Consider the following 57,671-nt stretch of genomic DNA (forward strand, 5'->3'; position numbering starts at 1 on the left):
GGCTGTAATTTTCACCGTAAAGGGTTCTCCTGTTCACACTTATTGCGGATGAAACAGCATGGCAGTACACAAACAATTCCTGTAATTTTTTCCTGCCAGGATAGGATAGTTTACGCAACTCTTACACCCCTCCCAAAAGAGCGGGTCCTGAGTAATCTGATCATACGTCACCGGCTCAAAACCCAGTCGGGTGTTTAATTTCATGACTGCTAAGCCAGTGGTGATACTAAATATTTTTGCAGCCGGATACAGCACTCTGCTTAACTCGAATATTTTATTTTTAATGGCGGCTGCCACTTTCATGCCCCGGAATGCCGGTGCCACAATCAATCCACTGTTGGATACGAAGTGGCCTTCTTCCCATGACTGTATGTAGGAAAATCCTGCCCAGATACCGTCTGCCGTAAAGGCGATCACCGCTTTTCCTTCCAGGATCTTTTTCCTGATAGCGGCGGGATCTCTTTTTGCAATACCTGTACCGCGTGCTTTGGCAGATGCTTCCATCTCCGCAACAATGGGTAGTGCAAAATCAACGTCCATGGCCGTAGCCATGCGGACGACAATCTCCTCATCTGTTTCCATTACCTGTAAGTTGATGTTGTATGTAAAGTGGATAAAGTGCGTCGGGAATGAGAGAATACATCCGGATTCTGCTCACGGCGTCTGCCAGCGGAATGCTGCAGAGTACCGGTAAAAAAACACGGGTGATAGCTTCTCTTACCACGGCATTGCCCCGCTCATATAATTTACCTGCCAGCTGCAAACATTTGCCTGCTACCTGGAAGTTTTGTTCCCTCAGCTGTCTGTCAGTGTATTCACTCAGACAACTAACGGTATCGTATATATGAAATATAGCGGGAAACTGGTGTAATGCTTTTCTTAATGCCGGTATTGTGTCTTCAATACAGGCCGGTACTTCATATTGATTAATCATGGGTCATCGTTTTACACTTTGTGTAATATTTCAGCAAGGATAGAAATCGTAATAACGCCGATAGCTATATAGTACATCGCTTTATGATTAGGTACCGGCGGCTTTGGATAGGCTCGCATTGTGTTACATTTCTTACTATATGCCAAATGCTATTCCATATTCCGCACAAGGAATGTTAAAACTTAGTACAGTCAAGGGTTTGCAAAGAAAATGTTAAAGGCCGGCCGGCCCGAAAACAGGAAAAAGCCTACCGTTTCTGAAGGGTATTTTCAGAAACGGAAATCCGTACGAGGTAACAAGGGAAGAAGGGAGATAAACAAAAAGCGGTTATCTCCGCATTTGAGATAACCGCTTTTACTTTAGGGAACACAATTTCTTTAGGCGACCTGTTTCGCAACGTCTTCCTGTGGAACTGCCGGGGCCTTTGTTTTCTTTTTCTTCTTCCGGGTTCTGTTAAGCCACATAATGGTACCAGTAGTTGGAAAAATGACACCCAGCAAGGCCACAAACAGGGCTAATATTTTAGAGGGCATACCAAAAATAGCACCCGTATGCAGGGGCTTAATGGTACCCCGGATCTTTTGTCCGAGGTTTCTTTGTGCAAAAGTTTGTGACTGCAACACCTTTCCGCTGAACTGGTCCAGGTAATAAGTGGTGGTAGCTGCCTCCTGGAATGCATTGGCGGGGAGCAGACTTACCATAAAAGAAGCGGTACTGTCCTTCGGCGCTGAAAGAGTATAGAAAATGGCATCCGGCACGCTTTGTCTGACTGTAGCCAATGCGGCTTCATAAGAAATGTGTTTACCTTCCGGCACTGCCGCCGGTGCAGACACCGGCGCCGCCATGGGCTTGGGAGAAGTACCCAACATAGCATACAGTCCATTACTGAACCACTCATACGACCAGGTTAAACCGGTAAAAGCAGATACAAAGAGGAATATAGCCGCATAAAAGCCCAGCACTACGTGCAGATCGTGGTTTAGGCGTTTCCAGCCTCCATCCCACTTCACTTTGATACGTTGCTTAAAAATATTGCGTGTTTTAGGCCACCATAATACGATACCGGTAATCAGAATAAATACAAATATCAGGGTACTGGCGCCAGTAATAACTTTACCGGTAGGACCGGCCAACAGCCAACGGTGCAGGGAAAATATCTGGTAATAAAATGTTTGCTGATAACTGTATAACTCCACCACTTTTCCGGTGTAGGGGTTTACAAAAGCGGTACGGCCACCCTTTTCTTTTTTAGGAGCGCCTTTTTCAGCGCCTGCTGACTTGTCTTTCTTTTCTGGTTGAGATACTGCTTTCACATCTCCTTGGGCATTTTCTTTAGCTTCCGCTCTTCCTTCCCCTTTCCCTTCTTTCTTTCCTTCTCCTTTACCCTCTTTCTTTCCGCCCTTCTTGCCTTCTTCCAGCTGCACCTGCAAGGTCCGGGTAGGATCCGCAAATACCTGTATACGGGAAATGCCGGCGCCTGGCACCTGCTGTTTTACCATTTCAGCCACCTTGTCCAGTGGTAAGCGTTCTCCGGAAGGCTGAATATAATAACGGTCCTGGTTAAATGCTTCTGTTAACTCTTTTTCAAATACCAGTAATGCGCCGGTTAGGCAGCTGATGGTGATTACCAGGCCAGCAGTAAGCCCCAGGTATAAGTGAATGCGTCTAAAAAAAACTTTCATATTCAAACTGGTCGTAGCCTCAAAGAAACTACACGCGCGGGGTATTATACGAGCGAAAAGGGAAAAAGATTTATCTAATGCGGAATTTTTTGGGGTAAAGGAGGTTAGTGCCCGGTGGACGTTCTATTGGCAAGGCATCGTAAATGCAAACTGGCAGCCGTTCTTGCATAAAAAAGGCGCAAAGGAAACCATCCTTTGCACCCTCTTCACGAAATATATTACATCAGACCTCCCAGCATACCGCCGGCAGCGTTCTTCATTTCTGCTTCCCAGGAGTTTTCTGCATCTTTCAGCGCACGATTCAATGCGGTGAGCAGCAAATCTTCCATTTCTTCCTTATTTTCCGGTGTAAAAAGATGCGCCGCAATATCAATACTTTTTACCTGACGGTTACCGTCTACGGTTACCTTCACGGCACCATCTCCGGCCTCTCCGGATAAAGTTACTGTAGCCAAACGCTCTTTGCCTTCCTGCATTTTTTGCTTGATCTGCGTCAGCTTTCCAAATAAATCACCAAACATGTTTCGTGTGTTTTAAGAACGGCAAATATAATATTTTCCGCCTTCGGCAGAAGAAATTGTCTGGTTTCCCCGTAAACATATATACCAGGGAAGCATTATTAATATTTAACATACAGAACAGCGCAAGGAACAATTACGTATCTTACTGGCAGGTAACAGTATCATCAAATAATGGAGACAAAAGTTTGTATTATAGGCGCAGGACCAGGAGGCGCTACCGCTGCCCTTCAATTAGCGCAGCTTGGCATTGAATGCATCGTTGTAGATAAAGCCGTATTTCCCAGAGACAAAGTATGTGGAGATGGACTAAGCGGTAAGGTATTAACATTGCTGGAACGCATCGACAAAGGCATCGGAGAACGTTTACAGCAAGCCATGTTTAAAATGGACAGCTGGGGCGTGACCTTTGTAGCTCCTAACCGCATCGGTATGGATATCCCCTACCGTCCGGACTATCAGCAAGACATGAGCAATCCACGCGGATTTGTATGCAAACGCATTGACTTCGATAATTTCCTGGTAGAAGAACTGAAGCGCCGCTCCGAAATTCGTTTATTCCAAGGCGTTAGCATCGATAAATATGAACTGAAAGCAGATGGCTACCATCTGTCCAGTAAAGACGGCTCTTTCCAGGTAAAAGCAGACATTGTTATTGTAGCAAACGGCGCCCATTCCGGCTTCACTAAAGATGTAGCCGGCATTAAAATGGAACCGGAACATTATGTAGCCGGTATCCGTGCCTATTATAAAGGTATCACCGGTTTGCACCAGGATAATTTCATAGAGCTGCACTTCCTGAAAAACATGCTCCCCGGTTATTTGTGGATATTTCCGCTCCCTAATGGCGAAGCCAATGTGGGCGTAGGTATGCTCAGTAATTCTGCCCGTAATAAAAAGGTAAACCTGAAACAGCTCATGCTGGATACCCTCGCCACAGATGCTACTATGAAAGATCGCTTTGCCAACGCAGAGCTGGTAGGCCCTATCGATGGTTATGGTCTGCCACTGGGCAGTAAAAAAAGAAAATTACATGGCGAACGCTATATGCTCGTAGGAGATGCCGGCTATCTTATAGATCCTTTTACAGGAGAAGGTATCGGCAATGCCCTTTACTCTGGCAGAATAGCCGCCCAGCAGGCTGCTGCCGCTATTGCCGCCAACGATTATTCCGACCAGTTCTTTAATGCATACGATGAAAACGTATACCGCATCCTGGGACCGGAACTACAGGTAAGCACCAAGCTGCAGAAACTGATCAAATACCCATGGCTGTTTAATACGCTCATGAAAATGGGGGCCCGTAACAAACAACTGAAAGATCTGATGTCCTGCATGTTCCATGAAGTAGATCTGCGTAAGAAACTGGGCCAACCCATGTTCTATGTAAAATTGTTATTTAACAGATAAAGCATTTCCTGCTGTGAAATTTTTAAGCCAATTATCCATCATCGTATTCACCTCACTTACCATGAGTGCACAAATACATCCGGCGGCAGCCACCCGTTTAACGCCCGAAATCGCCAATAAACTGGCGGAGCTGCCACTGAAATGCCTGGACCTGGAATTTCCTTATAAAACAGGAATTGTATTTACCGATAGCTCACTGCTTACCGCTCCTAAAAATTATCACCCTGCCTTTTATGGTTGCTTCGACTGGCATAGCAGCGTGCATGGCCACTGGATGCTGGTACGCCTCCTGAAATCCTACCCGGACCTGGCCAAAGCCAGTACCATCAGAAGTAAACTGGCCGCACATCTATCTGCCGAAAACATAAAAATTGAACAACAACTGTTCAGCAGCGCCGACAATAAAAGCTTTGAACGTATCTATGGCTGGAGCTGGCTCCTGCAACTGCAAAATGAATTGCTCACCTGGAACGATCCATTGGGCAAAGAAATGAGCGGACATCTGCAACCACTGGCCACCCAGTTTTCTACCGCTTATATTCAGTTTTTGGATAAAATCATGTACCCTATCCGGGTGGGTGAGCATACCAACCTCGCATTCGGATTATGCCTGGCCTGGGATTACGCCATCACCGCAAAAGATGCGGCCCTCCAGAAAGCCATACACGATGCAGCTATGCGCTTTTATGCGGCCGACAAAAATGCACCCGTTACCTGGGAACCAGGTGGATACGATTTCCTGTCGCCCAGCCTGGAAGAAGCAGACCTCATGCGCCGCGTAATGCCGGAAGCCGACTACCGGAAATGGCTATACGCGTTTCTGCCCGGCTTATTCGAAAACAAGATAAGTATCCTGCAGGTAGCACAGGTGAAAGACCGCACAGACGGGAAACTCGTTCACCTGGATGGTCTCAACCTCAGTCGCACCTGGTGCCTGGAAGCCATTGCAGAGCATGGCGGCAAAAATAAAGCAGCTATTCAGCAGTTGGCGCATCAGCACATGGAAGCTGGACTGCAACAGGTTTTCAGCGGAAACTATGCCGGGGAACACTGGCTGGCCTCTTTTGCTGTTTATATGCTAACTATCGGAAAACAACCGTAATTTCATTACCGTAATTTATTGTCCCTACATAAAGCTATAGTTTAGTTTGTCCGCAAGGAATATCAACCACGCTGTTATGCGCCCTACTCTAACCCTCGCCTTGAAATCAGTATTGTCAATACTATTGATGGTATCGTCTTTCATCGCAGCCGCTCAGAAAGTGAACACCAGCCCCACTCCGGCATGGCTGATACCTTATACCCCGGACCTTACTAAAAAACCCAATGCTAAAAATATCAGCGATGGATATTATCTGCTACTCCTGGAAGAACAAAGACAGGTAGAACTGAAAAGTAATTACCAACACTTTATCCGTCAGATTATTTCAGAAGCGGGCATTCAAAATGGATCGGAGATCTCGGTAGACTACGATCCACAATACGAAAAGCTCTCCTTTCATAAAATAGTGATTCACCGTGCTGGAAAAGAAATAAACCTGTTGCCAGGCGCTGCATTCAAACTGCTGCAAAAAGAACAGGACCTCTCCAGGTTCATCTACAGTGGCACTTATACCGCTTATCTTATCCTCGAAGATGTGAGAAAAGGAGATCAGATTGAATACGCTTATTCAATCACTGGCGACAATCCCATCTTCAACGGGAAGCTCGATAGCCGTATTTATTTTGTCGCCTATGAACCCATTGTTAACTATTATAAAAACCTGATCGTAAGCCCGCAAAGGCCTATCCGGTTTAAATTATACAATAACGCCTCCGCTCCCATTCAAAAAAACTGGAACGGACTACGGGTATATGAATGGAATAATGTAGAGGTAAGGGAAGCAGACAACAGTAACTACGTTCCCTCCTGGTACAATCCCTTTACCCGCGTGCAGGTAAGTGAATACGCCTCGTGGAAGGAAGTGGCCGACTGGGCCAGGAAAATAAATACCGTGCCCGCCCCAGGCCCTGCATTGACACGTAAAATTACTGCCTTCAAAAAATCAGCTAATGGCGATAAAAATGCCTATCTGCTGCAAGCGTTAAGATTTGTACAGGATGATATCCGGTATATGGGCATCGAAATGGGAGAATATTCACATCGTCCCAATGTACCTGACAGGGTATTGACACAGCGTTTCGGCGACTGTAAAGACAAAGCCCTGCTGCTCTGTACCATCCTGCGCGCCAACGATATTGCTGCCAGCATGGCCTATGTGAATACGGACGGCAAAGGTGTGGTAAGTGAAATGCTCCCCTCCCCGAATGCCTTTAACCATGCCATTGTACACGTAGTCCTTGATAAGAAGGTGTATTGGCTGGATGGCACCATGTCTTACCAGCGGGGCAATCTGGTTGATTTCTGTGAACCGGACTATCAACGCGCACTGGTCATTACTGATACCACTACGCAGCTCACTCCCATCATTCCGGCCACCCGTGGACGTATTGTTGTTCATGAAACCTTTACGCTGCCCGACAATGAAAATAAAGATGGTAGCCTGGAAGTAATAACGGCCTATCACCGGGATGAGGCAGATGCCCAACGTGCAGACCTCGCCGGCACCAGCATGAAGGATAAAGAAAAGTCGTATCTCAGCTATTATAAAAAGTTATATGGAGATGTGACCATCAAGGATTCTATCATCACGCAGGATTCAAGTACCGTCAATACTATACGCATCAGGGAAAACTACCTGATACACCGCATGTGGAAAAGAGATAGTCTTACCAATAAGCTACAGTTCTCCACCAGTGCGCAATCTTTCTATGATATACTGTCGTATGTGTCTGACGAACAGCGTAAACTACCGGTCAGCCTGCGTTATCCGTATGACCTGGAATATAAAATCATCATGCATACGCCCATTGAATGGTCACTGGATCAAACGCCGGTGCACATTCAGAATGAATATTATGCCTTTGATTACACCGCTTCAAAAAGCGGTACTCTGATAACATTATCTTACCAATTTAAAACCTTCAGTGATCATGTGCCGGTAAAGTTCATGTCACAGTACGTGAAAGACCTGAAGAGGATGAATGAAGTCACATCGCTGGATCTTAGCTGGAAACCGGATAATACGCCCGTGCATCGTCCGGCAATACCCGGTAACTGGCTAGCCATTGCATTGGCCGTATTATTCGCCGCAGTATTTGCTTACCTGGCAAGTGTTTACTATAAGCGGTCTGTATGGCCGGTAAGAGATGCGCCGGAATCCATGCCTATCGGAGGGGGACTTGCACTGCTGGCAATAGGACTGGTATTTAGTCCTTTGGGGGAATTTGTAGGGGTTTGTAAAATGGCGGTATTCGATTATAGCTTCTGGGTAAATACTTCTACCCGAAAAGACCTGGGGAACGTAACCCTGGTACAGCTTTTCCTGATTATGGAAATGGTGGTAAATGTGTTTCTGCTTACTTACAGTGTATTGCTGGCCGTATTATTTTTTAGCAGAAGAGATACTTTTCCCTTTGCACTCGCCACCTATTATTTTATCTCCACTATTTTTATTTATGCAGATAATTCCATCAACAACTACTACTTCAATACGCATCAGCCAGACAGTATATTCAGCTTAAACAGCATTCTCTGGCCGCTATTGCGCATGGCTATCTGGGTGCCCTATCTACTGACTTCAGAAAGAGCAAAAACTACTTTTGTAATGCCGTACCAGGCAGAAAGAGAGCGTTAAATATTATTGACGTATTTCCGTACTGTGGCCAGGTTCACGATGTATACCAGTCCAAGCACCAGCACAATGCCCGCAAACACTGGTACGCCAGGCCAGGGGCTGACCTCCATCTGATGAGTAGCCAGTTCCGCAGCTGCCCAGTATTGCAAACCCGCTACCAGCAAAAGCGACAAGATGCCTATAACAATATATAATGGAACAAATTGCTTTAGCAGGTATCGCTGTAGTTGTTTCGGCGCCGTACCCAATATCACCAGCAACTGAATTTCCCGCTTGCAGGAAGCAATGACCAGCTGGATAAACATGCTGAATACCAGCAGCGCAAAGAACAACAATATCAGTCCGAAGAACCCTACTACAGATACAATGGTTTGCACAATCATCCTGGTTTTACTGAACTTCAGCTTATCCTGATTGGTGGTGTAGCCATTGTCTTCCAGGAACTTTACCAGTGCCGGGTTAGACGGATCTGGTGTTTTAATGATTACCCTGGAAGTGCCTACATTAGTAGCCATTCCATATTTTTCATTGGCCCACGACATAAAAGAGGCCGGCACCAGGAAGGAAGAGATGCGATCAGAAAAACCCACTATATGGCCCATGAACTGATCAGCGACCTGGTTATTGGAAATGCTTACCTGTAAGGGCAGCGCCTTCACCGTTTCCTGGGAAATCTGTGGCAGGTCCTGGCTTAGGGAAAAACCAAAGTTATAGAGGTTCAGAAAGTCGTTGGGTAAGATAATCGGAATGGTGCGGTCGCCGTTGCTCCATTTCCAGTCTTCGTTTTTCACATCTAAAAAGCTGTCCGGCACTGCTTCAAAAAACATATCAGTTGCAAAGTGCAGGTCACCAGGCGCTTGTATGACTACTTTGTACTGGCTGGAGGTAACTAACCCAAAGGCCTGTACGAAAGGTTGCTTTTTAATATTGGCAATTTCTTCCGGGGTAAAAATGCTTTTGGCAGACTGTCCCATCATAGCATTGGTGATGGTTTTGTTGATCACCAGGAAATCGGCTGTTTCATTCTGGTTCTTGGCGCTGTACAACAGCTGACTGAAGTTGGTATGGGCCTGGATAGCAATCAGGATCAGCAGCATCGCAATGCCCAGCCCTACCGCTGCCATCAGAAAGCGGGTTTTACCTACACCGGTTTGAATGATCTTCTTAAGTAAGTCGAAAAAAGGACGCATGAAACAACATTAAAGATGGAAATGCACATCATAAGTGAAGTGCTGGTCATTATCCAGGTCTGTTAAAATGAACCCGGCATTGCGGGCTTTACATTCATCGGCAATCAGTGCAGCGGCACGCTGCGTATTTTCTTCATCCAGGTGGCTGAAGGGCTCGTCCATCAACAGCCACTGAAAGGGTTGTACCAGTGCCCTGATAATGGCAATACGCTGCCGCTCGCCGTAGGAAAGGGTTCTACCACTCTGCTCCAGTATATGTGATACATTGAGTCGTGCTGCCATTTCCTCGATCTTTTCGGCCGGATAATATGGTTTGGGCTGCATTACTCTTTTTAAAGTAATATTTTCACGGGCAGTGAGTTGTTCGAACAGGCGAAGGTCCTGGAATATGACGCTCAGCTCCTGCTGCCGCATCAGTGCAATCTCGTTTTTACTGTATGCCTGCCAGGGCTGTCCGTTTACTTGTACTTTTCCTGTATAGTCATAACGGATATGATACAGGTAGTGGATCAGGGTAGTTTTGCCAGTGCCTGATGGCGCTTTTATTTTTACAAAACTGCCTGGCTTAAAAGTCACATCCTGGTTCCAGATGTCCGATGACCGCTGCCGGAGCTTATCCTGCAAGGGTATGGGCATGAGCTGATTGAGCTGAATCTGCATAGTGGCATTTACTGTTAACGAAAGCGAATATAAATGATAAATTTCACGCAGAGGTGCAAAGAAAACAAAGGCGCAGAGGAATATCCCCTGCGCCCTTGTGTATAAGTATGATCTGAATTAATAAGCTGTTGCAGTAGTATCTGCCGGAGCGGCAAAGAGGCTGTCTTCATAAGCCTTTTCCTTTGCTTTCTTTGCCTGCATTACTTTCGCTGCTTCTGTACCAAAGTTAACCAGTTGTACAAGGCTGTTCTGATCTTTATTTTTAAAGGTCAGCACTGCTTCTGCATGCTGTACATCACCGCCTTCGCTTTTGCTTACTACGGTAAAGTCTTTGAACAGTTCTTTTACTTTCTTGGATACATTTTTTTCATCTGCATCCATTTTTTCTTCCGGAATAATGGCGGTCACCTTTTCGAGGTTTACATAACCACCCAGCATGCTTCCTTTTACTTTGCTTTCAATGCCTTCCGGTAATTTGATGCTGCCTTTGCCGGCCAGGTATTGCTGTAACAATACGCTGTCGGAACCTACGGTTACAAATTTCTCTGTGATGGAGAATGGAGGCATGGTAGCAGCAGCCATCGGGTTTACAGTTACGTAGTGGTCACCTTCGCGGGCAAACACTTCCTTCAGCATAGGAGAAGTCATTACTTTATTGAAAGCATCCTTATTTCCTACTTTCAGGCTGAAGATCCATTTAGCAGAAGGGTTTTCAGTGAATTCGCCAGGGAAGTATTCTGATTCTTTCTTGGTGATTGCAAAATCAGAGGCAACATATACCAGCTGACCTTCGAAAGCATTCAGGATATCATCCATGGTTAAACCCGATTTGCCGGTAATAGCCATGTTTACGATACCGTCCATGCCAGTAGCTTTAATGATTTCACCGATCATGCGGAAGTCGAAAGCATAGGAAACGAAACCGGTCACGTTTTCTGAAGGATATTTCTTCAGCATGTCCATATCGATTTCTTTTTTGCCGTATTTCTTATAGATAGCGGCAATTTCTTTACCCATGTAAGTATTCCCGTTAAACAGAATTTTACCGTTTTCGAAATCAACGGTACCCGTGTAATAGGTACCTTCCATCAACTTCTTCACGTTGGCAGGGATCATAGTAAACTGGCCGCTGTTATAGATAGCTTCCGGGTTTACAAAGATGCCTGCATCTGCATCTTCTTTCAGCAATTTGGCAAAAGGCTCTATGGAACCGGCAGATTCTTCTTTTTTCAGATGGAAGAGGTGATCTACTTCCGCTACCCATGTTTTTATTTCTGCATCGTCATCGGCAGCTCTGAGGGCTGCTGGTGCTGCAACAGCGCTGTCAGCAGCTTCTTCCGGGGCATCTGGCGTTGGGATAGTATTACCTGGAGCATACTGTTGCAGGCTATTAGGGTTTACTGCACTTACGTAGATCACGGTTGATTTATTCCAGCCGATCACTGCATGTTGCTTGGACTCCCAGATATATTTAAAATCATTCTGTGTTTTCAGGGAAAAGTTAGCTACGGTCTTTTTGAGATAGGCCTCAAATTTGTCGGCATCTTTCAAACTGGCAGTAGCAGCCACATAGGACTTGTGGTCAGCGGGCTGACCCTGGAAAACGAAGGACGCAAAGAAATGGCTTTGCAGGTCGATACCGGAATTTTCGGCATCTTTCCAGGCTTTCATCATTTCATTGGCGGTGTCTTTGCTTTGTGCTGCATCAAACAGTTTATCCATGGTAATACCATTGGTCACCAGTTTGGTAGTCAGTTGTTTGGCATTCAGGTCTATTACCAGGCCAGCCGTTTTTGGAATATACCGGCTCTCATCAGGGGTTTTAGAGCAGGAAGACAGAATAACGGCTGCGGCTACAGCAGTTAACAACACTTTGGAAATTGTTCTTTTCATAAAAGCTATAAAAATTAAAGAAAATGATTCGGAGCAACACTCATCAAACAATACATTCCCACTATCGTGGTATTTCATTCGTGCAAAAGTACGTATATTTTTGTAGCGTATATGTCTGATTTTTCCCTGCAACATACAATAATTCAATACTGATTAAGTTTATACCTTTGCTACTAACTATGAAACTATTACTAAATACCATAGAAAAACCATTATGTTCCTGATTATGTTACAATACATACGGCCCGTTGCGGCTGTAGAACACTTCATGGAGGCGCATACCGCCTTCCTGCAGAAGCACTACGAAAGTGGTCAATTCATCTTATCGGGTCGAAGAAAGCCTAAATCTGGTGCTGTTATTCTTTGTAACGTTTCGAGCCGCAGAGAGGTAGAAGAGATCATGAGCGAAGATCCACTGGAAAAGTACCAGCTGGCGCTTTACGAGATCATTGAATTTGAGCCAACAATGTATGCCAACACGCAGAAGAAATAGTCTTTCCGCCTTGTAATGCCTTGCCAACCGCTTATGCTTCTTTATTTCCGGATCATCACTTCATAAAGTAAATGACCTTCGTCAGCCATTTGCTACTGTCCTTTTCTTTGCCCGGATCTGTTACATACATCTCTATTGTGGGTGGGATTATTTTCCTTCCTTTATCTGTAATAAATTTTTGAATGGCCACATGTGCGTTGGCTATTTTGCTGTAAGGGCCATAGTAGTCCGCATATGCAGCCTGTGCTGCCGGCAGCGTAATGATTTCATAGCCGCTGGCTGCTTTGCTGCCTTCCGGAACCGGTATAGCCGCCGCCATATCTGTTTGCTGTAGTTTCCGGTCCCAGGTAAAAAAAATGCCGCAGGGTACGCCTGGCTGCAATTTGGCTGCTGTAGCCGCATTATAGATCGTTGCCAGGTTTTTACGATAGTAGTCGGTAATCCTGCTCATCTGAATGGTTTTTCGTACAGCCGCATACGTGGTTGCAGGGTAATTCATTTCTTTTACCGTTACATCAATACCGTTAGGGGTACCCGGTCCTTTCACCTCTGCTTCCGCCATACTCTTCAGATTACTGAGGCCATGGTGAAAATCCTTCTCCAGTGCGCCTTTCATAAAAAGCGACATCACATTTTGCGGGCGTTTATAGCGGGTATCAAATCCCCAGGTAACCTTTGTTTTGCCAGCAGCCTCCGATAAATTAAAAAACACATCTGACTCAGATGCGAAAGGTGTAATGAATGTAAGTTTCTGGGTAACAGACTTATAGGTATCCATGGATAGATGCTGTAACTTCCCCTCACCGATTTTACTGCCCTTCCAGGAATCGGTAGCTCCAATAGTACCATCATCACCTGTAACAGTAAACCTGGCGGTGGAATCCATCTGCTTCCAGCTATTCCACTCATTAAATTTTTCGAATCTGACAATGTCATTCCATACGATAGACGCGGGAGCATTGATTTCTACAGTGCGCTCCACATGCATTGTGGTAGGCGCGAAAAAGATCAACACGAGTGCTATGAACAGGATGATTCCTATGATCCAGGCGAGTGTTTTAAGTACTTTCATGACTGTCGGGGGTTGATGATAATAAAAATACGTCTTTTTATTGTTCAACCGACAGATCACGTTGGCAATCAGGTAGAAGAATGTTGGCTACTCGTACTCTTTATCGTTGGCTTTGTCCTGTTGATACTGCTCGTCTGCTTCCTGCGCTTTTTCGAAGTCCAGGATAACGGAGTTAATGCAATAACGAAGTCCTGTTGGCGGTGGTCCATCATCGAAAACATGTCCGAGGTGCGATTTGCAGCGACCACATAAAACCTCCGTCCGATGCATGCCATGTGAATTGTCTGGCGCGTAAATGACACTGGTTTTGGTAAGTGGCTGAAAAAAGCTGGGCCATCCGCAACTGCTTTCGAATTTGGCATCCGAAACAAATAAAGGATTGCCGCAGGCTGCACAGTAATAACTACCATGTTCTTTGCTGTTCCAATATTTTCCGGTAAACGCCCACTCTGTTCCCTTTTCCCTGGCAATGTTAAAAACATCCTTTGGTAGTACTTCCTTCCATTCCTCGTCTGTAAGATTTACTTTACTGGCATCTGTACGGGAGTAAATTCCTCCCTTCTTTTTTCCATCTTCCATTGATTTCTTTTTTTCGCCGTTTTACGGGTAAGTACGGTTGGTCACCCTGATAGAGATCTTCAAAATTATTCGATTCCATAGGTACATATGTAAAGTTTTGATTCGTTAACTTCTCATTAACACTATCATTGTGATTCAGTCAGTCTGTTGCTTCCTTAATTTTTTCTCTATTTAAATTACGTATGAACAAGCATAATGGATTGTTATTTCCTGCAAATCAAGGGCCTATTTCACAAAACAGTTAGTTTTTTGTTTAAAACTGTCTGATAATCACCGATGAGCAACTGCATTTAAATTGTTAACTTTACAGCAAAAGGCTAGTAAGTGGCGGATATCATCAATTTATTACCAGACAATATAGCGAACCAGATAGCTGCAGGAGAAGTGATACAAAGACCGGCATCGGCGGTAAAAGAATTACTGGAAAATGCAGTAGATGCAGGCGCTACCGAGATTCAGCTGATCATAAAAGATGCAGGCAAGGAGTTAGTGCAGGTAATTGATAATGGCGGCGGTATGAGCGAAACGGATGCCCGGATGTGCTTTGAACGCCATGCTACCTCAAAAATACAATCCATAGACGATCTTTTCCAGATCACGACCATGGGTTTCAGGGGCGAAGCCCTGGCCTCCATTGCGGCCGTGGCCCAGGTTGAACTCAAAACCCGTAAGAAAGGCGCCGATGTTGGCTCCTACGTGGAAATCGATAATAGCTTCGTGAAAAAGCAGGAACCCTGCCAAACAGCAGAAGGCACCAGCATTGCGATGAAAAACCTGTTCTTTAATGTGCCCGCCCGCAGAAACTTCCTGAAAAGCAACGCGGCAGAAATGAGGCATATCGTAGACGAGTTCATTCGCGTGGCCATGTCTTTCCCCCAACTGCAGTTTTCACTCACCAGCAATAATCAACAGCTGTTCCACCTGGACAAAGGATCGCTTAAACAACGTATCGTAGCCATCCTGGGACAACATTATAACGCCCGTCTTGTTAGCGTAAAGGAAACTACCGACTACATGAATGTGTACGGATTTGTAGGAAAACCCGAAACAGCCAAGAAAACAAGAGGCGATCAGTTCTTTTTCGTCAATAACCGCTTTATCAAAAGCTCCTACCTGAACCATGCAGTCATGAATGCGTTTGCGGATATTATCCCGGCAGACGGATTCCCCCTGTATGTACTGTTTATTGACGTAAACCCTGAACATGTCGACATCAACGTACATCCTACCAAACAGGAAATCAAGTTCGATGACGAAAAGCTGATGTATGCCTTTGTACAATCTGCCGTGAAACACTCCCTGGCCCAGTTCAGCATCACCGCTACCCTGGACTTTGACCTGGACCCCAGTATCCAGGCCCTGGACGCTGTAAGTAAACCATTTACCGCCCAGCAACAGAACGAGTCTACCCTGAGTCCCCTGTATAAATCCTTTACACAGGCGAACCAGGCACACATGATCGATAAAAGCAGCAACAGCAGTAACCTGAAGCACTGGAAAGATTTATACGAAACCAACAGCAACGACAGTTACACCACCAGCACCTATACTGCCGAACAGGAGCCTGAAACACGCCCCGCTGTTACTTACGAAAGTCAACCCCATGCTACCGCCTCCGTTATCGATGAACGCTGGCAGGATACCGCTACAGATCAGAAAGTGCCGGTACAGATCCAACAACAATACATTTTGTCCCAGATAAAATCTGGCTTCATCTTAATAGATCAACAGGCAGCACATGAAAGGATCCTGTATGAACGCTACCAGCGTGCCTTACTCGAAACACCCATGGCTACCCAGCAAAGCCTCTTCCCACAAACCCTGCAACTCCCTCCGGCAGATGCAGCCCTGGTAAGCGAAATGCTGGGAGATCTCCAGACACTGGGCTACGACCTGGAACCGTTTGGTAATAATACCTTCATTGTCCGCGGTACCCCTGCAGACATCCAGAATGGTAACAACCAGGCTACCATCGAAAACCTGCTGGAACAATTCAAAAATTTCAGCCATGAACTGAAAGTAAATACCCGCGAGCAGCTAATCCGCTCTATGGCACGTAACAACGCCATCCCTGCCGGTAAAATACTGGCTGCCCGCGAAATGCAGAACATTATCGATGAACTGTTTGCCTGCAGCATGCCAAATGTGGCGCCAGGCGGCAAATTCACCTTCATATCATTCAAACTCACTGATCTGGCGCGCATGTTTGAACGCGGCAACTAATTGGGTTACATCTTAAAAAGAAGAGCGAAGAAGATCATATAGTCTTCTTCGCTCTTCTTTTTAAGATGCAACCTGCTTAATCCCCGGTGAGAAAAAATTCCAGCCGGTCATATAGCTTCCCAAAGCGCCTATACTTTTCCTGATACCCTTCAAACTTACTTATATCTGGTTTAAACACCACTTCCGTTACCGGAGCACTATCATCCGGCTCCGGCCATTTCAACGCCCTTGCGGCCAGTATGATGGCTCCCAGTGCAGACGCATCACTCTCCTGCTGCAGGTACATGTCCTGGCCAAAAATATCTGCCAGCAACTGAATCCAGCCTGGAGAACTGGTGAAGCCTCCACTAACAGAAATTTTGCGCACCGGCCCGGCTGTTTCCATCAACGCTGTTTTAATGCTGTAGAGCGCAAAACAAATACCCTCCAGCACTGCCCGGGTAAAATGTGCGGGGGTATGCTGAGGCTGTATGCCTATGAAAGCCGCACTGGCGTGACTATTCCACACCGGCGCTCTTTCTCCCAGCAAATAAGGCAGGCATAACAGCCGGCCGGGATCGGTCAATAAAGCCTCGTTCACAAGGTCATTCAATGCGCTGAGCGGCTTTTGCAGGAAATCCCTTACCAACCATTGCAGTACAACGCCACCATTATTGGTGGCACCACCGGTAATATATACATCATCTGTTAGCAGGTAAGTGAAGAGACGTGCCTGGGCATCTGTGAGTGGCTGTTGCCCTGCCATTCTTACCGCGCCGCTTGTACCGATAGTGAGGGTAGCATGGCCTTCGTCCATAGCACCACTGCCTAATTGTGCCAGGCAGCCATCACTGCCCCCTATTACAAATGGGGTGTCGGCCGGAATGCCCAGTTGCGCGGCAATATCTGCGTGTAGTCCTTTTATAATATGATTTGCCGGTACTGGTTGTGGCAGTTGTGCTGCCGTGATGCCTGCAGCCGCCAGTGCCGGCTCACACCATTGCAAAGTATGGATGTCGAACAATCCGGTAGCTGAAGCAATAGAATGGTCTATAATGTAACTACCAAAGAAATGATGGAAGATATATTCTTTAATACCAGGGAACAGCGCAGTTTGCGCAAACAGCGATGGCTGCTGCTCCCGGAGCCACATAATCTTGCATAGTGGCGACATGGCATGTACCGGGGTACCCGTTTGCCGGTAGATCAACTCCCCTTCCGGGGTATTGCGCAATGCGAGCGCAAACGATTCACTCCTGTTGTCTGCCCAGATAATCAGGGGTGTAAGCGGTACGCCCTCACTGTTGACCGCCAGGACGCTGTGCATCGCGCTACTAAAGGAAATGGCTGCTGGTGCAGCTCCCACCCGGGCTACCACTTCCCGGATCCCGGCCTTTACGGAGGCCAGTATTACATCAGGGTCCTGCTCGCTGTAGGTGGGCTGTGGATGCTGTGTGGCATAGGGCTGTTGAAAAACAGCCAGAATTTTGCCGTCCATTCCCCGCACAATCGATTTTGTACTGCTGGTGCCGATATCTACACCAATAATATACGCTGTATGATCACTCATATAAAAAACCTTCCTTTTTCCGCATTTAATTTATAGATTTAAAACCGGTGTTCTTCTAAAAAGTCTAAAATATCCACGCAAATGGCTTTCGAAATCAAAAAACAGGGGAAGGTTTATGACGTTTGTATTGTTGGTTCCGGTGCCGGAGGCGGTATGGCGGCAAAGATGCTGTCTGATGCAGGCCTGAAAGTAGCATTACTGGAAGCAGGTCCAAAGTACGACCCCGCCGACCCGGAGCAGGCCACTCAATTAAAATGGTCATATGACTCTCCCAGAAGAGGTGCCAGTACCACCCGCCCGTTCGGCGACTTTGACGCATCGTACGGAGGATGGGAAATTAACGGTGAACCTTACACGAAAAAAGATGGCACCGAATTCGACTGGTTCCGCTCCCGTATGTTAGGGGGCCGAACTAACCACTGGGGCCGCATTTCACTCCGCTTCGGACCACGTGACTTCAAACACAAAAGCTATGATGGCCTTGGTGACGACTGGCCCCTCAGCTATGATGATGTGGCGCCTTATTACGACCGGGTAGATAAGATGATTGGTGTATTCGGATCCAAAGAAAACATGCCCAATGAGCCTGATGGCTTCTTTCTACCTCCTCCCAAACCCCGGCTTCATGAGCTGATGGTGAAAAAAGCAGGTGATCGTTTAGGCATCCCCGTTATCCCGGCGCGCTTATCTATTCTGACCCGTTCTGTTAATAAAGATCGCAGCCCCTGCTTCTATTGCAGTCAGTGTAACCGTGGTTGTACTGTGTACGGTGACTTCTCTGCTTCTTCTGTACTGGTGAAGCCGGCCATGAAAAGCGGGCATGTAGACCTGTATACCAATGCCATGGTGCGGGAAGTGCTCACAGACGGCAGCGGCAAAGCCACCGGCGTAGCCTATGTGGATAAAACAGACCTGCAGGAATATTCTGTAAATGCCAAAGTAGTGGTATTAGCTGCCAGCGCCTGCGAATCTGCCCGTTTGCTGCTCAATTCAAAATCTGCCAAACATCCCAACGGGCTGGCGAATTCCAGTGGTGTGGTAGGTAAATATTTACATGATTCTACCGGTTCTTCCAGGGGAGGCTTTTTGCCGCAACTGATGGACCGTAAACGTTATAATGAAGATGGTGTAGGCGGCATGCACATGTATGTGCCGTGGTGGGAAGACAATAAAAAGCTGGATTTTGCCCGTGGCTACCATATTGAATTCGGAGGTGGTATGCATATGCCATCCTATGGTTATGGTTTTGGTATGGAACACCTGAATGGCAAACAACCAGGCCGCGATGGTAAAATAAAAGCGGCCGGTGGCTATGGTGCTTCGCTGAAAGATGATTACCGCCGGTTTTACGGCGCCCACATCGGCTTTGCCGGCAGGGGCGAATGTATTGCACGGGAAGATAATTACTGCGAGATAGATCCTACGGTGGTAGATAAGTTTGGTATACCGGTACTCCGTTTCCATTACACCTGGAGTGATCATGAAATCAAACAGGCCAGACACATGCAGGATACTTTTGAGCAGATCATTCATGAAATGGGTGGTATTGCTACCGGTACTAAACCAGGGGCTGATACCAAATACGGACTGGAAAATCCTGGCCGTATTATTCATGAAGTAGGTACTACCCGTATGGGCGATGATCCGACCAAATCCGTACTGAATAAATTTAACCAGGCGCACGAAGTGAAAAATCTCTTCGTTGTAGATGGTGGTGCATTTGTATCGCAGGCAGATAAAAATCCTACCTGGACCATACTGGCCCTGTCTATGCGGGCATCTGAGTATATTGTAGATCAATTGAAAAAACAGAATCTCTAATCATTTAAGTTTTTTTCATGGATAGAAGAGAATCACTTAGGGCCATTGCATTAGGCACATTATCAGTAGGTACCATCTTATCAGCCACTGGTTGTGAAGATAAAAAAGGAACCGGTGATAAGAAGGGAGAAGAAGTTGCCAAAACGCCCGGCTATGGCCGCACGCCAGAAGAAGTAAAACGGGATAAAGCATTGATGGAAGAGAGTTTCTTCACTCCGGAAGAAATGAAAACCATCACTATTCTGGCGGATATTATCATTCCGGCAGATGAACATTCCGGCAGCGCTTCTGATGCGAAAGTGCCTGAATTCATTGCTTTTATTGTAAAAGATATGCCGGAACACCAGCTGCCCATGCGGGGTGGTTTACGCTGGCTGGATGTGCAATGTGCCAAACGATATAATAAATCTTTTGCCGGTTGCAGTGAACAACAACGTATAGAAATCGTTGACCTGATCGCTTATCCGGAAAAAGCGAGTCCTGAAAATAGCCAGGGCGTTGCCTTTTTTAACCGGATGCGCAACCTGACTGCTACAGGATTTTTCACCAGTAAAATAGGTATCAAAGACCTGAACTACATTGGCAATACCCCCAACGAATGGGACGGGGTACCTGCGGATGTATTGAAGCAATATGGTTATGCCTATGATGAAAAGACATTGGCGACCTGCCTCAAAATTGAGGACAGAGGTAAGCTGATGACCTGGGACTAATGACCAAAATTGCTATTTCATAATTTAAATCCAGAAAACTTATCATCAATGATTCCAGAAAAAAAGAATGAGGGGGAAAACAGTGTCTCCCGCAGATCATTCCTGAGAAACGGTGCGCTTGCAGCCGCCGGTTTCATGATAGTTCCACGTCATGTATTAGGCCGGGGCTATGTAGCGCCAAGCGATCGCCTGCGCGTAGCAGGTATCGGTGTTGGCGGTAAAGGCTTCAGCGATATTTCTGAATTTGCCAAAGGTCCGGCAGATATTACTTTCCTGTGTGATGTTGACGCCCGTCGTGCCGCGGAAGCAGTAAAGAAATTCCCTAAGGCCAAATTCTATACTGATTTCAGGGAAATGTTTGACAAGGAATACAAAAACTTCGATGCGGTTTCTGTATCCACACCAGACCACACACACGCAGTGGCTGCCATGGGTGCGATGCAGCTGAAGAAAGATGTATATGTTCAAAAGCCATTAACACACGACATCTACGAAGCACGTATGCTTACGCAGGGTGCCAACAAATACAAGGTAGTAAGCCAGATGGGTAACCAGGGCTCTTCCGGTGATGGTGTTCGTCAGCTGATGGAGTGGTACAATGCCGGTCTTGTTGGTGATGTACACACTATCTACTGCTGGACAGATCGTCCCGTATGGCCACAGGGCGTTCCCTGGCCAACCACCCGCCAGGATGTTCCTAAAGAACTGAACTGGGATCTGTGGTTAGGTACGGCTCCTAAAAAAGACTATGTGGATAACCTGGTGCCGTTCAACTGGCGGGGCTGGTGGGATTATGGTACCGGCGCTATCGGCGACATGGGTTGCCATATCATTGAACCTCCTTTCCGTGTACTGGGACTGGGTTATCCTACTTCAGTAGAGTGTAGCGTTGGTAGTGTATACGTAGGAGAATTTACACGTGGCTACTTCCCTGAAAGCTGCCCTCCTTCTTCTCATGTAATCATGAAATTCCCGGGTAAAAACGGCAAGGAAGTGACCCTTCACTGGATGGATGGCGGTATCCAGCCCGAGCGTCCGGAAGAACTGGGACCTAACGAAGTAATGGGCGATGGTGGTAATGGCGCCTTGTTTATCGGTGATAAAGGTAAAATGATGTGTGGCACTTATGGTATGTATCCTAAATTGTTACCTACTAACCGCACAGATGGCGCATCTGTACCGCAAACCATTGCACGTGTACCCGAAGGGCACTATGTACAGTGGGTGAATGCTGCTATTGCCGGTTATGGCAGCAAGCAGCAGAAATCACTGAGCTCACCATTCGACATTGCTGGGCCACTGACAGAAAGTATTCTGATGGCAAACCTTGCGATACGTAGTTTTGATATCCGCAAACAAAAATCCAATGGTAAAGGATTTGATTATCCGGGCCGTTATATCAAACTGTTGTGGGATGGTAATAACATGAAGATTACCAACTTCGATGAGGCTAACCAGTTCGTAAAACGTAATTACCGCGATGGCTGGTCATTAGGTGTATAGTTTATTTAGCTCTTAGCCAATGGCTAAGAGCTTTTAGAAAAATGCAGCGGAGATCTCCGCTGCATTTTCTTTTATAAAAGGTGTGTTATTTTGTATAGTCTGCCTGTTGCAACAGGTTGCTGTTTTTCCTGATTTCATTAGCAGGAATGGGCAGCAAATAATTCTTCGCTTTTACAAACTTGCGATCCTGGATGCTAAACGGCCGGTATACGAAAGGATGTCCCGCAATCTTTGAACCCAGTACTTCAATACCTTTTGCATTTTCGTTAAACGCAGTTTCTGCATCTCTCCATCTGCGGGCATCGAAGAACCGGTGTTCCTCAAAAGACAGTTCATAGCGTCTTTCATACTTTATCACCGCCAGCAATGCGGCACCAGATGCAGTGGTAGCAGGCATACCGGCGCGTAACCGCACCTGATTTACGGCGTCGCGCGCAAATGGTTCATTACCGGAACCGTAGGCCGCTTCTGCATAATTCAGCAAAATTTCCGCATAACGGAAAAAGATCCAGGACTGGTCACCACGAAAGAATTGAGCATCCAGGTTTTTATCCATGAACTTACGCATGTAGTAGCCCGAGTAAGTGCCATTCCAGTTTTCGATAGTACTGTTGCGGGTATCCAGCCCCCAAACACTGTCTGTTCCATTTGCCGCTTCATATTTACCGGTTTGTATCACGCCGATCGGATCGGTTTTAGCCCCATCTGAAGGACGGGGTTTCCATTTAGCGCCATCATAAAGAATGGTAGCGTAAAAACGGGGATCGCGGTTTTCGTATGGAGCTTTTGCCTKCGCAACATTGCTCCATGAAAATGCAGAACCATCCTTCATCTGGTAACCTGATACAAAATTTTCAATGGGCACATTTCCGCCCCAGTTATGGTAACCGTTGGGACCATTGTACAAATCATGAGAAGTGCCCAGCAGAGCTTTATCATACTGCTTAATAAAAATCAGTTCAGGATTATCCTTGTCCAGGAATACGCGGGTGTAGTTTTCTACCGGGTCACTGGTCGGCTTATAAAGACTGTACATGTTCATCTTCATAACGCTGTCTGCTGCATCCATCGCTAATTTATACCTCGCAGTTTGATTTCCTGATGCATAACCCATTAACTCATTCGGTGCATATTTTTGATCAAACAGATCACTGGCTGCGAAAAGTAACATTCTCGCTTTAAGCGCCAGCGCGGCACCTACCGTTACTCTTCCTTTGCTGGAAACGGCTTCGTAAGATTTGGGTAATTGCTTTGCCGCCAGATCACATTCTGCTACAATAAACTTAATGCATTCATCAAAGGTGGCTCTTTTAATACTGAGAATTTCTTGTTCATCTCCCTTTATTTTGAATGTTTTAGTGATCAATGGCACGCCACCATAATACCTTACCAACAGGTGATAATACCATGCGCGCATGAAATGTACCTCTCCGGTCATCCGTGTACGCTGGCTTTCATCCGTGAATGGTACAGATGCTACTTTTTCCAGGAACATATTACAGTTACGGATAGCTTTATAGTGCGCATCCCATCTGGCAAAGTCACCGAGTGCACCCGGATCATCTGCAGAAGCATTTCCCTGTACTACCCGGGAAGTATTATAATCATGGATAAAGCGGCTTTCGTCCGTCATAGAAGAAAGCATTACTTCATTAAAACCGGGCCGCATCTGCACATACAGGTCATTTACAAATGCCTGCACCAGACCTACATCTTTCCATACATCTCCTTCTTCGTATTCATTGAGTGGTTTCTTTTCGAGGAAGTCCTTATTACACCCGGTAGTGGCTGCACATAACAAAAAGGCTCCTACTATATATTTGATGATTTTTACTTTTTTCATGGCTCGTTAATTAAAAGGTTACGTTTAATCCCACGTTGTAAATTTTGGTTTGCGGATAGAATTGTCCACTGCCGCTGGGAGCTTCCGGATCAAATATTTTCACTTTGTCAATCGTCAGCAGGTTCTGGCCACTTACATATACCCGAAGGTTTTGCAACCCTATCCGTTTGCAAACATTGGCAGGAATATTATATCCAAGATCCAGTGTTTTCAAACGTAGATAGTTGGTGTTCCAGAACCAGAAAGTATTAGGGCGATTTACCCAGTACTCACGGTCACGGTCATACGCTCTTGGCCAGGAGCCATTAGGATTGTCTTCTGTCCAACGATCTTTTACATACGCCATCGGGAAATTGCCTATTAGCCCGGATTCTGTACGCAGGTACTGACTGGCACCGGTAGCCCCCTGCCACAACATCGTGAAATCGAAATTTTTGAATTTAGCGGTCATGGTTAAACCAAAGATCCAGGTGGGGTTTTCCGTGCGGTCCATGCGAACACGATCCAGGTCGTCAATTACCTTATCGTTATTAACATCTTCAAAAATCACATCACCCGCTCTGGCACCATCTAAGTGAATACTGTTTTTTACATCTTCTGCTGTTTTATAAATACCAATGGCTTTATAATACAACGCAGATCCTATCTGTTTACCTGTAGCCTGTTGATATGCCGGCAGATTGGGGGTTTCATCGAAATACAGCACTTTGTTTTGTGCATGTGTAACTGTTCCGATAATTTCATAGTGGAACTTTTTGATGTCGTTCTTATGACTCAGGACCATTTCAAATCCTTTGTTTTCCACCTTGGCAATGTTTTCCTGTGGCAGCGTCATACCGGTATAGCCGGGCATGGACAGGCTACGGCTAACCAGGATGTTAGATCTTTTGGTCATAAAGTAATCTCCTTCGAAGGCCAGCTTATCTCCCAGTATTTTGGCTTCTATCCCAAAGTCATAGTTGTTGGCAACTTCCCAGGTAATGGCTTCATTAGGAGAACGCAACTGATAAAGTCCTTTATTAAGATCTCCACCCAACATCACGCCTCCGCTACTAAAGCCATAAGTGCTCAGGTATTGGAAAGGGTCGATCTGGTCATTACCCATTTGTCCCCAGGAAGCACGTAATTTAAAGTAGTCTAGTGTGTGGATGCTTTTCTTCCAGAAGTTTTCGTTAGACAATACCCAACCGGCAGAAGCTCCCGGGAACAGGCCCATGCGGCGGCCTTCAGGGAAATTCTGCGAGCCATCATATCGCATATTATAATCGAAGAGGTATGTTTCCTTATAATTATAGGAGATACGACCGAAGTAGTTGCGGCGGGCATATTCGAAGCCACTGCCACTATTATTCTTCTCTTTATCACCGCCTAAACTCAGTTGATCCAGTTTATCGCTGATAAAGTATTTGCGGTTAGCAGAGAAGTTATCGTTTCTTAAAGTGGCCTGTTCAAATGCAATGAAACTGCTTAAATTATGCTTACCAAAGGATCGTACATAGTTCAGTTTGACGTTCACCGTAGTTTGTCGCAGGGTACCATATTGCTCCGATAGCTCTGGTGCGCTCACCCCTCTGGAGCCTGCGTTCAGTTTATGTGTAGGATCATTCACATCCGCCAGGGTATATAATGTCCATGGTTTGATATATGATTTATAGAAATCAAAATTCTGGTCATATGCAAAGCTACCATCCACGAACAAGCCTTCTACCCATGGAATATTCACTACCGCCGACATGTTGGTATTGATCACATAGTTTTTATCATTAGTGTATCCTATTGCGTTAGTACCCGTCACTACAGGGTTGTCGCCGTACTCAATATCTGGTCCTGGCAGTCCGTTGGGCCAGATGGCATTTTCAGTGGGGCGACCACGCATCAGTGAGCGGAAAATAGATCCGGCACTGCGCGGAGGGAAGTTCCTGTTTTCCAGGCGGCCGGCCAGATCGAAGCGCAAACGGATATAATCGTTTACAACAGCATCGAGGTTGGCCCGTACGTTCTGTTGTTTATAATTAGTCGCGCTGTTCTTATAAATACCATCCTGGAATAATGATCCGAGGGAAACGTAATACGACATTTTCTCTGTGCCCCCACTGAGCGACAGGTCATGCCTGTTTTGCAAAGAGTATTTCTTGATGGCGGCATCATACCAGTTGGTATTAGGATACAACCATGGATCGGAGCCATCTCCAAATTTTTTGATTTGTTCATTTGAGTACTTCGGGGCATCCCCGCCATACTTTAAAATTTCGTTTACCACCTTTGCATAGGTAGGTGCATCCGCCATTTCCGGCAGTCTGGTGGGCGTAACAAATGATTGGTTAAAACCATAGCTCAGTGTAGGTTTTCCTCCTTTACCCCGCTTGGTGGTAACCAGGATAACGCCATTTGCTGCACGCGAACCATAAATCGCAGCAGCCGCATCTTTCAGAATAGATACACTTTCAATGTCGTTGGGATTCATGCGTTCAAAGCCATCACGCGGGAAACCATCGATCACCACCAGTGGATTACTGTTGCCCAGTGTACTGCGACCGCGGATAAAAATCCGGGAACCATCGTATCCCGGTTCTCCACTGTTGTTCACGGCAATAATACCTGGAATGCGCCCTACCAGTGAGTTGGAGATGTTAACGTTGGGCGACTGCTGCAGCTCCGCTCCTTTCACAGAAGATACTGCACCGGTTTTGGTTACTTTCTTTTGTGTACCATAACCAACTACTACATACTCGTCCAGTGTTTTCTGGCTTTCTTTTAATACCACGTTGACAATAGCTTTTCCTTCCACCTTTACTTCCTGTGGATCAAAACCGATATACTGGAATACAAGTATCCCATCTTTTTTTACATCGTTCAGTATAAAGTTTCCTTTTTCATCGGTAGTGGCGCCTTTTTTTGTGTCTTTCAACAATACCGTGACGCCTGGTAAAGGGTTACCATTGATGTCTTTTACTTTACCCTTTACACCGGGATTACCTTGTTGCCATACACTTGGTATAGGCGTACGCGCGGTAACAGCGCGAGAGGTGGTTGCAAACAGGCATAGCAATAGCATAGCCTTTGCATAACGTGGATTCATGCTACAAGTGATTTAGGATGATGAAATTTTGGTTTGCTACTTAGTTTTCTGTTAAACTAAAGCGTTAATCATATCATGCGTGATTTAGGATGTTCAAATTTTGGTTTGCTACGTTAGTTCACTAGTTTGGTTTTCCAGGCCCCTCAAGGGCTTATCGCGTTACAAGTGAAATCTTTTTTTGTTTGTTAAGGGTTTATAATATCGATCAAACGGGAAATCATGTCTTTGTAAGTTATCTCTAAAAGCATTAATTATTTTCTAAAAATAAATGTACTTTTTACAATTATCTTTAAAATTCGTTGGCTTAAAAAAGAATTATTAGCATTTCAACAATCCCAATAGGTTGAAAGTAACTTTTACTCCACCCTGCCCGTTTAGGGTATACGTATGAATAAGAAGGCTTTATGGTTATCCTCAGCCAATAAATATCTACAATGGAACTGTCATCTTTCGGCAAGGGCTATACGCACTGTTGCTGCAGGGCATGTACTTCCTGGCAACCAACCACCTGTGGACGGTACAAACACGTATTTTATCAAAATTTCAAATATTCAGACACCTATGTTCAAGCAAAAGTGCTGGTTGTTTATGCTGACTGTATGCATATTCATGGCCTGCAACAAGAGTACTACCAATATTAATTTCCCGGATCCTAATGTGACCAATCCTGAAAAATCACCCATCTCCGATAAACAAGTGAGTAGTGCTGTGCAGGGTATTATATTAGATGAAACCAATAAGCCGGTAACCGGAGCCACCGTAAAATGCGGAACCGCCACCGCTACCACAGATGCCAGTGGCAGCTTCCTGTTTCCTAAAGTAACGGTGAATGAAGTAGCTGCGGTAGTTACTGCAGAAAAAACAGGGTACTTCAATGGTGTCCGTACCTTTCGTATAGCCGCTCCCGATAAGCTGCAATATGTTCAGATTCAATTGCTGCCCAAAAAGGTACTGGGTGTTTTTGATGCCGCTACCGGTGGTACCATTACTGTTTCCAATGCACAATTCACATTTGTCGCACAGCAGGTATTAGGTGCGGATAACAAACCCTATTCCGGCAAAGTATCCCTGATGTATGCGCCCATTAACCCGGAAAAGGCTGACTTTACGGATATTATGCCGGGTGATCTGCGGGCTATCACTAAAAGTAATGTACTTATGGGGCTGCAGTCATTTGGCATGATGGCCCTGGAACTGCAGAGTGAAGCCGGAGCAAAACTCCACCTGGATACCAGCAAATCTGTATCCTTTAAAATGACGATTCCTGCCAGCCTGCAAAGCCTGGCGCCTGCAACCGTACCTCTCTGGCACTTCGAAGACAGTTCCCGCGTATGGAGGGAAACGGGCAGTGCCACCAAAACCGGCGATAGCTATACGGGTACTATAAAGTACTTGTCTACCTGGAGCCCTGCTGCTCCTTTTTCAACAGTGAATTTCCGGGTGGTACTGCAGGATGCAGATGGCACTCCTTTATCTAATGTATCATTACATATCAAAGGAAACAGCGGCCGTTATTCTGCGGGGCATACTAATGAAAATGGCGTATTCAGCGGACATATTGTGAAAGGAGAAACACTGACACTGAAGGTGGCAGGAAGATGCAATGTAGCGGTTGACTCCCGTATTATCGGCCCCTTTGCTGACAGCACCAGTCTTGGTATGCTGAGGTTAAACATACCGGCTGCTCAATACATTCATTTCAGCGGTGCAGTTACTTCCTGTACTAACACTCCTGTAAAGAATGGCGCAGTGTATATAAATATAGATGGTGTGGATTACCGTTACCAGGTAACAGACGGTAAATATGCGATCGGCATTATCCGTTGTAACGCTGACAATACCACTGCTAATATCAAGGCAATAGATGCTGATGCCAATAAAACGTCTGTTATCAACATGCCGGTATCAACAAATACTTATGTAAAAGACCTGGTCGCTTGTGGCGAATAAAATAACTCCTTCCATATCAGAATCAGGCTATAACAGGTAACAGATATTATTATAAAGCCATTAGCATAAAGCTAATGGCTTTTTTTGCATAAATTTATACTTATCAGCGTTATAGGAATATCAAAGCATATAGTGTTATGGAAAACCGTTACTTTCTCATAGCTATTCTTGCAGCAGTTACCCTGCTGTTTTCCTGCAGTAAGGAAATGAGCCGGGAAGGTGATGGCACACCTCCTCCTACCAGCACCTGCGACTACGCCCCTTATACCAACCACTCCTCCTTTTCCTACATGAACGTTAACAGCGCTAAAGACACCATTAAATATACCTTCACCGTTTCCGGAGATACGACCATTAATGGCAATGTGTATAAAATAGTGGGAAACGACAGCGTATTCACCTGCTCTAACTGTAAGGACGGTATTTATACACAGGTAGCCAGCATTCTTACCTTTCAGGGGTATAGTGCGGATGATCTGCGCCTGACTTATCTGAAAGACAATGTAGCAGCAGGCACTACCTGGCGGGACACGATCACTGTTAGCAATGGCGGGGCCAGTACTTCCGGTATCCTCGAGTTTACAGTTACCCAAAAAGATGTGACCAAAACGGTGAACGGTAAAGATTATGCACAAGTGATTGCCGTAAGAATGGATGCTTTCGCACTGGTACTCAACAATCCTGTTGCTGTGGGTACTATCTCCACCAGTTACTATGGTAGGGGTATTGGCTTAATAGAAGCAGACCAGTTACACGATACCACCACCATTCTTTCCTATACATTACAGCCTTAATAATCTTTCCACACCATGGTGAGCAGACGTTCTACTGCCCTTCTTACACTGGTGGCGGATTCGTGATGATTATTTACCAGCACACTAAATACCAGTTGTTTATTTTTCTTTGTTACCAGGTAGCCGCTCAGCGCTACCACCCCGTTTAATGTACCCGTTTTCGCGTGTACAACCGGCTGTTGATAATAGTTCTTCAGCGTACCTTTCCCTCCGGTGGGGAATATCTCCCATAGTCTTTCCTTTGGAAACTCCTGCTGCATGAGAGTGAGTACAGAAACAAAATCCCGGGGCGTAAATAAGTTATACCTGGAAAGACCAGATCCGTCCTGCCATTGCGGTGGTTGTGGCATTACTTTCAGGTCATGAGATAGCAGGTATTCCATCATACGATCACTGCTGATGGTATCCCATAGACGAGACGATGCCATCATCAGTGTTTGTTCCGCAAAGAAGTTATCACTGCGGTGCATCATAGGGATAAACAGGGAATCGGCCGGAATACTGTTCAATATGCGGAACCTTGCTTTGGGCGGTATAACTGTTAGTCCTATACGCTTATGTAGCGTGTCTTCCAACCGCTGCCGCAAATCCTGTATGGAGCCGGTAATAAAAGGTACTTCGGCTGCTGTGAGCCCTTTATCTTTCGGGTTATATTTCAGGAAGAAGAAATTATTACGTTCCTCTCTGGTGGTGATCGTTTCACTAAGCGTATCATCTGCGGTAATATCCAGATCATAGGTAGCAGGTACAATGCTGCTGGTATCCCCGTGGTGGCGGATGCGCGCCACATTTCCGTACATGGGAAATTCATTTAGTTCCGGCTGATAATCATCTGCGTAGTCATTCCAGGCCCAGCCCGAACCGTAGCGCAGGTTAGTATTCACACCTGGTACCAGGTAAATCTTTTTAGTCGTTTGTTGCAGCAGCTGCAAAAGGGGCTGGTAGGTGTACTCCGGATGTAGAAAGGAGGGGTCACCCATTCCTTTCACAAATAATGCAGTATCGTTTTCATAATAGCGGGCGGCGGGCAATGAGTCACCTAACAACTTCATCCCTGCGTAGAGGGAGAAGATCTTCATGTTGGAAGCGGGGGTAAAAAATTTATTGTCCTGGTACTGATACCAGTATTTACCGGTGGTCGGTTCATAAATACAGATGCCCACGTGGGCCTGTTCCATAGGTGCTCTGTGTAACAATTCCGACTCTGCCCATTTTTTAATAGCCGCTACCTGTGCGGTAGCAGACGCTAATGAAAACAGCGCGGTCATTACAAGGAGAGTTCTTTTCATAGCAGGAAATTACGAATTGTACTGTACGAAATCAGGGATTTGTGAAAAGATCTGTTGACAAATCTCTCCGCAAATCCCTGATCCGCTATGTTAACTTCTTACTTTTTATCAGGTAAAATATTTGGTAATACCTGGTTTCGCATAAGCATAATTACCAGATGCGTCCGGCATTACCGGCGGTTGTGCATCAAATGAATATGTTTTAGGATGCAGATCCAGACCTGAGTTCAGGGCCACGTTCCAGTCGATTACCTGACCAGAATAAGTTGCCAGACGGCCTATGATAGCAGAAAGGGTTGTTTGAGCGCCTCTTTCCGCATCTGCAAATTTGTATTCTCCTTTGGCAATGGCTGCAAAGAGTTCATCGTGTTCTGTCTGATAAGGGTTATTTTCCTTTTTCTTATCAAACTGGTACAGGACTTTTCCTTTGTGATCCACGATCTGCGCTTTATCGCAGAAGATGCGGCCTTTGGTGCCCACAATTTCTTCATCCACTTTACTTGGTGCATCTTTCCAGTGGCGGCACTGACTGTTCATGACCACGCCGTTGGCGTAGCGGTACTCTACGTAGTGGTGATCATAAATTTCACCGTACTCTTTGCCGGTACGCACAGCACGGCCCCCCATTCCTCCTGCAGTTGCAGGCGTATCACCCATAAACCAGTTACCTACGTCAATATTGTGGATATGTTGTTCTACGATATGATCGCCACACAGCCAGTTGAAATAGTACCAGTTGCGCATTTGATATTCCATCTCGGTATATTCAGGTTTACGTGGTTTTACCCACAGTGCGCCCTGATTCCACCAAACCTGTGCAGACACCATATCACCGATGATACCATCTTTATAGCGTTTGTACAGTTCGCGGTAGGAATTCTGGTAGCGGCGTTGTAAACCTACTACTACGTTCAGTTTTTTTGTTTTGGCCACTGCAGCAGCTTCCAGCACTTTTTTAATCCCTGCCGGATCTGTTGCTACCGGCTTTTCCATAAACACATGTTTACCCTGGCGGATGGCTTCTTCAAAATGAATAGGCCTGAAACCCGGAGGGGTTGCCAGTATCACCACGTCAGCGAGCGCAATGGCTTGCTTGTATGCGTCAAAGCCAATGAATTTGTTGCCTTCCGGAACATTTACCCGGCTGGCTTTATCGCCTAACGCTTCTTTAATATTGGAGTAGCTGTCGCTCAGTCTGTCGGGGAATGCGTCTGCCATTGCCACCAGTTGCACGTTTTCTTTAGTGCTCAGGGCTTGTGTAGCAGCGCCGGTGCCACGACCACCACAACCGATCAACGCGATTTTGATGACGTCGGAAGATCCGGAGAAAAAGTTTGCTTTAGATAAGATAGGCATCGCCAGCAAACCACCCGCAAGCAAGGATGTTTGCTTAACGAATTCGCGGCGGCCTTCACCGTGAAATTTCTTTTCGTTGTCCATAAATGAATAAGATTTTTAGATTTTAGTAGTTTGAATCTTTCTAGCGTGCACCTTTATATTTCGCGATCATTTCTTCAAAAAATTGTTCTGCTTCTGCTCCTGTGGGCTGTTTTGCGGGTCTCACAATTCTGAATCCGACAAAGGGCGCATCGGCGTTCCACCAGGAGCTTTTCGGAATTTGCGGATCCCGGCGGTTCCAGATGGGATCTGATTTTAAACGGGCCGCGCTGCGGAGCAGCGGCGCTTCGTCCTGGAAGCTGCCACCTTTCAGCAGGCGGGGTGTTTTGGCCGTAGGCACTGTCCAGGGATCCTGGTCTTTTGCGCTGGCTACGCCATTTTCATCGTATTGGTCCAGGGTCCATTCTTCTACGTTACCCAGCATATCATATAATCCCCAGGCGTTAGGTTTCAGCTGTCCTACTTTATGGTATTTCTGCTCGCTGTTTCCTTTGTACCAGGCATAGTCCTTCAGCTGGGATGCATCCGCTCCAAAAGGATATGCGGTAGCTGCACCTGCTCTGCAGGCATATTCCCATTCTGCCGCTGTGGGCAGGCGGTAGAATATACCGGTTTTGATATACAACCATTTGCAATACATCAGGGCGGCGTACTGACTCATGCTATTCGCCGGGAAACCACCTGCTTTGCCCATTCCTAAAGTCAGATCTATATATGGAGGACTTGGACGGGTCATACCATCCGGCACCGGTGTTTTATCTTTTTCGGCATCTGAGTAAATATCATATTCGTCAAAAGTCACTTCTGTAGCGCCCATCCAGAAGTCAGAGATCTGTACATTCTTAGCGGGGCCTTCGTCCTTATTCCTGCCTTTTTCATTATCGGGGCTTCCCAGTTTAAAACTGCCTCCTTTAATAGGTACCATCTTGAAACGGACATCAGTGCCTGGAATTTGCTGGCTATAAGCTTCGAACGCCTGATTTGATTGCGCTATTACCACCTGGCTGAATAGTCCACTCAGCAGTAAGGCCACATACGGTTTAGTCATCTAACGTGATTGAAAATATAAGTGGGTGAATCTAAAAAAAACTAATCTGGAATGCAATATTTTTTTATGAGTGCGAAAAAAGGCTGATGAATTGAAAATTTTTCATGAATATTAGCATTTCCTTGCAAAACCTATTAAATTTAGCCTCCTGTCATTTACACAATCAACCTAACGTTTATGGAAAGAAGAAAATTCCTGCAAAACGGCACCCTGGCCGGCATTTCGGCACTGACACTTGGCAGTATCGGCAACACAGCACAGGCGGCAGCAGGCAATAATGATAAAGATGTAAAAGGAAAAACCTTTAACATGAACTATGGCCCGCATGATGGTATGTTTAAAAACAGTGCCGGCGGGGATTTCCTCGACCAGATAAAGTACATGTATGATCAAGGGTTCCGCTCCATTGAAGATAATGGAATGTTAGGACGACCTGCTGCCGAACAATCTAAAATAGGCGACCTGCTGAATAAATTAGGCATGCAGATGGGCGTGTTTGTAGTAGACACCGGCAACAACTGGAAAACTTCGCTGACTTCCGGTAAACAGGAATTTAAAGATGCCTTTATCAAAACCTGTAAGGAAAGCCTGGAAACCGCCAAGCGCTGCAATGCCAAATGGGCCACCGTTGTTCCGGGATACTTTGACCGCAACCTCCCGATGGGTATCCAAACGGCTCACGTAATAGATGCACTGCGCGCCGGAGCAGAAATATTTGAACCCCATGGCCTGATCATGGTACTGGAGCCGCTGAGCGACAACCCGGATCTGTTTCTCCGCACAGCAGAACAAAGCTTTGAAGTATGTAAGGCGGTGAAAAGCCCTTCCTGCAAAATATTATACGATATCTATCATATGCAACGCAATACGGGCAACCTGATTCCTGTATTGGATATGTGCTGGGATGAAATTGCCTACATACAAATAGGTGATAATCCCGGCCGCAAAGAACCTGGCACCGGCGAAATCAACTATAAAAATATCTTTAAGCATCTCCATAAAAAAGGATACAAAGGGGTACTGGGCATGGAACATGGCATGGCCGGACAAGGTAAAGATGGCGAAGCGGCCCTGATTAAAGCCTATAGAGAAGCAGATAGTTTTTTGTAAGAATTACGAATTAAAAATTACGAATTACGGAGTGATAGCGAGACTGCAACAGATGCTCTCCACATAACTCCGTAATTCATAATTCGTAATTCGTAATTCTTTTTTTTTCGTTAACTTAACTAGTAAAACAATCTGCTATGGGTTTTCTGATCCGTATACTAGTTAGTGCATTGGCTGCCATGTTAACCGCTTACCTGCTGAAGCCGGCAGTCAAAGTAGATACCTTTGTTACAGCCCTGATCCTGGCGTTGGTATTAGCGTTATTAAATGCCCTGGTAAGGCCGTTGCTTGTTGTTCTCACGTTCCCGGTAACCATTGTTACACTGGGCCTTTTCCTCTTTGTTATCAATGCCCTCATCATTTTGCTGGCGGCGAAGCTGGTACCCGGTTTCAAAGTAGACGGCTTCTGGTGGGCATTACTTTTCAGTATTATTATGACCATCATCAATAGTGTGATGATCAATCTCGCGGGCAATAATAACAACGATTAGCCTTTACTGCCTGTTAAAAAGCCAACCCATGTATTTCGACCGGTCAGACCTGAGCGATTCGCAATTACTGTCTTTCTATAAAGCCTTGCTTTATCCACGGCTGATAGAGGAAAAAATGCTGCTGCTATTGCGACAGGGAAGAATAAGTAAGTGGTTTTCGGGCATAGGCCAGGAAGCTATAGCAGTTGGTGCCACGCTTGCACTGGATGCTGACGAGTGGATCATGCCCCTCCATCGCAACCTGGGGGTATTTACTACCCGCGAAATGCCGCTTGACAAATTGCTGCTGCAGTGGCAGGGCAGTGAACATGGCTACAGCAAAGGGCGGGAACGCTCCTTTCACTTTGGCAGCACCCCACATCATATCTGCGGCATGATTTCCCACCTGGGCCCTCAGCTTTCTATTGCTGATGGTATTGCTCTCGCACATCAACTTAAAAAAGAGAAGAAAGTATCCCTCGCCTTTACCGGTGAAGGAGGTACCAGCGAAGGAGAATTCCATGAAGCCCTCAATGTGGCCGCAGTATGGGGTCTTCCCGTTATATTTATCATTGAAAACAATGGCTACGGACTTAGCACCCCCGTAAGCGAACAATATCATTGCGCCAGCCTGGTGGACAAAGCCATCGGATATGGCATGGAAGGCGTACAGATAGATGGTAACAACCTGCTGGAAGTATACCAAACAGTGCGTACTGCGCGGGCCTACGCCATAAAGGCGCAAAAGCCGGTGCTGATAGAAGCCATGACCTTCCGGATGCGTGGCCATGAAGAAGCCAGCGGCGTAAAATATGTACCTCCTGCCCTTTTTGAAGAATGGGGTAAAAAAGATCCCATTCTGCAATATGAGACCTGGCTGCAGGAAAAAAATATTCTTACCTCAGCAGATATCGCTGCGATCCGTGATGAGCTGAAACATCAGATTGAAGCAGAGGTGGCCAGAGGCCTGGTAGATACACCTATCATTGCAAACACGAAAACAGAAATAAACGACCTGTATGCCCCTACACCTGCTGTGGTGGCCGCTGCGGGGCCATCTTCCGAAAAACGCTTTATCAATGCACTGTCCGATGGCTTAAAACAAGCCATGGAAAAACATCCGGAGCTGATCCTCATGGGACAGGATATTGCAGAATACGGCGGTGCCTTTAAAATTACAGAGGGTTTTGTGGAATTTTTTGGGAAAGACAGGGTACGCAATACACCCCTATGCGAAAGCGCTATCATAGGCGCTGCGCTGGGATTGTCGATCGCCGGATTCAAGAGCGTGGTAGAAATGCAGTTTGCCGATTTCGTTACCTGTGGTTTTAACCAGGTAGTAAATAACCTGGCCAAAATACATTATCGCTGGGGACAACATGCTGATGTAGTGATCCGCATGCCCACCGGCGGCGGTGTTGGCGCCGGTCCTTTTCACTCACAAAGTAATGAAGCCTGGTTTACACATGTTCCCGGTCTCAAGGTGGTATATCCTGCTACGCCGGAAGATGCCAAAGGCTTGCTCACAGCGGCTATTGCCGACCCTAACCCCGTGATGTACTTTGAGCACAAAGCGCTTTACCGCAGCATCAGTGGCAACGTACCGGAACATTATTACACCATTGAAATAGGAAAAGCCGCATTGGTACAGCCCGGAGACGATATCAGCATTATTACCTATGGTAGTGGCGTACATTGGGCGATGGAATATGCGGCACAACACCCGGAAATCTCTATCGGAATCCTGGACCTACGCACCCTGGTACCGCTGGATTATCCCGCCATCCGCGAGATCGTAGCTGCTACCGGCAAAGTACTGGTGCTCCATGAAGATACCCTTACCGGAGGCTTTGGCGCCGAAATCAGCGCCTGGATAGCCGAACACTGCTTCGCCCTGCTGGATGCCCCGGTGATGCGGTGCGGCAGCCTGGACACTCCCATTCCATTTGCAGGCACGCTGGAAAAAAATTTTCTCGCCAAATCAAGACTGGACACGTATATACAGCAATTAACCGCCTGGTAATACATCCTTTCATTGGGAATATGCCCCGAAAGTTCTAATTTGCATCCGGAATTAAATAAATCATTATACTATGTTGATGAATCTTTTAACAGTAGTACACACCACTAACTTTTATAAAGTTGGCGATAGTATTGGTCATTTCTTGGCACCTGTAGCCATTATAGTTTTTGCTGCTATGTTTATCTACGCCTGGGCGAAGTACGCAAAACTCTAACAGCACCGCTTTTTCACATCGCACTATAAAACAAAAGGCTTCCTTTAAACGGGAAGCCTTTTGTATAGCTGCTAGCAGATCTTTTTATCCTTTCGTAAGCGTTTTCTCTATCAGTGCCTTTAATGCCGGCTCAGACGGACGTGGCGCATCCACACTTACAATATTGCCCTTCTGGTCAAATACCATAAAACGGGGAATTCCTTTGATATCGTAGCTTTTAGTGATATCGCTCCAGCCACTCATAAAAATCTGTGTTCCCTTCATTTCCTGCTTCTTCACAAAATCTATCCACTTTTCTCTGTCTTTTGCTTCATCTACAGAGCAGCCCAGGAACACTACATTTTTACCTTCCATTTCCTCTTCCAGCTTACTAAGATAGGGCATTTCTTCTTTGCAGGGCCCACACCAGGTAGCCCACACATCCACTACCACTACTTTTCCTTTCAGGTCCTGCAGAGATACTTTATTACCCGTTACATCCACACCAGAGAAGTTAATGGCAGGCTCTCCTGCTGCAAAGTGTCGTAAGGTTTTTTCATAAGCCAGGTAGCGCTCTTTCTGCAGATCTGTTACCAGGTATTGCTGTACCGGCGCCATTGCCTCTGTAAGCTTTTCAAAAGTTTTGTAGGCCGTAAGACTTTGCGTAATAGCCACTGCTTTGATGCTATCATTACCAAATAAGGCAACCAGATTTTGAAGACCCTCAGATGCTTTTGGCCTTTCTTTAGGCATGAAAGTGATCATATGAAAGGTGGAATAAAGGCTGATAATCCTTGCGCCATCTCCATCCTGCAACAATCTTGCATCAGCATATTTTTTGTCCTGGATAATTTGCCCGTAAAAAGCAGAACGCTGCTCCTCCGTTGGATGCTTAGGGCGTGGCATAAGCAGAAATGACATGGCAGCATGCTCCATATCCACATCCATTTGGAATTTCAGCAAGTCATTAAATTTTTTGTTGGGCGTATTCACCGCTTTCTTCCAACCAGCAACTTTAGGCACAAAGGCTTCAAGCACAGGGAAATAAGACTCGAAAGTGACAGTGTCGATATTGATTGCCGGCAACATAATTTCTTTCAGGTGCTGATCCCATTGTTGTAACGCTTTGTTTTCGGCAGATCCGGATTGTAACGTGTAGTCGCTACTGTTAAGTGTCAGTTGCAACTGATCCCCTGCTTTCAGGTACACGCGGGCATCCCGGCCTTTAATCTCTGTTGATGAAACATAATAAAAGCCTTCTTTGGGTGCTGGTACTGCAAAAGCAAAAGCGTGATTTTCATTCACAGCAGCAGTTGCCACTTCTTCTTTACGACCTTCCTTAACGGCATAAAGCGTGATTTTCTTTACTTTTTCATTGGTTGTTTTTCCCTGAATAACGGCGAGGGTGGATGCAGGCACAGGTCCGGCATAGGTGCTGGTAAAAGCCATAGCGGCTATCACCGGCATCAGACGATGTAATTTCATTGTTTAGTTTTTAATGGTTGGTGGTTTTGAAATACGTATTCAAATATAAAAAAGGTTAATTGATCGGAGTCGGCATTCTACATCAACGGCAGAAAAATTATTCTTCAGGGCGAATATGCTGATTGTAGTACTGCTCTGTATAACGGAGGTTTTCTTCATCGAAACAAACAAATATTACTTCTTCCATTTCCGGATGTAATTCCAGGTATTTCACCACAGTGTCCATGGCAATAAACGCTGCGAGGTCTTTAGGGAAATGATAAATTCCTGTGCTTATGTTTGGAAAGGCCACTGATTTTAAATGATGTCGGGATGCCAGCTCCAGGGAGTGGCGATAGCAATTGGCCAGCAATGCTTCTTCGTTGTGGATCCCGTTATTCCATACCGGGCCTACCGTGTGGATAACGTGTTTGGCGGGTAAACGCCCGGCGGTAGTAATTACTGCTTCTCCGGTTTTACAGCCGCCCTGTCGGGCTACGATGGTTCTGCAATCGGCCAGTATGGCTGGTCCTCCGGCTCTGTGAATAGCTCCATCTACACCGCCGCCGCCCAATAGTGATGAGTTGGCGGCATTAACAATGGCGTCTGCTTTTATTTTAGTGATATCGCCCTGAACGATCCTGATCTTCCTGTATGCCATAAGTTATACGGTTCTTACATACACTAGTTTCCCGGTTTTTTTGCCGCTTTCCCGGATATCAATTTCAAAGTTGGGAAAGCTCTTCAGCAACTGCAACAGTTTATTGAAGCCATAGTTACGGGCGTCAAAGTCAGGTTGCTTCTTCAACAACAGGTTGCCCAACTCACCCAGGTAAGCCCATCCATCTTCATCCGCAATATCATTCACGCTGGTAGACAGAAGTGTTATCAATTGTTTATCGGCTTTGCTGATGCTGTTCCGCTTCGCTTTGGTAGTCTTAGGTTTGCCGCTGGTTTCATTTTCCGAATCGGTGTCGGTATCCGTATCTGTATCCGTTTTCTTCCTGACCTGTAATATTTCCAGGTAAATGAACTTATCACAGGCAGCCCGGAAAGCGCTGGGGGTTTTTTGTTCTCCCATACCATACACCCGCATACCTGCTTCACGCAACCGGGTGGCTAATCTGGTAAAATCGCTATCACTGGATACGAGACAAAAGCCATCTACACGACCCGTATATAAAATATCCATGGCATCAATAATCATCGCCGAATCCGTAGCATTTTTGCCGGAAGTATAGCTATACTGTTGGATGGGGGTAATCGCATAGTCCAGCAGCACACCTTTCCAGCCTACCACGGTAGGTTTGGTCCAGTCGCCATAAATTCGTTTAAAAGTGGGGTTGCCGTATTTCGCTACTTCTTCCAGCATACCCTTTATGTTATGATAAGGTATGTTATCTGCATCTATCAGTACCGCCAGGCGGAGGTCACTCGTTGTATTATCCATTGTTATTGTTTTTGGGATGAAGAGGTGACAACAACAAATGTAGCCATTTAGTTAAAATTAAAAACGTGTTAGTTACAGCTTGTTACTGTAGCTAACACGTTGCTTATATGAATGAGATATTATTTGAGATAGGAACGTATCATCCAGGCTAGCTTCAGATGTTTCTGCAACATTTGCGTTGCAAAATCGGCGGCACCCTTGTCTTTGTATTTTTCATCAAATTCATCTATCAGTCTGCGGAGATTACGAACAATAGTTTCGTGATCATCGAGTAATTCCTGCAGTTGCTTTTTCTGGTTATTGGAATACTCTGATTCCAACAGGTTGGTGAGCTTTAATACGTCTGCATAGCGACCTTCAGCATAATGTCCGATGGAGCGGATATATTCTGCTACTTCATCCGCATATTCTTCCAGCTCTTCATATTGCTCTTCATAGAACTTGTGCATTTCCATGAAGTTGCTACCTTCTATATTCCAGTGAGAATTACGTGTTTTAGCATAAATCACCAGTTCATCTGCCAATACTTTATTTAATTCTAATGCTATTTGCTTTGTGTTTTCTGCTGAAACACCAATGTTTATTTTCATATCATTGAAATTTTTTGGTTACTTAAATTTACAACTTCAGGAGATAGATTATTATGATGGATGTCATGATTTAACAGCCGGTTAATATAAACAGGCTTTACCCTGTTTTTGTTCATGTTTCCTGAAGGTGTCAATTACTTTGCTAAAATTGTACCATAGTTCCTAATTTTGTGTGCATGTATCAGTCGACAGAGAGAATTTACAGTCTTCATTTTATTCTACTTTGCCTTAGCAATGCCCTTTTTTCTGCCAGCTTCAATATGATGATCCCTGAGCTGCCGGCTTATCTTACGCGGATGGGTGGCGCGGATTACAAAGGATATATTATCGGCTTGTTTACTTTAATGGCGGGACTATCCCGACCATTCAGCGGCAAACTTACGGATACGATAGGACGTGTGCCTGTCATGATTTTCGGGTCGCTGGTTTGTGTGGTTTGCAGCCTGATGTATCCAATCATCAGCTCTGTAGGGGCTTTCCTGTTGTTAAGATTCTTTCATGGATTTTCCACAGGGTTTAAGCCTACTGGTACATCTGCCTATGTGTCTGATATGGTGCCGGTAACCCGGCGTGGGGAAGCCATGGGCATGGTGGGTTTGTTCAGCACTATTGGTATGGCCATGGGACCTGCCATTGGCGGCTATGTGGCGGTACGATGGAATATTAACATCATGTTCCAGCTATCTGCCGTATTTGCATTGTTGTCTGTGGTGATACTGGTAGGGATGAAAGAAACCCTGGTTAATAAACAGCCTTTCCGTTTTTCATTGCTGAAGATATCTGCTAATGAAATTTTTGAGCCCCTGGTATGGTCGCCGGTGATCATTACTTTCCTTACCTATTTCAGCTATGGTGCTATCCTTACTATTATTCCTGATTTCAGTGCTTTTCTGGGTGTTTCCAATAAAGGATTATTCTATACTTTTTTCACGGCCAGTTCTATTGGAATTCGTTTGGTGGCGGGTAAGGTATCTGACCGTTACGGGCGGGTGCCTGTACTAAAGATTTCTGCTATTCTGATGGCGGGTTCTATGTTGATGATGGGACTTGCAGGTAGTACCACCTTCCTGATGGCCGCTGCTGTTGTTTATGGCATCTCTGTAGGGCTCAACTCTCCGGCTGTTACAGCATGGACCGTAGATCTGGGCAGACCAGAACACCGGGGCCGTGCACTCGCCAGCATGTACATCGCCATGGAAGCGGGTATTGGTTTGGGAGCTTATTTCTCTGCATTTATTTATAGCAATCGCTCTACTAATTTCCCGCTTACATTTTATGTGATTGCAGGTATCACGTTGCTGGCTACTTTGTATCTCAGTTTCGTATACAAGCCGAAACAGGTGAAACATTCGATGATGCAGGAGTTGTAATGGCTTTCATCCGGTGCTTCAATTTTTTAGTTCCTCAAAAAAAAGCTCCTTTTCGAGGCCGGTCGTTTGCGGATTTTATCTCCTCTGCTCCTGCTTCAGGGCCCCCATATATCATTTATTACCTGCTATTCTGTTTCCTCTCCTGGTTCAGCACTTTCCGTTATGGCAGTTTGCTGTCCGTTGAGTGCCATAGGAGCATCCGGAACAGCTTCGTCTTCCGACATTAAGTCAGCAGGAATACCTGTTATCCGCTCTTCTTCCGGCAACAATAAATCCGCGGTCATTTCTTTTGGCAATACTTTCTTATTATCGAGACCCAGCTTGCGCATTTTCTCTGCCCGGCCGATGAGATTACCATTGCCGGATGTCAGCTTGTTCATGGCATCGTCATATGTATTCTGACTACGTTTCAGGTGTGCGCCAATCATGCCCATATCTTCCGCGAAGCCAACGAATTTATCATAAAGGGCACTACCCTGCCGTACAATTTCTTCTGCATTCTTATTCTGCTTATCCAGTCGCCACATGTTATCAATAACTCGGAGGGTGGCCAGCAAAGAAGGAACGCTTACCAGTATGATCCTTTTACGGAAAGCAAAATCGTACAGATCTTCGTCCTGCTGCATTATCGCCAATGCATAGGCTGGCTCAATGGGGATAAACAGCATCACAAAGTCGGTGGTGTTTTTATACAGCGTATGATATGCTTTGGCGCTTAATTCACTGATATGGTTCTTTACCGATTGGAGGTGCATTTTCAATGCATACTTTTTATCTTCTTCATTAACAGCACTGCAATATTGTTCGTAGGCTTTCAGTGACACTTTGGAATCTATCACCAACTGCCGGTTTTCCGGGAGCTGTAATACCAGGTCTGGTTTTCTCAGTTGTCCTGTTTCGTCCCGTTGCGCATCCTGGGTAAAATAATGTACTCCCTTCTCCAGACCCGATGCTTCCAATACTCTTTCCAGTATCATTTCTCCCCAGTTACCCTGTTTCTTGGTATCTGCTTTCAGGGCGTTGGTAAGGTTATTGGCTTCTTTCGACAGGGTTTGATTGAGGAGCAGAAGGCGTTGCAGTTCATTTTTCAACTCTGTACGTTGGGCGGTTTCCGCCACCAGTGACTGTTGTACACTGCTGCGGAAGTTATCTATCTTCTCTGATAGTGGTTTCAGCACATCATCCATTTTCACCTTGTTCTGTTCCATAAACGTACCGGAGATGCGTTGCAATAGCTGCTGAGCTATATTTTCAAACTGAACTTTAAAGTCCTCCTGCACCTGCTGCAGTCTTTCCTTTTCCCCCATCAGCTGTTGCTGCAGGTATTTATTCTGCTCCATCATCCGCCCCTGCTCAGACATCAGGACCGAAAACTCTTCGTTTATCCGTTCCAGTTGCTGCTGCTTCTCCCTCACCAACATGGCCTTGTCATCCAGCATATTTTGCAGGTACTCCTGCTTGGCTTCCAACAGGTGATACCTCTCCTGCTGCGCAGTATAGCCCGTTTGCAATGATGCATAACTCGCCTGGGCCGCGCTGAGCTGCTGCAATTGCTGCTCCTGTATGGCCTCCTGTGCCTTCTGTTGCTGTTTCGCAGTGAACAGGCAATAACCTAGCACAAGAATGCCTATTCCCGAAATAATCAATAGTATCAGCATGATAATCTTCTCCCTAAGCAATAATAACTTTTTTCTACGCACTGAATTTGCGTTGTAAAAAATTAGCGGAGACAAACAGGTATTGTCTACCCATCTATCTCCGCTAATTTCTATATCAAAATAAAATCAGTGTAATACTAAAGAGACTATAAACGCTCGTACAGCTTACGCAGTCTTTCGCGGGTCATGATCTCCTTCCAGTCTTTACCCAGTGCGTTTTCCCATAACGGCGCCATGCCCAGTGATACGTTGATCATAATATCAAACTGCTCATCGGTGAGCCCTTTGGTAATACCTTGTGGGATTTCAATGTTATGCTTTTTCACCATCTCCTTGAACTTGGCCACGCCTTCCGGATAAAACTCTTCCAGCTTGTCAAATACAATACAGTTACCAATACCATGTTTGGTGCCCAGCAGGTAAGCCAATCCATAACTCACCGCATGTGCCACGCCCACCTGGGAATAAGCAATGCTCATGCCACCGGCATAAGATGCCATCATCAGTTTCTCATCAGCATCATCATCCCAGTTCTCTTTCTGAAGGAAAATTTCTTCACACAACTCCTGTGCTTTTTCCCCATAAGACTGACTGAACGCATTCAGATAAGTACCCTGCAATGATTCTACACAGTGAATAAAGCAGTCCATGGCGGTATAAAAACGCTGGTTAGGCTCTACTGTTTTAGTCAGTGAAGGATCCAGTACGATCTGATCAAAAGGAGTGAAATCGGAGTTCATACCCAGTTTACGGGTAGGACCGGTTAACACGCAGGTACGGCTTACTTCAGCACCAGTACCGGAAATAGTAGGAATACCTACTTTATACACACCCGCTACCTTTACCAGGTCCCAGCCCTGATAGTCGGCAGAAGATCCTACGTTGGTCATCATCAGCGCTACGGCTTTGGCCATATCCATTACAGATCCGCCGCCAATGCCAATGATACCGGATACGGTACCAAATTCAGCTTGCAGCTCATCACGGATCTTGTCTACCGTTTTGGTTTTAGGCTCATCGGTAACGTCAATCACTACTATTTTGTCCTTTCCCTGTAAAGGTACCCGGGCCAAAAATTCCTTTTTATCCTGGAAATACTCATCCACGAAAAATATCATGGGAGCATCACCTACGCGCCTGGGGGCCAGTATTTCGCCCAGCTGATCAAAACATCCGCTGCCGTAAACTACGTAGTCCACCATTTTAAAATTCCTGAATTTCATATATCCCTGTTAGTTAGATGTTATAAAAGTTTTGATGCCTTCTCCAGGTCCTCTGGTGTATCGATTTCCACGCCCATGTAGGAGGTTACCACCATTTTCATGGGTATACCATTCTCCAGGTAACGCAAACATTCAATTTTCTCCGCTGCTTCCAGCGGTGTTACCGGCATCTGTGTAAAGTCCAGCAACGTTTGTTTACGGAAAGCATATATACCGATATGCTCGTAGTATACAGATTTAATGTCTTTATTACGTGGATAAGGAATAACAGATCGGGAAAAGAATAATGCATTGGAGTTCTTGTCTACTGCTACTTTCACATAGTTAGGATCTTCAATGGAGGCCTGGTCTTTTAGTTCCTGCATCAGCGATGCCACCTGCACTATCTTCCCTTCTTCCCCCTCAAATACCTTCAATAGTTTCTCCAGCGGCTCTTTTTGTGTAAACGGTTCATCTCCCTGGACATTCACGACAATATCTACGTCCATGTCTACAACGGCCTCGGCTATACGATCTGTTCCGCATTCATGCTCTTTTTTGCTCATGACTGCTTTACCACCATTACTTACAATTTCATTGTAGATCAGGTCACTGTCTGTCACTACCATCACATCATCAAATACCCCGGTTTTTACAGCCGATTCATATGTACGCAGAATCACTGTTTTATCACCCAGTTTTGCCATCATCTTACCTGGAAAACGGGATGCTCCATAACGGGCAGGTATCAACGCAATTTTTCTCATGCCTTCTGATTTTATCTGCAAAGGCGTGAAGTGGTTTGTAATGATGGCCACTCCGCGCCTTTGCCGGAAATTTTATAATGCGCTTTTAACCGCCTTCACCAGCTTTTCAGCTCTTTCCTGAATTTCGGCGTCACTCCAGCTCAGGTTAATTGGGGTGGAAATGTTTCTGCCAATGATCAGATCAGAAGCCGGGAATTCTTTTGTTTTATAGATTTCCATGGCCTGTTTCAGCTCTTTTGCAAAAGGAGTTAATACGCCTCCCTCTTTAAAATGCTGCCACTGACGGATGTAGTGCCAGTTATTATCATAGTAATGAAAAGCAGCTAAGCCGGCGGCCTTCATAGCAGCAGCTGCTTTTGCCGCCTGGGCAGTTTCCGGCAGAAAAAACGACAGGAACGTTGCACTGTCACCCGCTTCATCCGGTAAACGGCGGAAAGTTACACCTGGCACAGTAGCCAGTGCATCTTTGAATATTTTCTTGGTTTTACGTTGTATTGCCAGGAAGGTGTCCAGCTTGCGCACCTGGGCCAAACCTACTGCAGCATGCAGTTCGGAAATACGGTAGTTGTATCCGATAAACGGATGCAGATCAGCACCGCGGTCCACACCAAGGTGATCATGACCATGGTCCGTATAGCCGTCGCATTTAGTATAAATATCTTTATTATTGGTAATGATGGCGCCACCTTCTGCGCAGGTAATGGTCTTTACAAAGTCAAAAGAGAATGTGCCTGCATCACCAATAGAACCTAATGCTTTTCCTTTGTAAGAGGCTCCGAAAGACTGACACGCATCTTCCAGCAGGAAGAGGTTATGCTTTTTACAGATAGCCTGCAATGCGTCCAGATCAGCCATAGCACCACACATATGCACCGGCATAACCGCTTTGGTACGGGGAGTGATGGCTGCTTCTACTGCTTTGGGATCCAGCGTAAGGGTATCATCCACATCTACCAGCACAGGTATGGCACCTACAGAAAATACAGATTCAAAGCTGGCAACGAATGTAAAGGTGGGCATGATAATTTCATCACCGGCACCAAGTCCGAGCGCAGCCATTGCCGTGGTTAATGCGGCAGTACCACTGGAAGCAAGCTGGGTATACTGTACATTCAGTTTATCGCAAATAGCTTGTTCCAGCTCCTTTGCTTTCCAGATGCCTTTACGCGGACCATCAAATCCGTAACGCATCATGATACCGGTTTCCAGTACGTCGTTTACTTCTTTCTTTTCCTCGGCTCCAAATAGTTCATATCCGGGCATAAACTGTTGATTTTTAAATATAATTGTAAGTGATGTGCTAAAAATAATGCTGCAAAGTTACTATAATCAGAGTTGCGTTACATCGGAAAAACTGTTTATCTTTTGCTAAAAATTTAACATGCGTTTTATTCTGTTCCTTACACTATTGGGATCTCTGGCACTGCTGCCGGCGCAGGCCCTGAAGGCCCAGCAGGGCGATCAGCAAAAAATTACGGCGCTCATGACTGCCCAAACAACTGCCTGGAATAAAGGGGATATCAACGGCTTTATGCAAACCTACTGGCATTCCGACTCCTTACTGTTTATTGGTAAAAACGGGGTCACCTATGGCTGGCAAGCCACACTGGATCGCTACAAGAAAACGTATCCGGATGCCACTACCATGGGTAAGCTGGATTTTAAACTCCTGGAATTCAAGCCCCTGGCCGCTGGCGTATATCTTTTGATTGGTAAATGGCACCTGCAAAGAACTATCGGAGACCTGGAAGGGCATTTCAGCCTGGTGTTGAAGAAAATTCAGGGAGAATGGAAAATTATCGCAGACCATAGCAGCTAAAAAAAACCATCCCAGGAATAGGATGGCCAATATACACCACAACATTAAAGAAGTATTGAAACTCCTTTAGTTTAAAGAAGTAGGATTTTCATCTGACATGGTAATATGTTCAATGCTTCCAATTTTTTTGCTCATTACATGAAAGGAATTGCAAAGACTATTCCACCCCGGAAACGGCCGTTTTAAGCTGTTTAGCGAACTCCGTCCGGGGTATCCTTTCCCCAAATGCCTGATTCACAGTGGGAAAGAAACACAACGGCACCCTGCGGAAATATAGCAGTTGTGATTAACATTAGATTTACAAAAGCTATAATGAATTTCTCATATCTACACCCTATCTTTGGGGCCTCGTTAATGTTTTAACCCATAACCTCTGAGCAACCAAGAGTAGTTTTAATCAAGTTCCTCCTAAAGCCAATTTAGTTTTAATCCAAGTCCTGTTTAGAACCCGGTATCTATTTACTATAACTTATTACTGGTTATGTCCGGGAAAATTATCCGTATTGCTATCTCAATGATAGCCGTTATATGCTATTGCAGTTGCACCAAATCAGCAGGTGTTACCCCCAATGAGCCTGGCAAAACACCGCCGGCAGACACTTCAATAGTACCAGAAAACAGGGTTGACCGCAATGCGTTACTCGTGCTGGTAAATGGGCTACGCAGCCATGGCTGCAAATGTGGAGATGATCAGATGCCACCGGTAGGTGCTGTTATCTGGAATGGTTTATTGGAAAAGGCAGCCTACGATCATAGCAAAGACATGACGATCAATAAATACTTTGATCACAACTCCCCCAATGGCACCACACCGGGCGCCAGACTGGATGCTGCCGGTTATCACTGGAATTATTATGGTGAAAATATTGCTGCTGGCAGTATGGACGAACAAGCCGTGATACTGGGCTGGCTGAATAGCCCCAGGCACTGTCATAACATGATGAATCCTGCTTTCACAGAAATAGGTGTGGGTCTCTACAATAATAACTGGACGATGGAACTTGGCAAAAGAAGTTTTGTTCAATAATCAGGGTGCACTCATTTTCTTGCGCCATGCACGCCATATATAGTAGATATAGGCAACGAGTGTAATGCCAAACCAGGAATAGAAAAAGGTCATCCTGCCGGGGGTAGATTCCTCCGGTACAGCAAAGCCCAGATACAGGCCAAAGAATACGTTGATCATCATCCAGAAAAAACCAATGAAGATCGTACGCATGATTTTTATGAGGAAATGAAACAACTCATAATCCATCTTATTAGGATCTTCCGGTTCCGGTACTTCCGGGTTCCCTGGTGTTGCGGGTTGTTCTGCCATAGTGAATGATATGCGTTACTAAGGTATGCACAGTTTAGCAAGTGCAGCACTGTCTCCCTTAAATACATTAAAATCTACGGTGGTACGGATACCGTTTACCCTGCCAATGTCACTATGCTGCCAGAACATCCAGGCCCTGTCTGAACGCGGCCGTTCCTTCTGGTAATAGTGTGCAATCCATAGTGGGTAGCGGTCAAATTCATTGCCAAGATATGTTTCGTAGAAATGGATATTAGTATAAATGATCGGCTTTACTTTATATACTTTTTCCATTTCCTCCAGCCAGATTTTTGCTGTACTGCGGATAACAGCCGCTGGTTGATTATTACTGGTTTCTATATCGAGCACCGGCGGCAGATCTCCTGACTGCAGATCCGCTACGTTATGAAAGTTAATGGCTTGTTTCAACGGATCGCGGGTGGCATAAAAAAAATGGTAAGCCCCCCTTATCAGTCCGGCCTTGCCCGCTCTGTCCCAGTTTTGCCGGAAGGAGGCGTCCTGCCGGGTAATCCCTTCGGTAGCTTTTATAAAGGCAAAGGATATACGAATCTTATCCACCTGCATCTGTTTTACTGCCTGCCAGTTAATCTCTTTCTGAAATTTAGATACATCGATACCGTGAATTTTATAATTCACCGGCATATCTATTCCAAACTCTTCATACCTCACAAAGGTAATGCCCTTGTCACGCTCTTTCCACCATAAGTAAGCCAGTACGGCCACTACTACTAATAATAATCTGATCCAGATGCTTTTCACTTTGCTTCAGTTAGTTGCAGGGTAATTGGGTAAGGTGACTGTAATAAATGCCGACAGCCCTATTTTTTCAGCAAGTATAGGCTATAATTTGTTTAAAGGGACTACTTTTACAAAGGTCAAGTGATTTTTTATGCCCGATTTTAACCTGAAGGATACCCTTAATTTGTTTTCCAAATTCACACTGCGCCGCGGTATTAACGCCGGTAAAGTGCTGGGAAGCTATTTTATGAGCAAATGGACTAACAAGCCCGTTCAGTGGGGATATCCTATATCCATCTCTTTTGAACCTACCACTTCCTGCAATCTTCGCTGCCCCGAATGTCCCAGTGGACTCAGAGCATTTACCCGCCCTACCGGCATGCTGGAACAGGATTTTTTCAGGAAAACAATTGATGAAATTTCCAAAGAGCTGTTGTACCTGATTTTTTATTTTCAGGGAGAACCTTACCTCAACACCGGCTTCCTGGATATGGTAAAATATGCGGCAGACAAAGGCATTTATACCGCTACTTCCACCAATGCACATTATCTCACAGATGCCAATGCTAAAAAGACTGTAGAAAGCGGCCTGGACAGACTGATCATCTCTATTGATGGTACTACCCAGGATGTATACACGCAGTATAGGGTAGGTGGCCATCTCGATAAGGTTATTCAGGGTGCCAAAAATATTGTGAAGTGGAAAAAAGAACTGAATTCCTCCAAGCCATTTGTATTCTTCCAGTTCCTCGTAGTAAAGCCCAATGAACACCAGATAGAAGATATTAAACGACTGGCCAAAGAAATAGGCGTAGACCAGGTACGGTTTAAAACCGCTCAGGTATATGATTATGAAGAAGGTAACCGCTTAATTCCTACCATCGATAAATACTCCCGCTACCATCGTAACGAAGATGGCACATACGCTATTAAAAATAAGTTAAGCAATCACTGCTGGCGCTTGTGGCATTCACCCGTTGTTACCTGGGACGGCCTCGTTGTTCCCTGTTGCTTTGACAAAGATGCACAACACCGGCTGGGGGATCTGAAAAAAGAATCCTTCAAGGAACTATGGCATAATAAAGAGTATATCCGTTTCCGTAGTCAGATTCTCGAAACCCGCAAAAACATAGATATCTGCGCTAATTGTAGTGAAGGCACCAAGGTCTGGGGGTAATTCACTGTCATAAAATATTTTTTCTGATTGATATTCAATCTATTACTACGCTCATAGTTCAAATACTACAAAAATAGTTTTTAAACTACAAAAATAGTAATAGATTAGTGTTATGAAAAAACTATCCCGTAAAGAAGAAGAGTTGATGCAGGTAATATGGGACCTGGAAAAAGCTTTTGTAAAAGATGCAATAGAGCATCTCCCCGATCCCAAACCGCATTACAACACCATTGCCACGCTCATGAAGCGCCTGGAAGAAAAGGGGTATCTCGCCCATCATGAATATGGTGGCTCCTACGAATACTACCCCACCATCGGTAAAGAAAGCTATAAGGATACTTTTATGAAAAAGGTGCTCAACACTTTTTTCGATAACTCCTATCTCAACATGCTCGCTTATTTCGCCAAGGAAGAAAAAATCGGTCCGGACGAAATGAAAGCATTAGTAAAGATGATTGAGAAAGATAAAAAATAACGTGTATGCCTACCCTCTTTTTATATGTCCTGCAAGCATCAGGATCCATGGCCCTTTTCTATCTCCTTTATATCATATGCTTTAAGAAAGAAACCTTTTACCGATACAACAGGATCCTGTTGCTCAGTGCTTTTGTGTGCTCTGCCGTGCTGCCACTCTTGCCGGTTCCGGCCCTGCAATGGAAAACAACGCCAGTAGCAGAAAGCCCTTCTGCTGCAGTATATTTTAACAATAACGTACACGCAGCTACGCAAACGGGCGAAGTTACCATTGTACAACACTGGTGGGATCCAATTATGCAACATGCTGTCCCTATGCTGTTGTCAGTATATATAGGAGTAGCTATTCTTTTGCTGCTGGTACATGTACTGCAACTGGTAAAAATCAGTCGCCTCGCTAAAACAGGTGACAGCTATACACAAAACAATATCCGCTATGTACAAATAAGCGGTATTACAGCTCCTTTCTCTTTTCTGCGAACCATCTTTTTTGATCCTAACGCACACGAACATACGGAGTTACAACATATACTCCGCCACGAGGAAGCACATGTACAGCAATATCATTCTGCAGATATGTTGCTGTCGGCTGTCTACTGCTGCTTATGCTGGATTAATCCTTTTGCCTGGATGTGCAAAAGAGCCCTGCAGCTAAACCTGGAATTCCTCGCAGATGAAGCCGCCGTACAGACTTTCAATACTCCTTCCGCCTACCAGTACAGTTTAATAAAGATCTGTACGTCGCGCAGTCCTGTTGCTATTGTAAATCACTTCAGTAAATCATTTATTAAAAACAGAATACTTATGATGAACAAAACCCAATCTCCGCGTTTACGCACCTGGCGGTACCTGATGCTACTGCCCGTGCTTGGCCTCACCGCTGGCCTTTTGTCCGCCACATCCCCCACTACCACCCAGGAATCAGGCGCTCAAAAATACCTGGCCACTGAAAAAGGGGTGTTGTATGGCATGGTAACCCGGCTGACTTCCGATGATGATCTGGCTGACATGAAAAAAGTATTGGCAGAAAAAGGAATCACCGTTAACGTACCTGTGCTGAAACGTAATGCAGCCGGCGAAATCATCAGCATCCGGTTTGTGGCGCAGGATACCAAGCGCAGTACGCTGGGAGAAACACTGGACCAGGGTCCTATTAATCCTTTTTTCTTCTACTTCGGTGAAAAAGAAAGTGGTATTGGAGAAATAGCAGGCAAAAATTTCCCAGGAAGCCTCATCAACCTGGCGTTAACAGAAAGCAATGGTAGTGTGAAAGGAGTAACTTCTGATTCTACTTTCCTGAATCGCTTTCCCGGTGGAAAGGAGGCATATAGAAAAACAATCGCGAAGAACACGCGATATCCAAGAGTTAGTCATGATAACAACAAGGTGGGTACTGTAACTATGCAATACAAAATACAACCCAGCGGAGCTATCACAGATGTAGAAGTATTAACTACTCCTGATGAGGCCTTGGGTGATGAGGTGAAACGCGTTGTTGGCTTACTACCTGCTTTTGCTGCTGATCCTGCAGGTAAAACGGTAACCGTTTCACTTCGCGCCGCATTTATGCTATATGGGGGGACGCCAGAAAGACAGATCAAGGGACCTGACGCTGAAAATGCGGATATAATAATTGTAGGCTACGGCAAAAAATAACCTATTCTGCCACAGGTTCTTTCTTCTTCTTCCTGGATTTAGTAACCTTATTAAACAGGTTGATACCCAGTTGAACACCAATAAATTCCAATGCTGTCATTAATGCCCCGGTAGCAAAATTCTTTACTTTACCACTTCCCCAGGCCATCTTAGCCACATTCATGGCTATGTTGAGGGCACCGCTATGTCTGGCGCTACCGGGGATTACAGCATTCAGGGCCATCTTTTTATAGTTGTCCTTAAAATAATCTACCCGGTTGCCCATTTCATTTTCGAGTTCCCGGGAGCGCATTTTTAAACGGGCAATTTCCAACTCCAGTGTTTCGAAGCTGTTTATTTTCTTACGCATGTGTAAACGTTTAGCATTGATTATCCCTTTGCGGTGTTTTCGGTTGCTTCATCGTCAGGAACATAGCCCGGGTCAACCGGTTGCTGCTCCTTTGTACGTTGATTATGAATATGATTGGACTGTTCATCGTTATCTGTAATCTCATCCACCAGCTCTGTTATCAATAGTTTAGCCAGCGGCCTTTGTATCAGCTGCTTACGGAACAACAGGATAATAAGAAATAATAAGACAAATAAGCCTGCCGCACAGCCAAATCCGATCGTAAAACTACCGGTCATTTCACCGATCCAGAAGCCCACTACCATGCCGAGGAACACAATCACGAAAAAGAACAGCAGGAAAGCCATCGTCAATGAGAAAAACAATCCCAATGCTTTCGATAACTTTCCCGCTGCCTGGAGCTTAATCAGGTCCAGTCTGGTTTCCAGGTATTCCCTGGCTACTTTTCCCGTTTGGTTAAAGTAGTTGCCGAAATTATCTTCCATGCAAATAAATTTATTCAAATGGGGTTTACGCCAACTCGTTCTCTAACTCATCCTGAAATTGATCTTTTTTCTTTCTCCATTTTTCTTTCAGCTTATCAGACTGGTCTCTCAGCTTCTCTACCAGTTCATCTTTTTTATCTGAATTCAGGAAGTAACCTACAGCAACTCCTACGGCTGCACCTACAATAAATGAAACAACGGCTTTGGAACTTGTACTCATAACTAAGGTTTTAAAGATGTTATAAATTAGGTTTTCTTTTCGTACTAGCGATTCAACAAACATTATTCCATAAATGGAAGTTACACAAATCTAAAATGTTAAACCTCCGCTTTAAGAACAAGCACTGCGTAATTTTGTTTACTGGTCATAAAAGCTTCACAGCACCCAACCGGTCTGCTTTTTGACATACCAGATAATTACACGATATTATGTACTATGAGCTATCTTGACAATGACCGTCTTAAACAAATTGGTTTTCTACTCCTGATCCTGTTCCTGGGCATTCTCCTTTTTATGGAGATGTTTACCTTTTTCCCCGGCTTTCTTGGCGCAGTAACCCTGTACGTCATTTGCCGGAAATGGATGTTCAGACTAACAGAGCAAAGAAAATGGAATAAAAGTCTTGCTGCCACACTGATGATGGTGCTCTCCTTTCTCATCATCCTGCTGCCGGTTAGTATGCTGATTAACATGCTCACGGCCAAAATAGCCTATGCCGCCAATCACTCTACAGAGCTGATCAACAGTCTTAAACAAACCAATGCCAGACTGGAAGAGAGTCTGGGCTTCAGCTTAATGACCAATGAACGGTTGCAGAAACTGCAGGAAAATTTAACAGCAGTGCTGCCAGGCTTCCTGGGGGCCACCTTTAATACCCTTACTGCTATTGCGATGATGTACTTTATTCTCTTTTTTATGCTGGTAAATGGCCGGAAAATGGAAGAGAACCTGTATGAATATATCCCCCTGAAAGATAAAAATGTGGAAAGACTGGGTAAAGAGTTCAACACTTTGGTAATTGCGAACGCCGTAGGTATTCCGCTTATTGCAATTGTGCAGGGCATAATTTCCCTCATCGGCTATTTGATTTTTGGAATTCCGCAGCCTTTTTTCTGGTTTGTTGTGACCTGTTTTACAGCCATGTTGCCAGTGATTGGTGCCGCGGCAGTATATGTGCCGTTGGGTGTTTATTTGCTGGCAGTAGGCAACACCTGGCAGGGTATTGCGATACTGGTATATGGATTTGGGGTGGTAGGTACTTCCGATAACATTGCCCGTATGCTGTTAGCGAAACGAATTGCTGACGTACATCCGCTGATTACTATTTTCGGTGTAATCATAGGCGTTAGTCTGTTTGGCTTTATCGGCCTGATCTTCGGCCCATTACTTATCTCAATGTTTATCCTGCTACTGGAAATTTACGGGAATGAGTTTGTGGTGAAAAGAAGAGACCTGGCCGCCCAAAAGAAGGAAACAAAAAATACCGATCATTAACGGTAGTAATTATTCTCATTGATATAATGAATAACATTGTCCGGCACCATGAACCGTACGGACTTTCCTTCCTTTATCCATTTACGGATATCTGTTGCCGAGATATCCAGCATGGGCGCTTCCAGTATTTCTACTTCTGCCCCGAAAGTATCTGTAATCTCATGTCCGGGCCGGCGATATACATAAATGGGATAGTTCTTTACAATCTGTTCAAAATTCTTCCAACGGGGTAAATTCTGAAAACTATCACTTCCCATAATGATGGCAAATTCCTGGGTAGGGAATTTTTCTTCCAGGTAAGTCAGGGTATCTACAGTATAAGAAGGTCTGGGTAAAGAGAACTCGATATTGCTGGCGCGCAACCGCACTTCATCTTTGATCGCCAGTTCCACCAGGTGGAAGCGGTCATGCTCATTTAACAGCGCTGACTGGGGTTTCAACGGATTATGCGGAGAAACCACCAGCCATACTTTATCAAGGTCAGTATTGTACGCTACGTAATTGGCAATGATCAAATGCCCCGTGTGTATAGGATTAAAAGACCCAAAATACAAGCCTATTCTCATGTTTCATCGTATAAATTGCCAATGGCGACATCAATAATGCGTGTAAAAATAGGTATTTAAAGCGGGAACGGAGAAATAAGGCTTATTCCAGTGGTTTGAACTGTTCAAACACTTGTCCACAGGCCTTGCAAAAATGGATAGCCCGGCAAAGTGTGGACCCAAAAGGAGAGCGCAGGTAGGTTTGCTGACTGCCGCAATGCGGACAGGGAACCTCCAGCATTAGTTCTGCACTCACTTCTCCGGCCAATACCTGCGGGGGGGCTATACCAAAGTTTTTCAATTTTTCTTTGGCGGCAGGCGTCATCCGGTTGCTTTGCCAATGCACTTGTTTATCTACTTCAACACTTACGGCGACGCCGAGTTCACTTTCGAGTGTTGTTTTTATATTATGTTGAATATAACTCACTGCCGGACAGGCAGCAAAAGTGGGAATCATTTTGATGTGTACGCCGGCACTACCCACCTCCACATCCGTGATCATGCCCAGGTCCATCACACTTAACACCGGTATTTCCGGGTCCATCACATGTTCCAGCGATTCATATACTGCTGCTATTGTTATTTTGTGAGACATTATTTACCAGCTGGCCTCCGCATCCAGGTTAAACACTTCGCTCATTTCTTTTAGCAACGGCTGCAGGTGCTCCGTATGAAACCCTTGCCGGCCGCCAAATACCGGTGTAATGTCCTTGATGTCGGGGATATTCAGGGATGCCTTTACCAACACCGGGTAAATACGATCCATCCAGCGATGATAGAGAGCTACTTCGCCGGGGTATACCTTGTCTGCTATCAGGGCTGCTTCATGTGCCGGTGATACTTCAAACAAGCCGGCAGCCAATGCAATAGCATCATTCAACGATTGCTGCATACGGATATAGCTATCCTCACCTGCATTGCTCAGTTGCATCAGCCAGGCATTGGCATGCAGTGTATGATATTTCAATTCACCTTTTACTTTTTTGCTGAGTTGCCGGAAGGGTTCAAAGCTGCTGTCCTGCAAACTTTCGTATCGTATTGTTTCCGCGTGGTCAAACAGAAAATGACGTATCAGGCTGAAGTCATATTCACCATTCGGCATTTCCACCAGGTGAGCCGACTTAAACTCCTTCTCCGGTCGCAAAAACGCGAACCTGTCAGGATGCTCCCCCCCAAGATCTTCATGAAGTATGCGGTACAAAGCCCAGGCATGGCCTATTTTATCCTGCGCCATAGAAGAAAAAGCAATGTCTTCTTCCATCACAGGTCCTAACCCTGTCCATTCAGAATTCCGATGTCCCTGAATCAGTTCATCATCGGCCATTTTTATGATCAGATCCGTTATTGCTGCGTTATTAATCATTTGGACTGTTTGAATTTATTGATCTTCTCCATCACTTTAAATCCGCTGGCATCACGATAAGTTTTCTCCATATTGTTGGCAAACATATCTTCATCTTCCACATCAAATGCAAGTATATCCGCACTTCTTACCACCCAGAGGTTTACACATTTCTTGCGGCGGGCAAATTGTTCTTTGGCGAATACCAGGGCCAGCTGTGGATCCGGAGCATGTACACAACCTACGTGTTCATGGTGTGCCCCCCTTTTTTCCTGGTGAAATACTTCGTATACATTCCAGTTCTCCCCTTCCTCCACTTTCACTACCTCTCCCGCTTCGCCGAGTTTCAGCCTGTTTACGCGGGGATCTAAAGAATCGTTCGACATGAATTATTGAGTGGTTTTTAAAAAGTAAAATAGATGCGCTATGCTACCGGCAAGGCTCTTTTTTCAGCGGGTCTCATTAATGCCTTGCGTACCCAGCGTCCTTGCTCTTCTGCCCATTTACGCACCTGTAAACGCTCTGCATTACAAGGCCCACCACCATTGATGACCCGGAAAAACTCATCCCAGTCAGGATCGGTATATTCCCATTTACC

The 57,671-nt window shown here is 45.4% G+C and carries 53 protein-coding genes (1 of these 53 running past the window's edge); 20 read left to right on the top strand and 33 right to left on the bottom strand.

Features of this window, described 5'->3' with window-relative positions; translation table 11 throughout:
- Positions 1–39 precede the first annotated feature (39 nt).
- The 4 genes from AC1DCV_RS14345 to AC1DCV_RS14360 all read right to left on the bottom strand — a co-directional run bounded on the left by AC1DCV_RS14345 (position 40) and on the right by AC1DCV_RS14360 (position 3,137).
- A complete protein-coding gene (locus AC1DCV_RS14345) occupies positions 40–582 on the bottom strand; it encodes a GNAT family N-acetyltransferase (RefSeq protein WP_477023775.1) in 543 nt (180 codons plus the stop codon).
- A complete protein-coding gene (locus AC1DCV_RS14350; RefSeq protein ID WP_477023776.1) occupies positions 569–934 on the bottom strand; it encodes a DUF7674 family protein in 366 nt (121 codons plus the stop codon). Before AC1DCV_RS14350 ends, AC1DCV_RS14345 begins: the two co-directional genes overlap by 14 nt.
- Positions 935–1,311: 377 nt before the next feature.
- Positions 1,312–2,616 (bottom strand): PepSY-associated TM helix domain-containing protein, encoded by a 1,305-nt coding sequence (locus AC1DCV_RS14355; RefSeq protein WP_477023777.1) that lies wholly within the window; start codon positions 2,614–2,616, stop codon positions 1,312–1,314.
- Positions 2,617–2,834: 218 nt separating this feature from the next.
- Positions 2,835–3,137 (bottom strand): YbaB/EbfC family nucleoid-associated protein, encoded by a 303-nt coding sequence (locus tag AC1DCV_RS14360; RefSeq protein WP_441578254.1) that lies wholly within the window; start codon positions 3,135–3,137, stop codon positions 2,835–2,837.
- A gap of 171 nt (positions 3,138–3,308) precedes the next feature.
- Between AC1DCV_RS14360 and AC1DCV_RS14365 the strand changes: the two genes are divergently transcribed.
- The 3 genes from AC1DCV_RS14365 (at position 3,309) to AC1DCV_RS14375 (ending at position 8,281) form a co-directional block, all read left to right on the top strand.
- Positions 3,309–4,544: an NAD(P)/FAD-dependent oxidoreductase gene (locus tag AC1DCV_RS14365; protein ID WP_477023778.1), complete on the top strand. Its 1,236-nt coding sequence runs from the start codon at positions 3,309–3,311 to the stop codon at positions 4,542–4,544.
- A 13-nt stretch (positions 4,545–4,557) separates the two neighbouring features.
- Positions 4,558–5,646 carry a DUF2891 domain-containing protein gene (locus tag AC1DCV_RS14370; protein ID WP_477023779.1) on the top strand — a complete coding sequence of 363 codons (1,089 nt, stop codon included), beginning with the start codon at positions 4,558–4,560 and terminating at the stop codon, positions 5,644–5,646.
- A 76-nt stretch (positions 5,647–5,722) separates the two neighbouring features.
- A complete protein-coding gene (locus AC1DCV_RS14375) occupies positions 5,723–8,281 on the top strand; it encodes a DUF3857 domain-containing protein (RefSeq protein WP_477023780.1) in 2,559 nt (852 codons plus the stop codon).
- On the opposite strand, the gene AC1DCV_RS14380 is transcribed toward AC1DCV_RS14375, so the two are convergent.
- The 3 genes from AC1DCV_RS14380 to AC1DCV_RS14390 form a co-directional block, all read right to left on the bottom strand.
- A complete protein-coding gene (locus tag AC1DCV_RS14380) occupies positions 8,278–9,471 on the bottom strand; it encodes an FtsX-like permease family protein (RefSeq protein WP_477023781.1) in 1,194 nt (397 codons plus the stop codon). The genes AC1DCV_RS14375 and AC1DCV_RS14380 overlap by 4 nt on opposite strands.
- 9 nt (positions 9,472–9,480) lie before the next feature.
- The gene (locus tag AC1DCV_RS14385) at positions 9,481–10,131 is read right to left on the bottom strand and encodes an ATP-binding cassette domain-containing protein (protein ID WP_477023782.1); all 651 of its coding nucleotides are present in this window, start codon (positions 10,129–10,131) and stop codon (positions 9,481–9,483) included.
- Between the two features lie 117 nt (positions 10,132–10,248).
- A complete protein-coding gene (locus AC1DCV_RS14390; protein ID WP_477023783.1) occupies positions 10,249–12,024 on the bottom strand; it encodes a hypothetical protein in 1,776 nt (591 codons plus the stop codon).
- Between the two features lie 226 nt (positions 12,025–12,250).
- Between AC1DCV_RS14390 and AC1DCV_RS14395 the strand changes: the two genes are divergently transcribed.
- Complete coding sequence (locus tag AC1DCV_RS14395; RefSeq protein ID WP_477023784.1) at positions 12,251–12,517, top strand: YciI family protein; 267 nt, start codon at positions 12,251–12,253, stop codon at positions 12,515–12,517.
- A 55-nt stretch (positions 12,518–12,572) separates the two neighbouring features.
- Here the strand turns inward: AC1DCV_RS14395 and AC1DCV_RS14400 are convergent, their stop codons facing one another.
- Together AC1DCV_RS14400 and msrB are read right to left on the bottom strand one after the other, a co-directional pair.
- Positions 12,573–13,589: an SRPBCC family protein gene (locus tag AC1DCV_RS14400; protein ID WP_477023785.1), complete on the bottom strand. Its 1,017-nt coding sequence runs from the start codon at positions 13,587–13,589 to the stop codon at positions 12,573–12,575.
- A gap of 87 nt (positions 13,590–13,676) precedes the next feature.
- Positions 13,677–14,168: a peptide-methionine (R)-S-oxide reductase MsrB gene (msrB, locus tag AC1DCV_RS14405; RefSeq protein WP_441578263.1), complete on the bottom strand. Its 492-nt coding sequence runs from the start codon at positions 14,166–14,168 to the stop codon at positions 13,677–13,679.
- Between the two features lie 324 nt (positions 14,169–14,492).
- On the opposite strand from msrB, the gene mutL reads away from it, so the two are divergent.
- A complete protein-coding gene (gene mutL / locus AC1DCV_RS14410) occupies positions 14,493–16,391 on the top strand; it encodes a DNA mismatch repair endonuclease MutL (protein WP_441578264.1) in 1,899 nt (632 codons plus the stop codon).
- 76 nt (positions 16,392–16,467) lie between these two features.
- Here the strand turns inward: mutL and AC1DCV_RS14415 are convergent, their stop codons facing one another.
- A complete protein-coding gene (locus tag AC1DCV_RS14415) occupies positions 16,468–17,940 on the bottom strand; it encodes a gluconokinase (protein WP_477023786.1) in 1,473 nt (490 codons plus the stop codon).
- Positions 17,941–18,021: 81 nt separating this feature from the next.
- On the opposite strand from AC1DCV_RS14415, the gene AC1DCV_RS14420 reads away from it, so the two are divergent.
- From AC1DCV_RS14420 to AC1DCV_RS14430, 3 genes are read left to right on the top strand one after another with little or no spacing between them, the layout of a single operon-like run.
- Positions 18,022–19,761, top strand: coding sequence for a GMC family oxidoreductase (locus tag AC1DCV_RS14420; RefSeq protein ID WP_441578103.1), 1,740 nt, complete (start codon positions 18,022–18,024; stop codon positions 19,759–19,761).
- A 17-nt stretch (positions 19,762–19,778) separates the two neighbouring features.
- Complete coding sequence (locus AC1DCV_RS14425; protein ID WP_477023787.1) at positions 19,779–20,474, top strand: gluconate 2-dehydrogenase subunit 3 family protein; 696 nt, start codon at positions 19,779–19,781, stop codon at positions 20,472–20,474.
- A gap of 48 nt (positions 20,475–20,522) precedes the next feature.
- Positions 20,523–21,977 carry a Gfo/Idh/MocA family protein gene (locus AC1DCV_RS14430; protein WP_477023788.1) on the top strand — a complete coding sequence of 485 codons (1,455 nt, stop codon included), beginning with the start codon at positions 20,523–20,525 and terminating at the stop codon, positions 21,975–21,977.
- An 85-nt stretch (positions 21,978–22,062) separates the two neighbouring features.
- On the opposite strand, the gene AC1DCV_RS14435 is transcribed toward AC1DCV_RS14430, so the two are convergent.
- Entirely contained in the window at positions 22,063–23,820 is a 1,758-nt protein-coding gene (locus tag AC1DCV_RS14435; protein WP_477023789.1) for a RagB/SusD family nutrient uptake outer membrane protein, read from the bottom strand.
- 10 nt (positions 23,821–23,830) lie between these two features.
- A complete protein-coding gene (locus AC1DCV_RS14440) occupies positions 23,831–26,899 on the bottom strand; it encodes a SusC/RagA family TonB-linked outer membrane protein (RefSeq protein WP_477023790.1) in 3,069 nt (1,022 codons plus the stop codon).
- Positions 26,900–27,460: 561 nt separating this feature from the next.
- Here AC1DCV_RS14440 and AC1DCV_RS14445 point away from each other — a divergent pair.
- Together AC1DCV_RS14445 and AC1DCV_RS14450 are read left to right on the top strand one after the other, a co-directional pair.
- The gene (locus AC1DCV_RS14445) at positions 27,461–28,849 is read left to right on the top strand and encodes a hypothetical protein (protein WP_477023791.1); all 1,389 of its coding nucleotides are present in this window, start codon (positions 27,461–27,463) and stop codon (positions 28,847–28,849) included.
- Between the two features lie 137 nt (positions 28,850–28,986).
- Positions 28,987–29,643 carry a hypothetical protein gene (locus tag AC1DCV_RS14450; protein WP_477023792.1) on the top strand — a complete coding sequence of 219 codons (657 nt, stop codon included), beginning with the start codon at positions 28,987–28,989 and terminating at the stop codon, positions 29,641–29,643.
- On the opposite strand, the gene AC1DCV_RS14455 is transcribed toward AC1DCV_RS14450, so the two are convergent.
- The 3 genes from AC1DCV_RS14455 to AC1DCV_RS14465 form a co-directional block, all read right to left on the bottom strand.
- On the bottom strand, positions 29,640–30,932 hold the full coding sequence (locus AC1DCV_RS14455; protein ID WP_477023793.1) for a D-alanyl-D-alanine carboxypeptidase/D-alanyl-D-alanine-endopeptidase: 1,293 nt from the start codon (positions 30,930–30,932) through the stop codon (positions 29,640–29,642). The genes AC1DCV_RS14450 and AC1DCV_RS14455 overlap by 4 nt on opposite strands.
- A 108-nt stretch (positions 30,933–31,040) precedes the next feature.
- Positions 31,041–32,372: a Gfo/Idh/MocA family protein gene (locus AC1DCV_RS14460; RefSeq protein WP_477023794.1), complete on the bottom strand. Its 1,332-nt coding sequence runs from the start codon at positions 32,370–32,372 to the stop codon at positions 31,041–31,043.
- Between the two features lie 40 nt (positions 32,373–32,412).
- Positions 32,413–33,378 (bottom strand): formylglycine-generating enzyme family protein, encoded by a 966-nt coding sequence (locus AC1DCV_RS14465; RefSeq protein WP_477023795.1) that lies wholly within the window; start codon positions 33,376–33,378, stop codon positions 32,413–32,415.
- A 177-nt stretch (positions 33,379–33,555) separates the two neighbouring features.
- Between AC1DCV_RS14465 and AC1DCV_RS14470 the strand changes: the two genes are divergently transcribed.
- From AC1DCV_RS14470 to AC1DCV_RS14480, 3 genes are all read left to right on the top strand, one after another.
- Entirely contained in the window at positions 33,556–34,488 is a 933-nt protein-coding gene (locus AC1DCV_RS14470; protein ID WP_477023796.1) for a hydroxypyruvate isomerase family protein, read from the top strand.
- A gap of 137 nt (positions 34,489–34,625) precedes the next feature.
- Entirely contained in the window at positions 34,626–34,979 is a 354-nt protein-coding gene (locus tag AC1DCV_RS14475; RefSeq protein ID WP_477023797.1) for a phage holin family protein, read from the top strand.
- A 28-nt stretch (positions 34,980–35,007) separates the two neighbouring features.
- Positions 35,008–36,981, top strand: coding sequence for an alpha-ketoacid dehydrogenase subunit alpha/beta (locus AC1DCV_RS14480; RefSeq protein ID WP_477023798.1), 1,974 nt, complete (start codon positions 35,008–35,010; stop codon positions 36,979–36,981).
- A 298-nt stretch (positions 36,982–37,279) separates the two neighbouring features.
- On the opposite strand, the gene AC1DCV_RS14485 is transcribed toward AC1DCV_RS14480, so the two are convergent.
- The 4 genes from AC1DCV_RS14485 to AC1DCV_RS14500 all read right to left on the bottom strand — a co-directional run bounded on the left by AC1DCV_RS14485 (position 37,280) and on the right by AC1DCV_RS14500 (position 40,678).
- Complete coding sequence (locus AC1DCV_RS14485; protein ID WP_477023799.1) at positions 37,280–38,659, bottom strand: TlpA family protein disulfide reductase; 1,380 nt, start codon at positions 38,657–38,659, stop codon at positions 37,280–37,282.
- Between the two features lie 97 nt (positions 38,660–38,756).
- Complete coding sequence (locus tag AC1DCV_RS14490) at positions 38,757–39,299, bottom strand: O-acetyl-ADP-ribose deacetylase (protein ID WP_477023800.1); 543 nt, start codon at positions 39,297–39,299, stop codon at positions 38,757–38,759.
- Positions 39,300–39,302: 3 nt separating this feature from the next.
- Positions 39,303–40,088 (bottom strand): NYN domain-containing protein, encoded by a 786-nt coding sequence (locus AC1DCV_RS14495; RefSeq protein ID WP_477023801.1) that lies wholly within the window; start codon positions 40,086–40,088, stop codon positions 39,303–39,305.
- 119 nt (positions 40,089–40,207) lie between these two features.
- Positions 40,208–40,678, bottom strand: a complete 471-nt coding sequence (locus AC1DCV_RS14500) for a Dps family protein (RefSeq protein WP_477023802.1) — start codon at positions 40,676–40,678, stop codon at positions 40,208–40,210.
- A gap of 176 nt (positions 40,679–40,854) precedes the next feature.
- Here AC1DCV_RS14500 and AC1DCV_RS14505 point away from each other — a divergent pair, with 176 nt between their 5' ends.
- Positions 40,855–42,048: an MFS transporter gene (locus tag AC1DCV_RS14505; protein WP_477023803.1), complete on the top strand. Its 1,194-nt coding sequence runs from the start codon at positions 40,855–40,857 to the stop codon at positions 42,046–42,048.
- Between the two features lie 125 nt (positions 42,049–42,173).
- On the opposite strand, the gene AC1DCV_RS14510 is transcribed toward AC1DCV_RS14505, so the two are convergent.
- The 4 genes from AC1DCV_RS14510 to AC1DCV_RS14525 form a co-directional block, all read right to left on the bottom strand.
- Positions 42,174–43,748 carry a DNA recombination protein RmuC gene (locus AC1DCV_RS14510; RefSeq protein WP_477023804.1) on the bottom strand — a complete coding sequence of 525 codons (1,575 nt, stop codon included), beginning with the start codon at positions 43,746–43,748 and terminating at the stop codon, positions 42,174–42,176.
- 104 nt (positions 43,749–43,852) lie between these two features.
- On the bottom strand, positions 43,853–44,929 hold the full coding sequence (locus AC1DCV_RS14515; protein WP_441578122.1) for an iron-containing alcohol dehydrogenase family protein: 1,077 nt from the start codon (positions 44,927–44,929) through the stop codon (positions 43,853–43,855).
- A 20-nt stretch (positions 44,930–44,949) separates the two neighbouring features.
- Positions 44,950–45,675 carry a 3-deoxy-manno-octulosonate cytidylyltransferase gene (gene kdsB / locus AC1DCV_RS14520; protein WP_477023805.1) on the bottom strand — a complete coding sequence of 242 codons (726 nt, stop codon included), beginning with the start codon at positions 45,673–45,675 and terminating at the stop codon, positions 44,950–44,952.
- Positions 45,676–45,747: 72 nt separating this feature from the next.
- The gene (locus tag AC1DCV_RS14525) at positions 45,748–46,938 is read right to left on the bottom strand and encodes a DegT/DnrJ/EryC1/StrS family aminotransferase (RefSeq protein WP_477023806.1); all 1,191 of its coding nucleotides are present in this window, start codon (positions 46,936–46,938) and stop codon (positions 45,748–45,750) included.
- A 118-nt stretch (positions 46,939–47,056) separates the two neighbouring features.
- Between AC1DCV_RS14525 and AC1DCV_RS14530 the strand changes: the two genes are divergently transcribed.
- Positions 47,057–47,494: a YybH family protein gene (locus AC1DCV_RS14530; protein ID WP_477023807.1), complete on the top strand. Its 438-nt coding sequence runs from the start codon at positions 47,057–47,059 to the stop codon at positions 47,492–47,494.
- A 481-nt stretch (positions 47,495–47,975) separates the two neighbouring features.
- On the top strand, positions 47,976–48,521 hold the full coding sequence (locus AC1DCV_RS14535) for a CAP domain-containing protein (protein ID WP_477023808.1): 546 nt from the start codon (positions 47,976–47,978) through the stop codon (positions 48,519–48,521).
- Here the strand turns inward: AC1DCV_RS14535 and AC1DCV_RS14540 are convergent, their stop codons facing one another.
- The gene (locus AC1DCV_RS14540) at positions 48,522–48,812 is read right to left on the bottom strand and encodes a hypothetical protein (RefSeq protein ID WP_477023809.1); all 291 of its coding nucleotides are present in this window, start codon (positions 48,810–48,812) and stop codon (positions 48,522–48,524) included. It lies immediately after the preceding gene.
- Between the two features lie 18 nt (positions 48,813–48,830).
- Positions 48,831–49,571, bottom strand: a complete 741-nt coding sequence (locus AC1DCV_RS14545) for a glycoside hydrolase family 25 protein (RefSeq protein WP_477023810.1) — start codon at positions 49,569–49,571, stop codon at positions 48,831–48,833.
- 130 nt (positions 49,572–49,701) lie between these two features.
- On the opposite strand from AC1DCV_RS14545, the gene AC1DCV_RS14550 reads away from it, so the two are divergent.
- The 3 genes from AC1DCV_RS14550 (at position 49,702) to AC1DCV_RS14560 (ending at position 52,857) form a co-directional block, all read left to right on the top strand.
- A complete protein-coding gene (locus AC1DCV_RS14550; protein WP_441578129.1) occupies positions 49,702–50,727 on the top strand; it encodes an SPASM domain-containing protein in 1,026 nt (341 codons plus the stop codon).
- A gap of 112 nt (positions 50,728–50,839) precedes the next feature.
- Complete coding sequence (locus AC1DCV_RS14555) at positions 50,840–51,202, top strand: BlaI/MecI/CopY family transcriptional regulator (RefSeq protein WP_477023811.1); 363 nt, start codon at positions 50,840–50,842, stop codon at positions 51,200–51,202.
- Between the two features lie 5 nt (positions 51,203–51,207).
- Positions 51,208–52,857, top strand: a complete 1,650-nt coding sequence (locus tag AC1DCV_RS14560; RefSeq protein WP_477023812.1) for a M56 family metallopeptidase — start codon at positions 51,208–51,210, stop codon at positions 52,855–52,857.
- 1 nt (position 52,858) lies between these two features.
- Here AC1DCV_RS14560 and AC1DCV_RS14565 read toward each other — a convergent pair whose 3' ends face one another.
- From AC1DCV_RS14565 to AC1DCV_RS14575, 3 genes are read right to left on the bottom strand one after another with little or no spacing between them, the layout of a single operon-like run.
- Positions 52,859–53,206: a hypothetical protein gene (locus tag AC1DCV_RS14565; RefSeq protein WP_441578132.1), complete on the bottom strand. Its 348-nt coding sequence runs from the start codon at positions 53,204–53,206 to the stop codon at positions 52,859–52,861.
- 20 nt (positions 53,207–53,226) lie between these two features.
- Positions 53,227–53,691: a hypothetical protein gene (locus tag AC1DCV_RS14570; RefSeq protein ID WP_477023813.1), complete on the bottom strand. Its 465-nt coding sequence runs from the start codon at positions 53,689–53,691 to the stop codon at positions 53,227–53,229.
- Positions 53,692–53,716: 25 nt separating this feature from the next.
- Positions 53,717–53,911 (bottom strand): YtxH domain-containing protein, encoded by a 195-nt coding sequence (locus AC1DCV_RS14575; protein WP_166649869.1) that lies wholly within the window; start codon positions 53,909–53,911, stop codon positions 53,717–53,719.
- A gap of 216 nt (positions 53,912–54,127) precedes the next feature.
- On the opposite strand from AC1DCV_RS14575, the gene AC1DCV_RS14580 reads away from it, so the two are divergent.
- Positions 54,128–55,186: an AI-2E family transporter gene (locus AC1DCV_RS14580; RefSeq protein WP_477023814.1), complete on the top strand. Its 1,059-nt coding sequence runs from the start codon at positions 54,128–54,130 to the stop codon at positions 55,184–55,186.
- Here AC1DCV_RS14580 and nadD read toward each other — a convergent pair.
- From nadD to paaA, 5 genes are all read right to left on the bottom strand, one after another.
- Complete coding sequence (gene nadD, locus AC1DCV_RS14585) at positions 55,183–55,752, bottom strand: nicotinate (nicotinamide) nucleotide adenylyltransferase (RefSeq protein WP_441578135.1); 570 nt, start codon at positions 55,750–55,752, stop codon at positions 55,183–55,185. The two genes, AC1DCV_RS14580 and nadD, sit on opposite strands and share 4 nt — an antisense overlap.
- Positions 55,753–55,834: 82 nt before the next feature.
- A complete protein-coding gene (paaD, locus tag AC1DCV_RS14590; protein WP_477023815.1) occupies positions 55,835–56,326 on the bottom strand; it encodes a 1,2-phenylacetyl-CoA epoxidase subunit PaaD in 492 nt (163 codons plus the stop codon).
- A gap of 3 nt (positions 56,327–56,329) precedes the next feature.
- The gene (gene paaC, locus AC1DCV_RS14595; protein ID WP_477023816.1) at positions 56,330–57,094 is read right to left on the bottom strand and encodes a 1,2-phenylacetyl-CoA epoxidase subunit PaaC; all 765 of its coding nucleotides are present in this window, start codon (positions 57,092–57,094) and stop codon (positions 56,330–56,332) included.
- Complete coding sequence (locus AC1DCV_RS14600) at positions 57,091–57,459, bottom strand: 1,2-phenylacetyl-CoA epoxidase subunit B (RefSeq protein WP_133807807.1); 369 nt, start codon at positions 57,457–57,459, stop codon at positions 57,091–57,093. The genes paaC and AC1DCV_RS14600 overlap by 4 nt, the downstream gene beginning before the upstream one ends.
- Positions 57,460–57,497: 38 nt before the next feature.
- On the bottom strand, positions 57,498–57,671 hold the final stretch of the coding sequence (paaA, locus tag AC1DCV_RS14605) for a 1,2-phenylacetyl-CoA epoxidase subunit PaaA (RefSeq protein ID WP_477023817.1). The gene runs 825 nt beyond the window's last position; only the last 174 of its 999 coding nucleotides appear in the window; its start codon lies beyond the right edge, outside the window — the gene reads right to left on this strand; its stop codon occupies positions 57,498–57,500.

Source organism: Chitinophaga sp. 10T418 (assembly GCF_056394125.1).

Excerpts from the sequence above, each read along its gene's own strand:
- AC1DCV_RS14345 (WP_477023775.1), bottom strand. The coding sequence starts at position 582 with ATGGAAACAGATGAGGAGATTGTCGTCCGCATGGCTACGGCCATGGAC.
- AC1DCV_RS14350 (WP_477023776.1), bottom strand. The coding sequence starts at position 934 with ATGATTAATCAATATGAAGTACCGGCCTGTATTGAAGACACAATACCG.
- AC1DCV_RS14355 (WP_477023777.1), bottom strand. The coding sequence starts at position 2,616 with ATGAAAGTTTTTTTTAGACGCATTCACTTATACCTGGGGCTTACTGCT.
- AC1DCV_RS14360 (WP_441578254.1), bottom strand. The coding sequence starts at position 3,137 with ATGTTTGGTGATTTATTTGGAAAGCTGACGCAGATCAAGCAAAAAATG.
- AC1DCV_RS14365 (WP_477023778.1), top strand. The coding sequence starts at position 3,309 with ATGGAGACAAAAGTTTGTATTATAGGCGCAGGACCAGGAGGCGCTACC.
- AC1DCV_RS14375 (WP_477023780.1), top strand. The coding sequence starts at position 5,723 with ATGCGCCCTACTCTAACCCTCGCCTTGAAATCAGTATTGTCAATACTA.
- AC1DCV_RS14380 (WP_477023781.1), bottom strand. The coding sequence starts at position 9,471 with ATGCGTCCTTTTTTCGACTTACTTAAGAAGATCATTCAAACCGGTGTA.
- AC1DCV_RS14385 (WP_477023782.1), bottom strand. The coding sequence starts at position 10,131 with ATGCAGATTCAGCTCAATCAGCTCATGCCCATACCCTTGCAGGATAAG.
- AC1DCV_RS14390 (WP_477023783.1), bottom strand. The coding sequence starts at position 12,024 with ATGAAAAGAACAATTTCCAAAGTGTTGTTAACTGCTGTAGCCGCAGCC.
- AC1DCV_RS14395 (WP_477023784.1), top strand. The coding sequence starts at position 12,251 with ATGTTACAATACATACGGCCCGTTGCGGCTGTAGAACACTTCATGGAG.
- AC1DCV_RS14400 (WP_477023785.1), bottom strand. The coding sequence starts at position 13,589 with ATGAAAGTACTTAAAACACTCGCCTGGATCATAGGAATCATCCTGTTC.
- msrB (WP_441578263.1), bottom strand. The coding sequence starts at position 14,168 with ATGGAAGATGGAAAAAAGAAGGGAGGAATTTACTCCCGTACAGATGCC.
- AC1DCV_RS14415 (WP_477023786.1), bottom strand. The coding sequence starts at position 17,940 with ATGAGTGATCATACAGCGTATATTATTGGTGTAGATATCGGCACCAGC.
- AC1DCV_RS14420 (WP_441578103.1), top strand. The coding sequence starts at position 18,022 with ATGGCTTTCGAAATCAAAAAACAGGGGAAGGTTTATGACGTTTGTATT.
- AC1DCV_RS14425 (WP_477023787.1), top strand. The coding sequence starts at position 19,779 with ATGGATAGAAGAGAATCACTTAGGGCCATTGCATTAGGCACATTATCA.
- AC1DCV_RS14430 (WP_477023788.1), top strand. The coding sequence starts at position 20,523 with ATGATTCCAGAAAAAAAGAATGAGGGGGAAAACAGTGTCTCCCGCAGA.
- AC1DCV_RS14440 (WP_477023790.1), bottom strand. The coding sequence starts at position 26,899 with ATGAATCCACGTTATGCAAAGGCTATGCTATTGCTATGCCTGTTTGCA.
- AC1DCV_RS14445 (WP_477023791.1), top strand. The coding sequence starts at position 27,461 with ATGTTCAAGCAAAAGTGCTGGTTGTTTATGCTGACTGTATGCATATTC.
- AC1DCV_RS14450 (WP_477023792.1), top strand. The coding sequence starts at position 28,987 with ATGGAAAACCGTTACTTTCTCATAGCTATTCTTGCAGCAGTTACCCTG.
- AC1DCV_RS14455 (WP_477023793.1), bottom strand. The coding sequence starts at position 30,932 with ATGAAAAGAACTCTCCTTGTAATGACCGCGCTGTTTTCATTAGCGTCT.
- AC1DCV_RS14460 (WP_477023794.1), bottom strand. The coding sequence starts at position 32,372 with ATGGACAACGAAAAGAAATTTCACGGTGAAGGCCGCCGCGAATTCGTT.
- AC1DCV_RS14465 (WP_477023795.1), bottom strand. The coding sequence starts at position 33,378 with ATGACTAAACCGTATGTGGCCTTACTGCTGAGTGGACTATTCAGCCAG.
- AC1DCV_RS14470 (WP_477023796.1), top strand. The coding sequence starts at position 33,556 with ATGGAAAGAAGAAAATTCCTGCAAAACGGCACCCTGGCCGGCATTTCG.
- AC1DCV_RS14475 (WP_477023797.1), top strand. The coding sequence starts at position 34,626 with ATGGGTTTTCTGATCCGTATACTAGTTAGTGCATTGGCTGCCATGTTA.
- AC1DCV_RS14480 (WP_477023798.1), top strand. The coding sequence starts at position 35,008 with ATGTATTTCGACCGGTCAGACCTGAGCGATTCGCAATTACTGTCTTTC.
- AC1DCV_RS14485 (WP_477023799.1), bottom strand. The coding sequence starts at position 38,659 with ATGAAATTACATCGTCTGATGCCGGTGATAGCCGCTATGGCTTTTACC.
- AC1DCV_RS14490 (WP_477023800.1), bottom strand. The coding sequence starts at position 39,299 with ATGGCATACAGGAAGATCAGGATCGTTCAGGGCGATATCACTAAAATA.
- AC1DCV_RS14495 (WP_477023801.1), bottom strand. The coding sequence starts at position 40,088 with ATGGATAATACAACGAGTGACCTCCGCCTGGCGGTACTGATAGATGCA.
- AC1DCV_RS14500 (WP_477023802.1), bottom strand. The coding sequence starts at position 40,678 with ATGAAAATAAACATTGGTGTTTCAGCAGAAAACACAAAGCAAATAGCA.
- AC1DCV_RS14505 (WP_477023803.1), top strand. The coding sequence starts at position 40,855 with ATGTATCAGTCGACAGAGAGAATTTACAGTCTTCATTTTATTCTACTT.
- AC1DCV_RS14515 (WP_441578122.1), bottom strand. The coding sequence starts at position 44,929 with ATGAAATTCAGGAATTTTAAAATGGTGGACTACGTAGTTTACGGCAGC.
- kdsB (WP_477023805.1), bottom strand. The coding sequence starts at position 45,675 with ATGAGAAAAATTGCGTTGATACCTGCCCGTTATGGAGCATCCCGTTTT.
- AC1DCV_RS14525 (WP_477023806.1), bottom strand. The coding sequence starts at position 46,938 with ATGCCCGGATATGAACTATTTGGAGCCGAGGAAAAGAAAGAAGTAAAC.
- AC1DCV_RS14530 (WP_477023807.1), top strand. The coding sequence starts at position 47,057 with ATGCGTTTTATTCTGTTCCTTACACTATTGGGATCTCTGGCACTGCTG.
- AC1DCV_RS14535 (WP_477023808.1), top strand. The coding sequence starts at position 47,976 with ATGTCCGGGAAAATTATCCGTATTGCTATCTCAATGATAGCCGTTATA.
- AC1DCV_RS14540 (WP_477023809.1), bottom strand. The coding sequence starts at position 48,812 with ATGGCAGAACAACCCGCAACACCAGGGAACCCGGAAGTACCGGAACCG.
- AC1DCV_RS14550 (WP_441578129.1), top strand. The coding sequence starts at position 49,702 with ATGCCCGATTTTAACCTGAAGGATACCCTTAATTTGTTTTCCAAATTC.
- AC1DCV_RS14555 (WP_477023811.1), top strand. The coding sequence starts at position 50,840 with ATGAAAAAACTATCCCGTAAAGAAGAAGAGTTGATGCAGGTAATATGG.
- AC1DCV_RS14560 (WP_477023812.1), top strand. The coding sequence starts at position 51,208 with ATGCCTACCCTCTTTTTATATGTCCTGCAAGCATCAGGATCCATGGCC.
- AC1DCV_RS14565 (WP_441578132.1), bottom strand. The coding sequence starts at position 53,206 with ATGCGTAAGAAAATAAACAGCTTCGAAACACTGGAGTTGGAAATTGCC.
- AC1DCV_RS14570 (WP_477023813.1), bottom strand. The coding sequence starts at position 53,691 with ATGGAAGATAATTTCGGCAACTACTTTAACCAAACGGGAAAAGTAGCC.
- AC1DCV_RS14575 (WP_166649869.1), bottom strand. The coding sequence starts at position 53,911 with ATGAGTACAAGTTCCAAAGCCGTTGTTTCATTTATTGTAGGTGCAGCC.
- AC1DCV_RS14580 (WP_477023814.1), top strand. The coding sequence starts at position 54,128 with ATGAGCTATCTTGACAATGACCGTCTTAAACAAATTGGTTTTCTACTC.
- nadD (WP_441578135.1), bottom strand. The coding sequence starts at position 55,752 with ATGAGAATAGGCTTGTATTTTGGGTCTTTTAATCCTATACACACGGGG.
- paaD (WP_477023815.1), bottom strand. The coding sequence starts at position 56,326 with ATGTCTCACAAAATAACAATAGCAGCAGTATATGAATCGCTGGAACAT.
- paaC (WP_477023816.1), bottom strand. The coding sequence starts at position 57,094 with ATGATTAATAACGCAGCAATAACGGATCTGATCATAAAAATGGCCGAT.
- AC1DCV_RS14600 (WP_133807807.1), bottom strand. The coding sequence starts at position 57,459 with ATGTCGAACGATTCTTTAGATCCCCGCGTAAACAGGCTGAAACTCGGC.